Genomic DNA, 46,796 nt, shown 5'->3' with positions numbered 1-46,796 from the left:
TTAGGCTGGGGATAGCTGTTTCTTTGGTTACTTTCTTTGCAGCAGCAAAGAAAGTGACCCCCGCCCCGGGGAGGGGCAGTGCCAATAGACCACCACGAATACAGGCAATCCATAGAAGCCCAAGGCTCTAAGCAGCAAACGCCCGCCCAACAATCCCCCCATGATCGAAACGCGCCGGCAGCGTGCCATAAACGCGCCCCGTTTCACCACGCCCATCACCGAGCCGCGTATCAATGAACGCATCCGCGACTTCCCGCGGCGCATGCCGCGCCAGCAACACCCCTTGCGCGCAAAGCGCCACTTGCTGCGCGATGCGCCGCGCCGACGCTTCCCGCGCGCCCGGATCGCCCGTCAGCATATCGACGAGCGTCGCCAGCGCCCCCGCCAGCGCCGGATGCGCGCCCGCCGTCGTCCTCCAGTCGTCGAGCAGCGCATGCGCGGCGTCCTGCGCGCGCTCGAACGCGCGCAGCACATCGAGACACATCACATTCCCCGAACCTTCCCAGATCGAATTGACCGGCGCCTCGCGATAGAAACGCGCCATCGGCCCGGTCTCGACATAGCCGTTGCCGCCCCAGACTTCCATCGCCTCGCCGGTGAATTCGAGCGCGCGCTTGCACACCCAGAACTTCGCGGCGGGCGTCACGATGCGCCGCCACGCGCGCTCGGCGAGCGCTCCGCCCGGCGCGGCGCTCTGCTCGAACGCGCCCGCGAGTCGCATGAACAGGACCGTTGCCGCCTCGGATTCGAGCGCGAGATCGGCGAGGACGTTGCGCATCAACGGTTGATCGACGAGACGCGCGCCGAATACGCTGCGATGCCGCGCGTGATGGATCGCCTGCACGAGCGCCGCGCGCATCAGCGCCGCGCTGCCGATCACGCAATCGAGCCGCGTGAAGTTCGCCATCTCGATGATGGTCGGCACCCCGCGCCCCTCATCGCCGATCATCAGGCCGTAGGCATCGAAGAACTCCACTTCGCTGCTCGCGTTCGAACGGTTGCCTAGCTTGTCCTTCAGGCGCTGGACCTGCACCGCATTCTTGCGGCCGTCCGGCGTGAAGCGCGGCACGTAGAAGCAGGACAGGCCGCCTTCGTCGGCGGTGCGGGCGAGCACGAGATGCGCGTCGCATTGCGGCGCCGAAAAGAACCATTTGTGACCGACCAGCCGATACGCACCGCCACGTCCCGGCGCGCCCAGCGCATGGGCGCGCGTGCGGTTGCTGCGCACATCCGAGCCGCCCTGTTTTTCCGTCATGCCCATGCCGATCATCATCGAATGCTTGCCGGCTTCGAGCGGAATGTCGCGCGGATCGTGCTCTCGCGACAGCAGCGGCCGCGTGATTCGCGCGAACAGATCAGGCTCGTTGCGCAGGATCGGAATGCTCGCGAACGTCATCGTGATCGGACATAGCGAGCCCGATTCGAGCTGGCCGTGCAGATAGTAGCCGGCACAGCGCGCGGCCATCGATCCGGCCCGCGCCGACGGCTCGAACGGCAGCGCGTGCAGTCCTTCGCGCCGCAGACGCCGCAGCAATTCATGCCAGGCCGGATGAAACTCCATGGCGTCGATGCGCTCGCCGCGCGGACTATGCGTCGCGAGTTCCGGCTCGTGCCGGTTGGCGAGTTCCGCCAGCGCGACGACGTCCGGCTGCGTCAGCGCCATGCCGTCGCGCGAAAGCGCTTCCGCGTGCCATTGCGCGCCTTCGCGCTCCACGGCGGCGGCGAGCGCCGGATCGAAGGCGAAAGCGTCATAACCGACGAGCGGCGTCGCCTGATTCGTGACTTCGTGTGTCTGCCCGAACGGGCGATCGGCGGGATCGGACATCGTCGGCCTCCTTCTTTGCGCGCGGATCGGCGGCGCGGGAATTCGTCACTGTCGGGCGGGCGCAACAGCCATTCCACTGTCCCGGACGCCATCTCGAATTCAAGAATCATAGGCCGCGCATTGGTCGGACGTGTAGAGGCATCGTTCTTTTCAGACTCACGCACACCGTTCTGATGCGCATTCCTAAAGCGCCGATCACTGAGATAAATCCGATTGTTACTCCCGCCCCAATGACGCGCAGGACCCCGAACCTATAATCGGCTCGCCTATTCGGGCGGATGCAATAACGCCTTTCACGGAAGCATTCTCAATGAGCATCAACCTCAATCAACTTGTCCAGAGCGCTTTGACAGAAAGCGTCTTGCAACACATTTCCGGGCGCATCGGCTGCGCGCCGGAATCGGCCAAGCGCGTGGTGTCGCTGTGCGGTCCGGCGCTCATCGGCGCAATGATGAACAAGGCGTCGTCGCTCGAAGGCGCGCGCAATCTGTTCGCGTCGATCATGGCGCCGGGCACGAACGCGCTGATCGCGGAAGAACTGCCGCATTTCGCCATTCAGGACGATGGCTTCAAAACGCTCGTCGATGCCGGCGCGAAGGCCGATTCGGCGGTCGCCTCGCACGACAGCATCAATGTGCTCGCCGAGCGCATCGCCGAATATACGGGCGTTGCGGCGAGCGCCACGCGCACGCTGATCGGCGTGGTCGTCGCGACTCTCTTCGGCGTGCTCAAGCGCCATCTCACGCAGCACAACGGCAATCCTGAACAGCTTCCGACGCTCCTCGGCCATCAGTTGCCCGTGGTGCGCGCGAACCTGACAGACGCGTTCGCCAACGCGCTCGGTCTCGGTTCGGTCGGCGCGTTCCTCGCCGGTGTCGCATCGCGGCTGAAGGCCGTGGCGGCGCACCTCGAACATCCGGCGACGCAGGAAGCGGCGGACTTCTCGCAGCCGCCGGAAGCGCCTGTCGCGATCGATCAGCCCGTCAAGGAAACCGCCCGCAAGAAGAAGTGGTGGTGGGTCGCGCTCGCCGCCGCGCTCGCTCTGCTTGCGGTTCTGATCGGTCGCGGTTGCTCGACGGAAAAGCCGGAGCAGGACGCCGCGCCCCAGGCGAAGCCGGACGCGCTCTCCGATTCGGGTTCGAGCGCGGCCGCCGCTTCCGACACGTCGGCAACGGCATCGGCAACTCCCGATGAATCGTCGGCGCCCGTCGCGCTGCCGGGCAAGGACTCGACGATGTCGGTCGCGGTCGATGCATCCGGCGTTCCCACGCTGACCGCCACGGTGAACAGCGAGGAGGAGAAGCACCAGTTGATCGACGCACTCGCGGCGAAGCTCGGCGCGGACAAATTCCACGCGAAGGTCGCCGTCGATCCGGACACGAAGCCTGCTGCGTGGATCGCCAAGCTCGACGGCCTGCTGCCGGTCATGATGCTGCCGGGCGCGAAAGTGCGCATCGCGGGCGACAAGATCGATCTGGACGGCCGCGCGGGCGATCCGAAGCTCGGCTGGCTGGACAAGCTGAAGTCGTTCTTCGGCGAAGGCTGGACGATCGCCGCGACCGACACCAAGGCCGCAGCGAAGGCCCTGGCCGCTTCCGACGCCCAGTCCGCAGCGAGTTGCGCCGCCGGCGACGCCGCGAAGAATCTGAATCTGCATCCGATCACCTTCGGTTTCGCATCGAATGCGCTGCCGCACGCCGCACTGGACGAACTCGCCCAGTCCGCGAAATCGCTGAAGGAATGCAGCACGGCGGGCAAGCCGGTCAAACTGCGGATCGGCGGTTATTCGGACAGTTCGGGCAATCCGGCGTCGAATCTGCACTTGTCGAAGAAGCGTGCGCAAGCCGTGCGCAGCTATCTGATCCAGCACGGCGCGCCGGCGGACACGCTCACGGCGGAAGGTTTCGGCGACGCCCATCCGATCGCGGACAACGCGACGCGCGAGGGCCGCGCGGCAAATCGCCGAATCGAGTTCAAGGAAATGAACTGATCCCGGAAACGCCCGGAACTCGCTGAAAAGAACGCGCCGGTCCGCTCTTAGCGGCCGGCGCGTTTCGCATTTTGAGTCGGCGTGTCATGTATTCGGGTTGTCGCGTCGGGCGCGCGGGAATCCATCGGCCATGAAATCCCGATCGAGATTCGCCGGCAGCATTTCGCGCGCGACTTCGATCCACGCGCGCGCCGCGTGCGACAGATAACCGTTGCGCCGCCAGCCGAGCGCCATGTCCCAGTGAATTTCCGGCGCCACGACCCGACGGCAGGTGAACGCGTTCGCGTCGAGCCGGCGGCAATACGGCGCGGGCAGCAGCGCGATGCCGATGCCCGCCTGCACGAGCGCCGCCATGAAATCCCAGTGCCCGCTGCGGCCGACGATCGTCGGCGCGAAACCCGCCTCACGGCACGCGTTGAGCACGACGTCGTTGAGCGCGAGGCTCTCGCCGTAGAACACGAAGGGCTCGGCGGCGAGATCGGTGAGCGCGACTTCGCGGGCATCGTCCCAGCGCGACCCCTTCTGCGCGACGAGCCACAGAACTTGCCGGCTGACGGGCAGGACGTCGAACATCGCGGTATCGACGGGCTGCAGGACGCCGCCCAGCTCCAGTTCGCCGTCGATCAGTGCCGCCTCGATCGCCTTCGAGCCGCGCTCGAACAACTTGAGCTCGACCTTCGGATAGCGACGCCGAAACGCCGCGATGGCGGGCGTGAAAAGCGAACCGCCCATCGGCGGAATGCCTATCGTCAGCGTGCCGCGACCGAACGTGCCGAGATCGTTCAGCTCGGCCTCCAGCCGCGCGTGCGCCGCCAACACCTCGACGCCGCGCTGATAGACGATCTGCCCGGCGTCGGTCAGCACCATCTGGCGGCCTTCGCGCAGAAGCAGCGGCGAGCCGACTTCATCCTCCAGCGCCTTCACCATTTTGCTGATGGTCGGCTGCGTCACGAACATGTGCTCGGCGGCGGCGGTGAAGCTCTTCTGCTTCACGACTTCGATGAAGTACCGCAAGGCGCGCAATTCCATCTTCGGCTCCAGAATTCCACTTCGGAATGTTTTGGATAAGGTTAATTCATTTTTATTATGCTAGGTGCGCCCATATACTCGGGCTACAGGTTAACCCTAATCCAAGAGCCCGCCATGTCCGCTGTCGTCATGACTCATCCGCAATCCGCCTTCGGCCGCTTTCTGCGCGTCGTGGTGCAGTCCGCCGCGCTCGCGGCGATCTGGGTCGCGGCGGATTTCGTCGCGCGCAAGCTATCGCTGCCGGTGCCGGGCGGCGTGGTCGGTCTGGTCGCGCTGCTCGCGCTTCTGTTCTGCGGCGGCATCGCGCCGCGCTGGGTGAAGGCGGGCGCGGACTGGCTGCTCTCGGACATGTTGCTGTTCTTCATTCCGGCGGCGGTCGCGGCGGTCCAGTACGGCGGCCTCTTCATGGAAGACGGCTGGCGCCTCGCGCTCGTCGTCGTCGGGGGAACGTTGATGGTGATGGTGGCCGTGGCGTTCGCCGTCGACCGTGCGGCAGGCCTCGAACGCCGCCTCGCGCTGCGCCGTGCGCTCGTGGCGCGGCATGCCGCGCGGGCCTGAGCACGCCGAGATGAACCACTTCTTCGCCGCTCTCATCGCAGACGACGCCGCGCGGCTCATCGCGGCGGGTTGTTTCGTGCTGACCATCGCGCTGTATTTCGCGGCCAAGCATCTTTACGCGCGCTTCCGGCAGCCGTGGCTCACGCCGTTGCTGGCCGTGCCGGCCGTGCTCGCGCTCGTCGTCGTGATGGCGCGCATTCCGTACTCGGTTTATTTCGCCGACACGCGCTGGCTCATGTGGCTGCTCGGTCCGGCGACCGTCGCGTTCGCGGTGCCGATCTATGAATACCGCGCGCTCATCAAGCGTCACTGGATTTCGCTGACGGTCGGCGTGACGGTCGGGATTCTGGTGGCGGTCGGTGGATCGCTGATGCTCGCGAAGCTGCTGCATCTGTCGCCGGAACTGCAGCGCAGCCTCGCGACGCGCTCGGTTTCGACGCCGTTCGCGCTCGCCGTCTCCGACAAGATTCACGCGCCGAAGGATCTGACCGCGCTTTTCGTGATCGCGACGGGCGTCTGCGGCATGCTGTTCGGCGAAATCGTGCTTGCGCTCGTGCCGTTGCGCACGCGGCTTGCGCGCGGCGCGTTGTTCGGCGCGGCGGCGCACGGCGTCGGCACGGCGAAGGCGCGCGAACTCGGCAGCGAAGAGGGCGTCGTCGCGAGCCTCACGATGATGATCGCGGGTGTCGCGATGGTGCTGCTCGCGCCGTTGCTGAGCGTTTTGCCGTTTTAGTCAATTTCGCGATCGATCGCAGATTTCGGAGTATTCAACGGTGTGCACGTGCCGGTCGGATGCGATAAAGCTGCATCTCAAAACGGCAATCGATCATGCAGCGCGTGTCCATCATTATTCCCTGCTACAACGCGGTCAGAACGCTTGCGCGAGCGCTGGATAGCTGCCTCGCGCAGGCGCAAGCGGGACAGATTATCGTCGTGGACGATTGCTCCGACGATGGTTCCCGGGAAGTCGCGGCGTATTACGCGCTGAAAGATGCAAGAGTCATACTGCTTCGGATGCCTGAGAACGGTGGTCCCGCGAAAGCCCGCAACCTCGCAGCGCAGCACGCAGCTTTTCCAGTGCTGGCCTTTCTCGACGCGGACGACGAGTATCTGCCGAACGCGGTGAGCGATGCGTCGTCGTTCTTGCACGCCAATCCGCTGCAGCCGGCGGTTCGCCTCGACGTGCAGTACGCCGGCTTCCCATCGGAGATTTATGCGTTCTCCGATTTCGAAAAGCTTGCAGCCAACATGAGCGACACGGTCACGAGCAGTCTGGTCATGCGGCGCGCCGTCTTCCTGGCCTTGGGCGGCTTCCCCATCGACGAGAATTTCCGCCAGTTCGGCGGGGAAGACAGCGCCATGTTCCAGGCTATCGTGGAAATCTATGGCTGCTTTCGCATGGTCGACCGACAGCGCGTGCGTATGCACTATCATTCCGCGAGCCATGTGGCGCGTTATTTTTATCGCGGGATGGGCGTCCTCGAAACGCCGGATCACGAGAAACGGGCTTTCCGCGAAGCCGCCGAGCGCTTTCTGCAAAATGCCCGGAAGTCAGTCTGGCAAGGCGACTGAAGACAGACGAGCGCGCCGTCGCGGAAATCTCACCGAAAAATCAAATCGGCCTTGTCCGGGCGCCGTTGCCCACTGCGAGACTTTGCTACAATCGACGCTCGCTTCCGAGGAGCGTTGCGACGGCCAGAAAACACGCAGGCCGCCAGGCTCGGAAGCATTCAATCCGGACGGTTCGAAAGCGCCACGCAATCAAGGCGCCCGCTGAGCCACCGCATCGAACGGCGCTCACGTCAACATTTCTAGACTATTTAGAAAGGAGGGCGTGATGAACGCCGCAGTTCTCGATTCCAATACCAAGGATTACGTCGTCGCCGACATGTCGCTCGCCGCATGGGGCCGCAAGGAACTCGACATCGCCGAAACGGAGATGCCGGGCCTCATCCAGACGCGCGAGGAATACAAGGCACAGCAGCCGCTGAAGGGCGCGCGCATCGCCGGTTCGTTGCACATGACGATTCAAACGGGCGTGCTGATCGAAACGCTGACGGCGCTGGGCGCGGACGTGCGCTGGGCGTCGTGCAACATCTTCTCGACGCAGGATCACGCAGCCGCTGCAATCGCCGATGGCGGCACGCCGGTGTTCGCGTTCAAGGGCGAATCGCTCGACGAATACTGGGAGTTCTCGCATCGCATCTTCGAATGGCCGAACGGTCAGTTCGCCAACATGATTCTCGATGACGGCGGCGACGCGACGCTGTTGCTCATCCTCGGCGCGAAGGCGGAGAAGGACCGTTCGGTCATCGCCAAGCCGACGAACGAGGAAGAAGTCGCGCTGTACAAGTCCATCGGCAAGCATCTGGACGCGGATCCCACGTGGTACTCCACGCGCCTCGCGCACATCCAGGGCGTGACGGAAGAAACCACGACGGGCGTGCATCGTCTGTATCAGATGGAGAAGGAAGGCCGCCTGCCGTTCCCCGCCATCAACGTGAACGATTCGGTCACGAAGTCGAAGTTCGACAACCTCTATGGCTGCCGCGAATCGCTCGTCGACGGCATCAAGCGCGCAACCGACGTGATGATCGCGGGCAAGATCGCGGTCGTGGCCGGTTACGGCGACGTGGGCAAGGGCTGCGCGCAATCGCTGCGCGGTCTGGGCGCGACGGTGTGGGTCACGGAAATCGATCCGATCTGCGCGCTGCAAGCCGCGATGGAAGGCTACCGCGTCGTGACGATGGAATACGCCGCAAGCCGCGCGGACATCTTCGTGACGGCGACGGGCAACTACCACGTCATCAGCCACGACCACATGAAGGCGATGCGCAACAACGCGATCGTCTGCAACATCGGTCACTTCGATTCGGAAATCGATATTGCTTCGACGCGCCAGTACACGTGGGACAACATCAAGCCGCAGGTCGATCACATCGTCTTCCCGGACGGCAAGAAGATCATCCTGCTGGCTGAAGGCCGTCTCGTGAACCTGGGCTGCGCGACGGGCCATCCGTCGTTCGTGATGTCGAACTCGTTCACCAACCAGACGCTCGCGCAGATCGAACTGTTCACGCAGGGCAAGAAGTACGAGAACAAGGTCTACGTGCTGCCGAAGCATCTCGACGAGAAGGTCGCGCGTCTGCACCTCGGCCGTATCGGCGCGGAACTGACCGTGCTGTCGGATGAGCAGGCCGGCTACATCGGCGTCGACAAGAACGGTCCGTTCAAGCCCAACCACTACCGCTACTAATCGCGAGCGGCGGCGAATCGTTGCGCGGGGCGGGAGATCGCCCCGCGCAACCAACACGCATCAACCGGAGATTCCTCGATGACCCTGCTCCTGACATGGCTGATCAACGCGCTCGCGCTCTTGATCATCACCTATCTGGTGCCGTCGATCCACATTCGCAGTTTCGGCACGGCGCTCATCATCGCAATCGTGCTGGGGCTCATCAACGCGGTCATCAGACCCGTCCTCATCATCCTCACGCTGCCGGTCACGATCGTCACGCTCGGGCTCTTCATACTCGTCGTGAATGCGCTGTGTTTCTGGCTGTGCTCGTCGCTGTTGAAGGGCTTCGAAGTATCGGGCTTCTGGTCCGCGTTCTTCGGCTCGATCCTGTACAGCATCGTGTCGTGGCTGCTGTCGGCGCTGGTGTTCGGGAATCGTAATTTCGGGTGACGCTGGAGCGCGAACGCTACCGTTCGTCAGAAAACATCATGAAACCGATCGAACTCTCATTCGAGTTTTTCCCGCCGAAGACGCAGGAAGGCGTGGACAAGCTGCGCGCTACCCGCGCCGAGCTGAAGACGCTTTCGCCCAAGTTCGTCTCCGTGACGTTCGGCGCGGGCGGCTCCACGCAGCAAGGCACGCTCGACGCCGTGCTCGAAATGGCCGCGGAAGGCTTCGAAGCCGCGCCGCATCTTTCGTGCATCGGTTCGTCGCGCGAGAATCTGCGCGCGATTCTCGCGCAGTATCGTGAGCACGGCATTCGCCATATCGTCGCGTTGCGCGGCGATCTGCCTTCTGGCATGGGCGCGGTCGGCGAGTTGCGCTATGCGTCCGAGCTTGTGGCGTTCATTCGCCAGGAGCATGGCGACTGGTTCAATATCGAAGTGGCCGCGTATCCGGAGTTCCATCCGCAATCGAAGTCGCCGCGCGCCGATCTGGAAAACTTCGCGCGCAAGGTGAAGGCGGGCGCGAATTCCGCGATCACGCAGTACTTCTTCAATGCCGATTCGTACTTCAAGTTTGTCGAGGAAGCACGCAAGCTCGGCGTCGACGTGCCGATCGTGCCGGGCATCATGCCGATCACGAACTTCACGCAACTGATGCGCTTCTCCGACATGTGCGGCGCGGAAGTGCCGAAGTGGATCGCGCGCCGGCTCGAAAGCTTCGGCGACGATCGCGAGTCGATTCGCGCATTCGGCGTCGACGTGGTGACGGGTCTGTGCCGCCGCCTCATCGACGGCGGCGCGCCTGGGCTGCATTTCTACACGCTCAACGGCGCGTGGGCGTCGAAGACGGTCTGCGAGCGCCTCGGCTTCAAGAACGTCTGAGCTGCATCAAAGTTTCACCCGCGCGGCGCTCGCCGCGCGGTTCTTCTCTCTCCCCCTTCGTTATTCGCCTTTTTGCGCTGACAAACTCTGTCGCGCGCAATATTTCGCCGTGCGGCTATCACCTCCATGCATGGCGGATAACCTACCCTTATCGAAGCGCCATCGACGACAAGTTCTAGTGGGGAAAACCAAGCGCGCATGTCACTTTTGTTCGTGCTAGGGTAGCGCCCGACTTCGCGCACACGCGCCGAAAAACGGGCGGTGCGATCAAGTAAACTCGCGCTACGCCGGCCAGAAGCCGGTATTGACTTGGAGGAAACATGAACAAAAACAACCTGTTGCGAGCCGTCCGCAGTTCGGCGCTCGCGGGCGCCGTGGTCACGGCGACGCTCTTCGCAGCAACCGCGGCGAACGCCGCCATCCCGAACAAGACGCTCGTGTACTGCTCCGAAGGCAGCCCGGCCGGCTTCGATCCGGCCCAGTACACGACCGGCACCGATTTCACCGCGAACACGTTCACCGTGTACAACCGCCTCGTCGAGTTCGAGCGCGGCGGCACGAAGGTCGAGCCGGGTCTCGCGGAAAAGTGGGACGTGTCGTCCGACGGACTCACCTACACGTTCCATCTGCGCCACGGCGTGAAATTCCAGACGACGTCGTTCTTCAAGCCGACGCGCGAATTCAACGCGGACGACGTGATCTTCACGTTCAACCGCATGCTCGATCCGAACAATCCGTTCCGTAAGGCGTACAACGTGCAGTTTCCGTACTTCACGGACCTCGGCATGGACAAGCTGATCTCGAAGATCGAGAAGGTGGACCCGTACACCGTGAAGTTCACGCTGAAGGAAGTGAGCGCGCCGTTCATCCAGAACATGGCGATGGAATACGCGTCGATCCTGTCCGCCGAGTACACGGACAAGCTGATGAAGGACGGCAAGGCCGCCGACATCAATCAGCAGCCGGTCGGCACGGGCCCGTTCATTTTCCGCAGCTACACGAAGGACGCGACCATCCGCTTCGACGGCAATCCTGATTACTGGAAGCCGAACGCGGTGCAGATCTCGAAGCTGATCTTCTCGATCACGCCGGATGCGGCCGTGCGCGTGCAGAAGCTGAAGAACAACGAATGCCAGGTGATGAGCTATCCGCGTCCGGGCGATATCTCGACGCTGAAGTCGGTGTCGACTGTCGATACGCCGTCGCAGGCGGGCTTCAACGAAGGCTATGTCGCGTACAACGTGACGAAGAAGGACCTCGGCAACGCCGACGTGCGCCGCGCGCTCGACATGGCGATCAACAAGAAGGCGATCATCGATTCCGTGTATCAGGGCGCGGGCCAGCCGGCCACCGCACCGATGCCGCCGACGCAGTGGTCCTACGACAAGAACCTGAAGGGTCAGACGTACGACACCGCGAAGGCGAAGGAACTGCTCGCGAAAGCGGGCTTCCCGAACGGCTTCGAGATCACGCTGTGGGCGATGCCCGTGCAACGCGCGTACAACCCGAACGCACGCCTGATGGCGGAAATGATCCAGGCCGACTGGGCGAAGATCGGCGTGAAGGCGAACATCGTGTCGTACGAGTGGGGCGAGTATCTGAAGCGCGCGCACGCGGGCGAACATGATGCGCTCCTGATCGGCTGGACGGGCGACAACGGCGACCCCGACAACTGGCTCGGCACGCTGCTCGGCTGCGACGCGGTGAAGGGCAGCAACTTCTCGAAGTGGTGCTACAAGCCGTTCGACGATCTCGTCGTGAAGGGCCGCTCGACCACCGATGTCGCCGCGCGCACCAAGGCCTATACCGACGCGCAGCAGATCTTCGCGCAGCAACTGCCGTTCTCGCCGATCGCGCACTCGACCGTGTATCAGCCTGTCAGCAAGAAGGTGACGAACATGAAGATCGAGCCGCTTGGCTACGTGCGTTTCGATGGCGTCGGGATGCAATAAGGTTTTGCTGCGGAACGCTTTTTGCACTAAACCATAACTAATCGAAAAGGTCCGGCGGCGCGGGTCGAACAACGATCCAAGCCGCCGTACACGTTTTTAGTCCCTCCAATACCGAAAAGGGCGATCATGTTCCGATTCGTTTTGCGACGCATAGGAATGGTGATACCGACGTTCATCGGCATTACGATTCTCGCGTTCGCGCTCATCCACCTGATCCCTGGCGACCCCATCGAAGTGATGATGGGCGAGCGCGGCGTGGACCCGGCGATGCACGCCGAAGCCATGAAGCGCCTCGGCCTCGATCAGCCGCTTCCGGTTCAATACCTCACTTACGTCGGGCATGCGCTGAAAGGCGATCTCGGCACCTCGATCATCACGAATACGAGCGTGATGGGCGAGTTCCTCGCGCGCTTTCCCGCGACGGTCGAGCTCTCCATCTGCGCGATGATCTTCGCGCTCGTCGTCGGGCTGCCGGCGGGCGTCGCGGCTGCGTTGAAACGCGGCACCGTCGTCGATCACGGCGTGATGGGCACCGCGCTCACCGGCTATTCGATGCCGATTTTCTGGTGGGGCTTGATCCTCATCATGTTCTTCTCGGCGAAGCTCGGATGGACGCCGGTGTCGGGCCGCATCGCGGTGGAATACGACATTCCGCACGTCACGGGCTTCATGCTGATCGATGCGCTCTTCTCCACCGATGAAGGCGCGTTCACGTCGGCGGTGTCGCATCTGATTCTGCCGACCATCGTGCTCGGCACGATTCCGCTCGCGGTCATCGCGCGCATGACGCGTTCGTCGATGCTCGAAGTGCTGCGCGAGGACTACATCCGCACGGCGCGCGCGAAGGGTTTGTCGCCGCTGCGCGTGGTTGTAGTACATGCGTTGCGCAATGCGCTGATTCCCGTGGTGACGGTGATCGGCCTGCAGGTCGGCACGCTGCTCGCGGGCGCGGTGCTGACCGAGACGCTGTTCTCGTGGCCGGGCGTCGGCAAGTGGCTCATCGACGCCATTTCGCGTCGCGACTATCCGGTCGTGCAAGGCGGCATTCTGATGATCGCGACACTCGTGATCGTCGTGAATCTGGTCGTCGATCTGCTCTACGGCGTGTTGAATCCGCGCATTCGCCATACTCGCTGAGGTCAAACAAGTTATGGCTGACATTCAAAACAATCTCCCGCCCCAGGCGCTGACACCGCCTTCCGGCCGCATGGTCGCCGCGCGCGAGTTCTGGGCGAACTTCTCGCGCAATCGCGGCGCGGTGGTCGCGGGCCTGATCGTGCTCGTGCTGATCCTCATCGCGCTTACGGCGCCGCTGATCGCACCGCACAGCCCGATCGAGCAATACCGCGACTACGTGAAGATTCCGCCGGCGTGGCTCGAAGGCGGCAACCGCATGTTCCCGCTCGGCACCGACGAAGCCGGCCGCGACATCCTCTCGCGTCTGATGTACGGCGCGCGGCTGTCGTTCTGGATCGGCTTCGTGTCGGTGGTGCTCGCGCTGATTCCAGGCGTCGTGCTCGGTCTCATGGCCGCGTTCTTCAACTGGCTCGATACGCCGATCATGCGCGTGATGGACGTGCTGCTCGCGTTGCCGTCGCTGCTGCTCGCGGTCGCCGTCGTCGCGATCATCGGGCCGGGGCTCGTCAACACGATGCTCGCGATCGCGATCGTCGCGCTGCCGGGCTATGTGCGTCTGACGCGCGCGTCGGCGCTCGGTGAATTGCAGAAGGAATACGTGACGGCATCGCGCGTCGCGGGCGCGGGCACCGTGCGGCTGATGTTCTCGCAAGTGCTGCCGAACTGCGCCGCGCCGCTGATCGTGCAGGCGACGCTCGGCTTCTCGTCCGCGATTCTCGATGCCGCCGCGCTCGGCTTCCTCGGCCTCGGCGTGCAACCGCCCGCGGCGGAGTGGGGCGCGATGCTGGCATCGGCGCGCGATTACATCGAGAGCGCATGGTGGATCGTGACGATGCCGGGCCTGTCGATTCTGGTCTCGGTGCTCGTCATCAACCTGCTCGGCGACGGTCTGCGTGACGCGCTCGATCCGAAACTCAAACGGATGGGCTGACATGAACGATCTTCTGACTATCCGCAATTTGCAGGTGACGTTCGGCGGCACGCAGGCGGTCGATCGCATCGACCTTTCCGTGAAGCCGGGCGAAGTGGTCGGCGTCGTGGGCGAATCGGGCTCCGGCAAGAGCGTCACGATGATGGCGCTGATGGGCCTCATCGACGCGCCCGGCAAGGTCACCGCCGATCAGGTCACGTTCGACGGCAAGGACTTGCTGAAGGCGTCGGCGCGTGCGCGTCGCAGGATCATCGGCAAGGACATCGCGATGGTGTTTCAGGACGCGCTCACGAGCCTGAACCCGAGCTATACCGTCGGCTATCAGATCAAGGAAGTGCTGAAGCTGCACGAAGGCTTGCGCGGCGATGCGCTCAACAAGCGCGCGCTCGAACTGCTCGATCAGGTTGGCATTCCGGATGCGAAGAGCCGCATCAACGCGTTTCCGCATCAGATGTCGGGCGGCATGAACCAGCGCGTGATGATCGCGATGGCCGTCGCGTGCAATCCGAAGCTCCTGATCGCCGACGAGCCGACTACCGCGCTCGACGTGACGATCCAGGCGCAGATCATGGAACTGCTCGTCAAGCTGCAGAAGGAACGCGGCATGGCGCTGGTGCTGATCTCGCACGATCTGGCGGTCGTGTCGGAGGTGGCGCAGCGCGTCGCGGTGATGTACGCGGGCGAGGTCATCGAAACGAATCACGTGCCGACGATCTTCAGCGAGCCGCATCATCCGTACACGGAAGCGCTGCTCGCCGCGATTCCGGAACATAGCCGCGGCGCGGAGCGTCTCGCCGCGCTGCCGGGCATGGTGCCGGGCAAGGACGACCGGCCGAGCGGCTGTCTCTTCGCGCCGCGCTGCAAGTACGTCGTCGACGATTGCTGGAAGGGCCGGCCGAATCTGTTTCAGCTCGACAAGCACGATCCGGCCGTGCGCGCGCGTTGCATCAGGCCGTTGAACATCGATGTAGTGGTGGAAGGAGGCGCGCGATGAACGCTGTACCGAAGGAAATCAATCAGGACATCGTGCTCGCCGCCGACCAGCTCACGAAGTACTACGACGTGAAGCGCAGCGCGTTCCAGCACGGCACGGTGAAAGCGCTCAACGGCGTGTCGTTCGAGTTGCGGCGCGGGCGCACGCTCGCGGTCGTCGGCGAATCGGGCTGCGGCAAGTCCACGCTCGCGCGCCAGTTGACGATGATCGAAGCGCCCACGTCGGGCCGCTTGCTGATCGACGGCGATGATGTCGCGGGCGCGAGCAAGGCGAAGATCGCCGAGTTGCGGCAGCGCGTGCAGATGGTGTTCCAGAACCCGTTCGCATCGTTGAATCCGCGCAAGACCGTCGAGCAGACGCTCGGCGAGCCGCTCGCGATCAACACGTCGCTTTCGTCGACGGAACGCGCCGAGCGCATCGCGAAGATGATGCGCACCGTCGGCTTGCGGCCCGAACATGCGACGCGCTATCCGCACATGTTTTCGGGCGGGCAGCGTCAACGCGTGGCCATCGCGCGGGCGATGATTCTCGATCCGCAGATCCTCGTCGCGGATGAACCCGTGTCCGCGCTCGATGTGTCGATTCAGGCGCAGATCCTGAATCTGTTCATGGATTTGCAGGCGCAGTTCGGTACGAGCTACGTGTTCATTTCGCACAACTTGTCGGTGGTGGAGCATATCGCCGACGACGTGATGGTGATGTACTTCGGCGGCGTCGCCGAAGTGGGCGACAAGAAGACGATCTTCGCGAATCCGCGCCATCCGTACACGCGCGCGCTGATGTCCGCGACGCCCGCGATCTTCGAGGAAGACCGCCGCATCAAGATCAAGCTCCAGGGCGAGATGCCTTCGCCGCTCAATCCGCCATCGGGCTGCACGTTCCATCAGCGCTGCCCGTATGCGATCGAGCGATGCCGCGCGGAAGAGCCGAAGCTGCGCACGGTCGATGGGCGTGAGGTGTCGTGTCATCGCGCCGAGGAGGTAGGCGAAGTCGAAGTCTGAATCTCGCCGTGCAGGGGTTCGGCGCGTCACGCGAATGTTTTAAGATGTGAGCCGTGCCGGATTCATACGACAAGCCGCGCTTCTCGTGCGCGGCGTTCGCCAAAACGACAGCCATCGTGCTGTCGTTCGTGCTGTTTACGGCGGGAGTTTCGGTTCCGTCGGCGGGCTTTGCCGTGGTCGGATCGCGCACGCCGCAGGCCGCGGGCGATGCCGGGTCCGCCGCCGCGCCGGCCAATCCCGCTTCGCCGCCGCGTGCGGATCGCTCGGACGGCACGACCGCGAGCGGTCCGGTGCGCGCACAGCCGCCTCGGATGCCCTTTTACGTCGCGACGAAGGGCACGACGACCATCTATGTGCTCGGCACGCTCCATGTGGGTTTCGCGAGCGACTATCCGCCCGAGCAGCCGTTTCGCAAATCGATCCTCGCGGCGCTCGATGCATCGCCGACACTGGCGCTCGAAATTTCTCCCGACGAACTGCTGCTGTCTCAGGACGATGTGAACCGCTACGGCATGTGTCGAAGCGAGTGTCTGATCGACTATTTGCCGGACTCGATGTGGAAGAAAGTCGAGACCCGTATGCGCAGCAATCCGGAGGCGTTGAAGGAGTTGCGGCACACGCGTCCGTGGCTCGCGTCGATGCTGATCGAAACGTACGACACGTTGAAGGCGGGGTTTCAGAGCGAGTACGGCACCGAGGCGCAGTTGCAGAATGTATATCTGCGGGTGCGCGGGAAGATCGTCGGGCTGGAGACGTTGAACGAGCAGATATCCACATTTACGCGGCTCACGTCGGCGCAGCAGCGCGAGATGCTTGCGCAGGATCTGGTGCAGACGCCTGCGGAGAATGTCGTCGATGTGAAGGAGTTGCATCGGTTATGGCGGATCGGCGATGCGGACGCTTTGAAGGCCTGGGATGACGCGAAGACCAACAAGCTCGCGAGGAATCCGGCGCTGGCGGCACAGGTCGATAATCGCGTGGTGTATGAGCGGAATCGGAGGTTTGTCGCGAGGATGGTTGCGCTGGCGGCGCCGGATAAGCCGGTTTTCGTGGCGATCGGGGCGTTGCATCTCGGGGGGGCGCGCGGTGTGCTCGAATTGTTGAGGAAGCGGGGGTTTGTGGTGGTGCCGGGTTGATCGACGCTGTCTGACGCGTCAGCGCCGGTTATACATTCACGCGGAAGAAGCTTCGCGATAGAAATGCAAAACGTCTCGATCCTCCGTGAACAGGCGCATTCCCGCAGCTTCGGCCACTTTTACAGACGCGTCGTTTCCGGCCTTGATTTCGGCGCGGACCGGGCATCCGCGAGCGATGTCGTCCGCCACCAGACGGACCATGCGCGTCGCCACGCCCTCGCCGCGCGCATCCGGCGCAACGGTCCACGATAGCTCGGCCGTGCCGTCAGGCCCATGGTCGACGCGCACCGTGCCGACTGGTCGTCCGCGTTCCTCAGCGATGAATATCAGCCGATGCGGATTGGCGAGGCTCGCGGCCAGCCACGCTTCGTGTCGATCGCGGGAAATTTCCGACGTGTCGTGACTGGCGCGCCGTGTAACCGGATCGCTTCTCCAGTTGTAGAGCAGATCGGAATCCCGGGCGGTCGCTTTTCTCAAAGTCAGCATGTGATGAATTTCCAGATTTAAAGACGGCATTGAAATCGTCCGAGGTCCGCTCTATTCGACGAGAACGCGCCCGTTGCCCGATGGCGAGATCGATCCGCCTGCATTCGAATGAAAAGTGCAGTTCCGTGCGATGACTGTCGCGCCGTACGCATTGACGCCGTAACGTCCCGACCCGGAGGCGGTGCAGCGAAACAGCGTGGATTCGTCGGCGCCCGCCGAGGTGTTGAAGCCGTCTCTGAACGCCCGCTCGGCCACGCAGTCGATCAGACTGACGCGTCGACTGCCGTTCACGATGCTGAAGCCGTTGAAGTCGGCGCTTGCCGAGCCTTCGGTTCCCGCGGAGTCGGAAAAGAGTCTCAGCCCGGTTGTATCGTCGGCGGGCTGCCCGGCATGTCCGAAGTTGAAGCCGTGGAAGTACGCATTCGCCCGGCTCGAACAATCCACCACCAGCGACTCCTTCGAGTCGCAACCGATGCCCGAAGCGCCCGCGAGATGCGTCGCGACTCTCGCGATTCTATTGCGCGCCGACGTCGGGCCGCCGACCTGCACGCCGCTCCAGCTTTCATCGCCCCCGCGGGTGCTCGTATCGTGGACGACGCTGTCGCTTACGTCGAAAAGCCAGATGCCCTCCCGGCCGTAGTCGCCCAGAAAGTCGATCGAAATGGAATGATTCCGCCCGCCCAGCAGATGAATTGCCGCACCCGAACGCTCGCGGACGGCCCTGGAAAAACGGTTCCCGCCCGCTCGCGCGAGGTGTATCGCGATCGACGAGCAGTTGCTGAAGTGAATCAGTTCGTGCTCCGCGTCCGATGCCTGGCGCGCCCTGGCACCGTCGATGCTGCCGTTGCCGACGAGCGCGATGTGCGAATTGCCCTGCCGGGGATCGGCATTCGTGAACATCGCCGCGCGCACGGGCGCACCGGTCGTCATCTCGATTGCGCCGTCGATGACGACGGTCGCATGAGAAGGAAGCGGCACATCCAGAGCCGCGCAGCGCAAGTCCGGCGGAATCCACGCGTAGACGTCAGGCTGCGCGAGTGCGCGTTCGAGCGAGGCCGTGCAGTCGCCGCCTTTCATCGGCCCGAATCGTCTGATATCGACCGGTTGCCGGGAATCGGGCAACCACGTTCTTCCCAATGCATCGGCAAGATGCCCCTCGGCGAGCCTGCCACTGGTAGCGCAGACAAGGAAACGCTCTTGCCGTTTCACCGACAGACCGGCATTCCGCAGAAAGACACGGCTTGCCTGTCCCGCGTACGCGACGAGGTCAGACAAAGAGTCGAGAACCTCGAGATCGCCTGGACCGTAGCGCACGCCCGTGGACCGCTGCAGCGCCGCTTCGAGCACCGATGGCTCCGGGAACCGCGCAGCGACCGATCTGCCCGCGCGAGCAAGCAGACCGATACCCGCTACGGACGTTTGCAAGGCAAGCAGCGACTTCAGCATCAGCCGTCTGCGATTCATGCGGTAGTTCTCGACGCTTTGCTCATCGCATAGCCAAGGCAATCTTTGACGATGAAAAGCACGGCTATCGGATAACCGAAGAAGTAGCGTTTGAACAACTTCGGCTCGTCGTATATGCGATAGAGCCAGCGCAACTGGAAGCGATCGATCCAGCCCGGATAATATCGCGCGCCTTTGCGGGCTGTCTGGTGCAGAAATCCGCCGCACGTGTAGCCCGTGCCCGTCCAGCCGAGAGACCGGAGTTCGTGGAGAAAGCGTTCCTGATGCGGCGCCCCCATGCCACAAATTAACACACTCGCTTTGGAGTCCATAACGTCACGCAGAGCACTAAGTCTATCGGCGTCGCTCAGAAAGTAGCCGTTTCGACTGCCGCAAATATCGAGTTCCGGAAATTTTTCGACCAGTACGGAAATCGCACGGTCGAGACTGGCTTGTGTAGATCCGATGATGTACACGCCTTTTCGCGATGCCGCTGCATCATGAAATACGCGTGGTGCGAGAGACGTCATGTCGAAACTCACGCGATCGATGCGCCTGGACCAGAATATCGACAATATTCTCACGAGTAACTGACCGTCTATTCCTACCTTGGCGCTCGCCACGAATAGATCAGGATGGTCCCGGAGAATCATGTATGAATGAGGGTTCAGGAAAATGACTGACTGGCCCGAACAGTCGTCGCTGTCGCTGCACATGATTCTGTCGAATATCATTCTGACCAGATTGAACTTCTTGTGTTGCACGAAAACGTCCCACCCAAAACAATTACGTGTTCCTGCCGCGCTCGCTGCCGAGCATTCCGCCCAGCATGAACAAGGCAGGGAGACAAAGCTGATAGAAATAGAGCGGATTGGTGAACTGAAATATCAATTGCTGGCAAAGGATCAGAACCAACGCCGAAATCCTTTCTGCCCGGCTGGACTGGCTTCGTCGAGAAAGGACCAATCGCGCTCCGCCGAAAAGCACGAGGATGTAAATACCGGAGCCGACGACGCCCAACTCGGACAGCGCCCACAGGAACTCGAAATGAGGGCCGACATCCTGGATGCTCGTTTGCGCCTCGAACCATTTTGGAAAGCCCCCGATGCCGAGGCCGAACACGAACTGCGAAGTCGAGATGTGTGAGAAATAGGTGGAGAGAATCATCAAGCGGAAATTGGTCGACGTGTCATTCCCTTGATCGCCGAGTGAAAGCGCGACTCTCGAACCTATTTCCGTGTTGTTCAACACCCAGCCGATTGCGAATGGCGCGATGCTGAATGTGACGAGCAGCAGGATCGCGCGAACGTAAATCGATCGGTGATACGCAACCACTGTCAGACTCAGCACGAGCAATCCGGCGACGGCGATCGCGCGCGTTCCGGTAAGAAACGAGCAAACGACGAGAAGCAACGAGAGCGCAAGATGAATTTTCGATCTCGTGCGTAGCAGAAAATAGGTGTTCGCCAGCAGAAAGATCATGCAGACGGACGCATAACCCGGCGGGCTGCCGAGGCTCCCTGGAAACCGAATTGCGCCGTTCATCGCGAGAGCGCGGCCGGCCAGCAAATCGATCACGGATTGCGCGACGTAGATCAGCGAGCTTCCGACAACGATATTTCGTGCGAAGCGCCACCATTCGTCCCGATCGCGCTTCGCCCACGAATAGCTCATCCAGAAGATGAGCACGATCGACGCAATGCGCAAAAAGTAAGAGACGTATTCCTGCGGCGAATTGCGCATCGCAGAAATAGCGAGTCCGTAGAAAAAGAAACTTCCCAGTCCTATGACGCATCGGGGAACGGAATCGACTCTCCGAGTTAGCACGAATAGCGCCGCGATCATCGCGAACAGCAAAAGAATGACCGCCGCCCGAACGTCCTTATCGATGATCTGCGAGCCGCCACGAATGGATACGTACGAATATCCGGTGAACGGGAGATACACAAGGAACAGGAAATACAGTCCCAGCGCCGTCAATCTCGACGATTTCATTGTTCGAGCTCTTCAAACGTCGAGACAAAGGGGAGCGAACTCAGGAACGCGTCGTCCTCCGGCGCGGGAAAATGCGCCGTATAAACCACGGCGCGTCGTCCGGCTAGCGTCGCGTCGAATAAACCCGACGAACGCGACGCCACGACGACGTCGGACCACATCAAATCTTCCTCGAGACTCGTCTTGCCGTCGCTGATCTGCAAGCCCGTTAGATCGAGTTGTCGATAGACGGAGATATCGTCGCGCGGATGAATGCGCAGACGGCATTCGCAATGCGCCGAGCGCGCGGCGAAGTGACTGAACGCGGCGAAATCCGCTGTCTGCCGATCATGACCGGTTTGTTCGCCATGCCAGAGGTACGCGCTGCCGAGAAACAGAATGCGCTTCTTGCCGGACGCGTCGCGGCGCGCGGTTGCGCGTATCGCAGCGTGCCGTGGCAATGGCGAAACCGCGATGCGTTGCGCGTTTGCACCGTGAAAGCGAAGCACATCGGCGACCGATGCGTGCATGACGGTTATGTCGTCGATCATGCGGCTTACGCCCACCGTGCTCGGAACGAACTCGTCGAGGTTAAGACGCTCGGCCAGCCGTTGCATCCGGCGCTTCGCCAGAGCGCGACGCCCTTTCTCGCGCGTGAGCAAGCCATCGAGCATGACGGTGACCCGACAGTTCGGCCTTCTGACTCGCGCAGCCTTGACGATGATCTTCTGCAACGCGCCGTCGTTTCCAAGAACGACGTGATCGAACGATCCGATTTCGGCTCGCGCCCACGACCGGAACCGCATGCAGATCCGGGCGCGATGCAAACCGCCCGATCGATAGAACGCTCTGGCCGTTCGTTCGACACGGTTGATCGATGGAGTCAGGTTCTCATCGAAGAATCGCTCCGTCGATTCGTGCGTGGCGCCATCCAGTAGCAGGATGGACACGGCCTCGCCACGCGCGATTGCCTCGCGGGCAAGGATGTTGAAGTTCTTAGCATGCGTGTCGTTTTGAACGACGAACAAGGTCGACATAAGACGTTTGCGGGCGAGTAGCGCTCAACGGGTGGCCGCGTCGGCCGCGAGAATGTCGCGCGGCACCGGTTCGCCTGCGGCAAAGTCTCGCGGGGCTGTCTGTCCGATCAGCGCGTCGTAATGCCTGGGCGCGAGGCCATATCCTGGACGAATGCTTCGGACGTTTTCAGGCGAGAACTTATCGCCGGCGGCGACCGGCTTCACGATATACAGAGAGCGCCGGAATTTCTGATTCGGGGCTTCGCTCTCCTGAACCTGATAGGTCACTTTGCCCATCGCGTTCCAGCAACGCCGCGCTTCGGTCGTGAGCGCCAGGAGACCGTCGGGCTCGAGGCTGAAGCTGTCGTCGGGGCCGCCGCCGTTGCGGTCGAGCGTCACATGCTTTTCGATGATCGATGCACCGAGCGCCACGCTCGCGATCGCGGTCGTGTTGTCGAGCGTGTGATCGGACAGCCCGACGACCACGCCGAAGTGGTCGATCATGTCCCGGATGGTGTGAAGGTTGTAATGCTCGGCGAGCGCGGGATAGCCGCTCACGCAATGAAGTATCGCGAGTTCGCGACAGCCGGCCGAGCGCGCAGCGTCGATGGCTTCGCTGATTTCATCCTTCAACGCCATGCCCGTCGAAATCACCAAAGGCTTTTTCGTGCTCGCCGCATACCTGATGAGCGGAAGATCGACTGCCTCGAACGAAGCAATCTTGTACGCCGGTGCGTTCAGATCTTCGAGCAGATCGACGGCGGTAAAGTCGAACGGCGAGCTGAAGATGGTTATGTCCCGCCGGCGCGCGTGCTCGAACAGCGGCTTGTGCCAATCCCACGGCATATATGCCCACTGATAGAGCTCATAGAGCGATTTGCCGTCCCATAGTCCGCCGTGAATCAGGAAATCGGGATCTCTCGAATCGAGCGTGATCGTATCCGGCCGGTACGTCTGCAACTTCACGGCGGCCGCGCCCGCTTCCTTCGCCACGTCGATGATGCGCAACGCCGTATCCAGACAGCCGTTGTGATTGGCAGAAAGCTCGGCGATCACGTAAGGCGGATGCTCCGGTCCGATCGCTCTGCCGGCAATCTGCATCGTTGTCTTGAGTTTCTGTGTCATTCGAATTCGTCAATGGTGTTGAGAAGCCCGAAGCAGCATTCAGCGCGCAATGTCGAGGATGGCGTGCGCAACGCGTCGCGCGCCCGATCCATCCACAACGCTCATCAGGCGCTCTGCGGGGCGAAGGTATTCGTTTGGATTCGCCTTGAGGCGATGCAATGCTTGCGCATACGTCGACGGGCTCGTTTCGTCGGAGCAGCCGATGTAATCGACGAGCCCTTGCCGCACCAGTGCGCTAACGGTTTGAACCTGGTTGTCGGCGACACAAACCACGCTCGCGTTCAGTCCGAGACAAAGCCGCTCCCAGTTCGCGCTGCCCGACGCACCGAATGCATAGTCGCTGGCGGCCATGAGCTGCGCCATGTCCGGTGTCTGATGATGAATGCGCACATTGAGAATCGTCTCCGCCAGCGAACGCAGCCGCCCGATGTGCGGATTGCTTCCACCCACCACCACGTCCGCAGACAGACCTTCATCGACCGATGTACGCCAGCCCAACAGGAACTTCTCGGTCTCGTTGCTGCTGTCGCCGCCGCCGAAAAAAGCCAGCACACGCAGCGAGCCCGTATGCGCAGCCCGGTTCAGACGCACCTGCCGATATGCGCGAAACTCCTCACGCAACAAGGCATAGCCGGGGCCGAGCAGAGTCTGACAGTGCGCGGGTATCAGATCGCGGTAGCGAGTGTCGGCATCGTCGAATAGATTCTGGTCGACTAGCAGGGTGGCGTCGTGCTCGCGATTGGCGAGGTCGTCGATCACGACGATGTGCTTCCCAAGGGCGCGGCATGACGTCTCGAAACGCGCATCCAGCCCATAGTGATCGACGACGAGCCAGTCCACCGCGCCGAGCGACGCGAGCGTTCGCTCTACGTCGGCAACATGCGCGGACATCAATTCCGTAGTCCACACGCGATGGTCCATGGATAAGCGCTCGTCCACGGCGATCAGCTCATGGCATGCGAAACCAGCCGCCCGGACGACGGCGCCGAGGTGGCCCTCGTATGCGGTGGTCACGAAGTGAACTTCGGCGCCTGCCTGCGCGAGCGCCTGTGCGAGCGCGAGACAGCGCATCACGTGCCCGCTGCCGATCACCGGCGACGAATCAGCCCGGAAAACGATTCGCATCGGTCATTCCCAAATCGCGCAGTGCCGCATGCATGGCTTCCGCCTGAATCCAGTCTTCAGGCGTATCGATGTCTTGCACGCGATAACGCGGAATTTCCACGGGCGCGGCGCCTTCGCCGAGTATCGGACGCGCCGCGAGGAACGCTTCGGCGGTGCCCCAATAGAATTGGGCGGCGTCGTGATAGGCCTCTTCCAAGTCCTGCGACCGCACGAGATAGTTCCGTGGATCGAACATCGCGATGCGATCTTCGGCGGTGATGCGCAGCGCGCGCTGAATCGGAAACGCGAAGGTCGTGACGCTGATGGCGAAATCGGCTTTCGATGCTCGCAGCACGTCCAGGCCGCGCGCGAGATCATCGGCCATCAGGAACGGCGCCGTCGCGTAGACGCAGCAGGCCAGGTCTTCCGGCTCGCATGCCAGCGACGACAGCGCGTGCTTCATGACCGATATGGTCGGTGCGTGGTCATCGGCGAGTTCGGCCGGACGCATGAACGGAACCTCGGCGCCGAAGTCGCGTGCGATATCGGCGATTCGCGCGCAGTCCGTCGAGACCACGACGCGATCGAAGCACTTCGAGCGCAACGCGGCCTCGATGGACCAAGCAATGATCGGCTTGCCACCGAACAGCTTCGTGTTCTTGCCGGGAATCCGCTTGCTGCCGCCGCGAGCGGGAATGATGGCGACGGTCGTCATGACAGCGCCGCCTCGAGTGCGTCGACGACCGTGTCTTGCTGCGCATCGCTCATCGTCGCGTAAACCGGCAGGCTGATCGCCTCGCTGTAGTAGCGCTCCGCTTGCGGATAATCTCCGCCTCGAAACCCTAGCGCCTGATAGTACGGCTGCGTATGAACGGGAATGTAGTGAACGTTGACGCCGATTCCCGCGGTTCGCAAAGCCTGCACGACTTCTTCACGCGAGCGCGTGATCTCATCGAGACGCAGCCGGATCACATACAGATGCCACGCCGATGCCGCTTCCGCGATCTGCAACGGAGTCCGGACCGGCAACGCGCTCAGGCGATGGTCATAGCGGGCCGCGATGGCCTTGCGTCGCGCAACGTAGGTATCGAGTCGCGTCAGTTGCGTCAATCCGAGCGCGGCCTGCAGGTCGGTCATCCGGTAATTGAAGCCGAGATCGATCTGCTCGTAGTACCAAGGGCCGTCCGGCGCGTGCGTCATCGCGAGAGGATCGCGTGTGATGCCGTGACTCCTCAGCAATTCCATGCGACTCGCGAGTTGCGCGTCATTTGTCATCGCCATGCCGCCTTCGCCCGTCGTGATGATTTTCACGGGATGAAAACTGAAGACGGTGATATCCGAGTATTGGCAGTTTCCGATGGGCGCGTTTTTGTACGACGCTCCGATCGCATGGGAAGCGTCTTCGATCACGCGGAATCCATATTGCCGGCTCAACGCATGAATCGCTTCGAGTTCGCACGGCTGGCCGCACAGATGAACGACCACCAGAATCTTCGGCAACTTGCCGTCCTTCTTTGCGACCTCGAGCTTGTGCCCGAGCGATTCGATATCGATGTTGTACGTAGCCGGGTCGATATCCACGAAATCGACATCCGCGCCGCAATATCGAGCGCAGTTCGCTGACGCGACGAACGTGATCGGAGTCGTCCAGAGACAATCTCCCGCGCCGAGCCCGAGACTGAGGCAGGCGATATGCAAAGCGGATGTCGCGCTATTCACCGCAACGCCGAAGCGCGCGCCAACCCGCGTTGCTATCGCTTTCTCGAAGTTCGGCACCGCCGGACCTTGTGTGAGGAAATCCGAGCGCAGGACATCGACAACAGCGTCGATATCGTCCTGCGTGATCTCCTGTCTGCCGTAAGGAATCATTTATGCGTGCGCCAGTTGGTCGAATTCACGAATCTGCTCGATCGAAAGGAATTGATCGTTCGAGCCCGAGTTGTATTCGAAGCCTTGTTTAACGGGACGCCCCTGCTCGTTGAGCGCGTTGCGGCTGAAATCGCCTGCGCGTCCGTTGAACATGATCGTGGGACTCAGCACGTAGTGATCGGCGAACTCGACCGTCAGATGCGAATCGTCCGCGGGGCACATGATTTCGTGCAGCTTCTCGCCCGGCCGGATACCGACGATCTTCGTATCGACTTCCGGTGCAATGGCGCGAGCCAGATCGAGAATCCTGATCGAGGGAATCTTCGGCACGAAGATCTCGCCGCCGTGCATGCGCTGGAAATTCGTGAGCACGAAGTCGACGCCCTGCTGCAGCGTGATCCAGAAACGCGTCATTTCCGGGTGCGTGATCGGCAAGGCGGTCGCGCCGGATGCCACGAGCTGCTTGAAGAACGGCACGACGGAGCCACGGGACCCGACCACATTCCCGTAGCGAACCACGGCGAAGCGCGTCCGGTGGCCGCCCGAAATGTTGTTTGCCGCAACGAAGAGTTTGTCGGACGCGAGTTTCGTCGCGCCATACAGATTGATGGGATTCGCTGCCTTGTCGGTCGAAAGCGCGATGACCTTTTCCACGTCGTTCGCGAGCGCGGCGCGAATGACGTTCTCGGCCCCGTGGATATTCGTCTTGATGCATTCCATCGGGTTGTATTCGGCTGCCGGCACCTGCTTCAGCGCCGCGGCATGAATCACGAAGTCCACGTGGTTCATGGCTTGCAGCAGACGATCGAAGTCCCGGACATCGCCGATGAAATATCGCATGCACGGATCGTTGAATTCCTGCTGCATCTCGAATTGCTTGAGTTCGTCGCGCGAGAAAATGATCAGACGGCGCGGCTTGTAGCGCGCGAGAATCGTCTTGACGTATTTCTTGCCGAACGAACCGGTGCCGCCGGTGATGAGGATGGACTTATCGTTAAACATGTTTCGATCTTTCAGGTTGAAGCAGATTTATCTGGACGCACCGAAGCTTCGGCAAAGCGCGAGCTTTGACGCGAACATGGTTCCGTACGCGACAGTGAGGGCAACTGGAATCGCCAAAGTTTGCAGATGCGGCGCGAGAGCAAAAGCCGCGACGACGAATACGGCGACGCTGCTCAGGTTGGCTGCGAGAATGGCCCGATCGCGTCGGGTCGCGTAGAGCACGTAATGCGGAATCATGCTCATCGAAAATAGAACGACCCCCGCCAATATCCAGAAGAACATGCCGAGATGTTCGGCGTAGATCGGCCGATGCAGCAGCGCCAGCACCGGCCTGATTCCGATCGACGCAACGAGCGAAAGCGCGATCACCGTGAAGACAGTCGCGCGCGTCAATTGCCTGACTGCCGCATCCAAGTCGGATCTGTCTTTGCTGTGCGCGGCTTTGACCACGCGGGGATATTGGAAGGAAAAAACGGCGGCATCGAGGAATGCCTGAATGGCGTTGGCCACACTCGCATAGAAGATATAGACGCCGAGCGCTTCCTTGCCCGCAAAAAAGCCCTGCAGGTAGCGGTCGAACACCGAAAGTCCGCGAATGGACAATGTCGCAACGAGCAGCGGGGTGCAGATTTTTACGCCGCGCCATATCCATCGCCAATCGACACGGCTTCGAGGCATATTCGGCCCAAGCAATCCGCGAATGCTTGCAAAGCCAAAAGCGACGGCGCAAAGACTCCCGCACGCCCATGAAACGAGCACCGTCTCGATACTTCTCAGCGCCGGCATTGCGATCATCACTGCAAGGCACGCGAACACCCATATGCCGCCTCGCAAGAATCCGAGGACGGTTGCCGAGACAGGCCGCGACATCGCGACCAGCAAGCGACTGAGCTCCTGCGCGAGATGCTCCAGAATCACGAGCACGATGAACCAGACGACCAGCCGATCGGAGAACGCGTCCGACCACTTCAGCGCCAGATAGAAGACCGGCAGCATCGTCGCGTAACAGACGACGTAAAACACAGCCTGATTGCGCAACAAGGCAGGCCACAGCATCCGGTCGACGTTCAACATCTCCCGTGTGCTGTAGGTATAAAAGTCCAGCCCGAGAATGAAAAGCGCATAGCCGATCGTGGCGGCCAGCACGCCGTACTGGCCGACTTCGACGAGCGTCGTGTATTTCGCGAGGGCGATCAGCAACACGAACTTGCTCACCAGCGTAAGCCCGCGCAGCGAGACATTCGCAACCCTCGACAGGCGCGCGACGCTGAACACGTCGTCAAGCGTCATGAGCGGCTCCGCTTCAGGCGATCGAACGGACGCACGGCAGTTCGCAAGGGATCAGCTATCACGACTCTCATACTGAGAAAACGCCCCGTATGCCATTCCTTGTGCGGGCGTATCGGTCAGCAACACTCCATCCACCTGCACACCCGCGCTGGCGAGCTGACGCGCGGTCTGACGCAACTCCGCCGCGGTATGGAATCCATGGCGCGCGACGAGCAGCGCCGCGCCCGCATGTCTGCCTATCAAGCCGGAATCGGTCACAGCCAGCACCGGCGGCGAATCGATGATCACGAAGTCATAACGCGCGCGCAGTTCGTCGAGCACGCGCGCGAAGCGCTCGCGCATCAATAGCTCGGCGGGCAGAGCGGGAGCGGCGCCGCCGGCGATCAGATCGAGATTCGGCAACGCGCCCTGACGAATCACGGCGTCCGGTTCGGCGCCGTTCAGCAACTCGGCGAGTCCCGGCGTTCCGGGCTGCGCGAACATGCGATGGAGATCGCCGCGGCGCATGTCGCCATCGATCAGCAGCACGCGCTGACCGCCTGCCGCGAGCACGGTCGCGAAATTCGCCGACACGAACGACTTGCCGACGCCCGGACGCGGCCCCGTCACCATGATCACGTTGTTGCGCGGCTTCACCACGCCGAACTGCAGCGCGGTGCGCAGGCTGCGCAAGCCTTCGATGGCGACATCGTTCGGCGCGAGGTCGGCGAGCACTTGCGGCTTCGTCGGCATGCGACGGCGCGACAACTGGAGCGACGCCTGCCGCTCGGAGTGCGAGATGATCGCGTAGACCGGGAGGTCGAGCGCACGCTCGATTTCCGCCGGGGTTTCGAGGCCGCGATTGAACATGCGCCGCGCGAGCGCGAGCGCGCAGCCGGCCATCAGGCCGAGCGCAAGAGAAAGTGCGAGCGCCAGCGCCTTCTTCGGTGCGACGGGCTTCTCGGGCGCGACCGCGTAATCCACGGTGCGGACGTTGCCGAGTTGCCCGGCCTTCAGTACGCGCAATTGCTGCGTACTGTTGAGCAGGCTCGTGTAGAGATCGTTGCTGACCTTCACGTCGCGCAAGAGACGCACGGCGTCCTGCTGCACCGAGGGCAGCGCGTTGATCCGCCTGTCGGTCTCGTCGGACTGATGCTGCAATTCGCCGATACGCGCATCGACCGCCGTCACCGACGGATGCTTCGCGGTGTAGCGCTGAACCAGCTCCGCGCGCTGCTGCTGCAATTCGATGATCTTCGAGCGGTTCTCGACGACCGTCTGCAGCAGCAACTTGCTTTGCTCTTCCAGATCGACCGCGCCGTGCTTCGCGCGGAACGCGTTGTAGCGCGCTTCGGCGCGATCGAGGTCGGCGCGCAGTTGCGGCAGTTGATCGCCGAGGAACGCGAGCATCTGTTGCGCCTGCGCGGACTTGCGATCGACGTTGCGTTGCACGTAAAGCGTCGCGATCGTATTGACGGTCGTCGTGATGCGTTGCGGGTCGGGGCCGTCGAGCGACATGCCGATGATGCCCGACTGCTTCGCCTTCTCGCCGATCGTGAGCGCCTGCTGGAGGTCCGCGATGGTCTGCTGCGCCGATGCGCGCTTCACGTCGAAGCGCGTACCGGGACGGGCGAGCAGCGACGTCACCAGCAGCTTGACGGGTCCGTCGCTGCCCTGCGCCGTGGCCGTTTCACCGACGCGGCCGCGCAAGACGATCGTGCCGTCGGAGTCTTGCAGTTCGTAGCGCTCGCCTTCACCGGCAATCAGCGTGAACGTCTTGTCGAACTGGCGCGGCGCAACCTCGAAGGTCGAGACGCCGATGCGCTCGCCGCCCCACGCATAACTTGCGAGGCCGAGCGGCGCGCTCGCGAGATCGTCGGCGGCGGTGTAGCGAACGTAAGGCGCGCCGACGAGCGGCAGATAGTGCGGACGCGCGTCGACATCGAGATGCAGGCGCGAAACCGCCTCGCCGATCACCGTGCGCGAGCGCATCAGTTCGATTTCCGCATCGACGCTCGACTTGCTCTGAAACAGAGCTGCGAGGTCGCCGAGCTTGTCGTTGAGCGTGCCTGCGCCGCTGTCGTCGTCGACCTGAATGAGTGCGTCGGCGCGATAGGTCGGCGTCCAGAGAAACGCATACAGCGCGCCGGCCGCGAGCGTGCACGCCGCGACAACCGCGATCAGCCCGCGACGCTCGCGCAACACGGAGACAATTTCCGAGAGGCGGATTTCATCGTCGCCGGTTGCGGGCTCGGACGAGGAAGGCTTGAGGGTAATGTCGTTCATCGTTGTTCCGCCAACGTGCGGGTCCATTGCGAGACGCCTTCCCGGATCTGGGCGAAGGCCAGGTCGAACACCGCGCGGTGCCGCCGGTAAGGATCGGTGATGTCCGAGCCGTGTTCGTCGCATAGACGAAACACCTTGCCGCGCGTCGAGGGAAACGCCGTCTCGACCCATTCGCGCTGCGACGTGGTCATCGTGAGAATCAGGTCGGCGGCGCGGGCGAGCGGCGCATCGAGTTGTGTGGCGACGTGCGCATCGAGCGTGATGCCGTGCTCACGCGCGAGTTCGGCGACGGCCGCGTCGGCGGGCTTGCCGACCAGCGCGTGCGTGCCCGCCGATCCGACATCGAGATGCGGCAACTCGTGCTTGAGCAACGCGGCCGCCATCGGACTTCGACAGATGTTCCCCTCGCACACCACCAACACGGACCCAATCATTTCGCGATCACTCCCGCCGTGAGCCCCGTGCTGATCAGCGGCATCAGCAAACTGATCACGCGGTTGAAGCGCACGAGCCCGCTGCCGTCGACATAAACGACATCCTTCGGCTGTAGCTCGAACTCGTTCGCCACGAGCATCGACACGGGCGAGCGGCTGTCGAGGTGATACACGCGCGGCGCGTCGCCGCCTTGGCGGATCACGAACATCTGCGCGGTGTCCGCCGTGTTCGAATTGACGCTGCCCACCTGCGAGAGCGCATCCGCGAGCGTGAGCCGGCCGTCGCGGCGCGGGGCGGCCGAGCCCGGCTTGTTCACTTCGCCCATCACGTAGACGCCGTTGTCGTCGCGCGACGTGACGCGCAGCAGGTCGCCTTCCTTCAGATACAGCTTCGACGGGTTGAGCCCCTGCGCCAGCAGTTGCGGCACGTCGAGCCGATACGAATCGCCGCCGCGCACCAGCACGACATCGCTTTGATCGGCGTTGTCGTTGAAACCGCCGGCGCGCGCGATCGCGTCGTAGAAACTGAGGGGCACGTCCGTCAGCGAAATCGCGCCGGGATCGCGCACCTGGCCGTCGACATAGACCTGGCGCGCGCGATACGACGCCATCCGCACGGTGACCTGCGGCTTAACGAGATACGTCGACAGCGCGGCAGCGAGCTTTTGCTGAATCTCATCGGTGCGCAATCCGGCGACCGCCAGCGTGCCCGCGTAAGGAAAGCGCAGATTGCCCTTCTGATCGACGACGAAACCGGCCGCCGGATCGCTCGTTTTCGCGGACCCCTGATTCAGGCTGGAGCCGAGCGCCGCCGCGAACTCCGGGTGATCCCAGACGACGATCTGCAGCACGTCGCCCGCGCCGACCGTGTAGACCGTCGGCGTGTCGAACAGCCGCTTCGCCTGCCCGTCCAGGTTCGCCTTGCGTTGGTCGGCGTAGCGCTTGACGAGCGCGAGATCGAGTTCCGTGACGGGGATCTCGGGCGTCGCGGCGGTGGCCTCGATATGCGGGCCGGCATCGCCGTCGCTCGCGGTCGCGTTCGGTCCGACCGGCATGCGAAAGCCGGGCGCGAACTGACATGCGCTCAGCATTGCAGCCAGCGCGATGGCCGCTGCGGTGCGAGGAAAGGAGTGCTTCATGGATGAATCCTGCGAATCAATACGCATTGCGATGAACGAAGCCCCGCGCGATGGTCGCAAGCACGATGCGCATGTCGAGCGCGAACGACCAGTTGCTGAGGTAATAGAGATCGTGTTCGACGCGCCGCTGCATCTTCTGGACGGAATCGGTCTCGCCGCGCAAGCCGTTGATCTGGGCCCAGCCGGTGATGCCCGGCTTGATGCGGTAGCGATGGATATAGCCGTCGACGACGTGCTGATAGAGCGCGTCGTGCTCGATCGCATGCGGACGGGGACCGACGACCGACATCTCGCCGCGCAGCACGTTGAAGAACTGCGGCAACTCGTCGAGGCTCGTGCGACGCAGAAACGCACCGACGCGCGTGATGCGCGGATCGTCGCGCGTCGCCTGCACGACGAGGCCGTCGTCGGTCGGGTGCGTGTGCATCGTGCGGAACTTGTAGATGTCGAAGGGCGTGCCGTTCGCGCCGTGGCGCCGCTGCCTGAACAGCACGGGACCGGGCGACGACAACTTGACGGCAAGCGCGATCGCAACAAACACGAGCGACATCCCGACGACCACGCAAAACGAGAAGATCCGGTCGAAGATCGCCTTGCTCGCGAGCGCACGCGCGGTGAGCGGCGCGGCGACGAGATTGATCGCGAACGTGGCGTCGAGGCCGTCGGCTTCGCTTCGGAAACGGGTGAGCTGGCCGATCTCCGGAACGAAGCGAATGTTCAGCAGGTCGTCGCGGAAGACGTCGAGAAAGCGCAGCAGCGTGGCTTCATCCGTGAGCGGCAGCGCGAGCCACACTTCATCGACGCGCTGAGCGCGCACGCGAGCGACGAACGTGTCGATGTCGTGAAAGAGCGCGACGCCGCCGACTTTCGCGTCGGCATCGGCATCGGCGTCCATGTCGAGGAGGGCCTCGACGCGGCACGCCGAATCGGGCATGTCGGCGATGCGTCGCACGAAGGCCGCGCAACGCGCGCCGCGCCCGACCACCGCCACCGACACACGACGCACACGCCACGCACCGGCGATCCGGTCGACGACGCGGCACAGCATCACGCCGATGGCCGTCGGCAGGAAAAGGCCGGCGAGCCAGGCGCGCGAAGGCTGGTAATCGCCAAGCGTCCATTTGATCATGCACACCGCGCCAATCTCGCAGAGCACCCAGCCGAGCGCCGGAAGGAGCACGGCGCGCGGCAGCGATGCACGGCGCGCCGGGTTCTTCACGTAGAACCCGGACCGCGCGCTCCACGCGAAGATGATCGCGAACGCGGCAACCGCGCTGTCGTAACCGGCGGTGACGCTGTGCCCGAAGATCCGCTGAGCCGTGAATGCGCTGGCCGCGACGACGATCGTCTCGAGCAGGCGAAGCAGCAGATCAGGCCCCGCGGGTAAAGCGAGCAGATGGGAATAACTCGGCAAGCGCATGACGGGATCGGTGACGGAAAACCCGGCTCGTCAATGTCCGCGCAACACGGCGCAAACGGCGAACCGACGCCCTCGATCAGCTCCGGAAGCAAGCGATGCTTTTCAGAGCAATGAGGGCGCCAGAGTCTGCGACAAGCTGCTTGCGAGCAGATATAAGCACATTCTTAATTGCCGCCGATCGGCAGCGGTGTGCAGACACGCGTCCACAGAATTGGAGAATTGTTTGCCACGAAGAAAAAATGTGGCCGGGATGTGAGGGTGGAGATGTGTTGCCAGCGCGCGCGTATCGCGGCCTCATCCCGCGATACGCGCCGATCAGAGGCTGCCGTTCAGATGAACATCAGCCAGTTCAGCAGAAAGATATTGACGATCATGAGCGTGAGCGCGGTCGGCACCTGCACCTTGATCACCGCGTTCTTGTCCGGAAGCTCCAGCAAGGCCGCCGGCACGATGTTGAAGTTCGCGGCCATCGGCGTCATCAGCGTGCCGCAGTAGCCGGAGAACATGCCGATCGCGGCCATCGTCGCGGGATTGCCGTGGAACACGCCGACGAGAATCGGCACGCCGACGCCGCCCGTCATCACCGGGAATGCGGCGAAACCGTTGCCCATGACCATCGTGAAAAGCGCCATGCCGACCACATACACCGCCACCGCGACGAGCCGGTAATCCATGTTGACGTAAGCGGTCGTCACATGCGCGACTGCCTTGCCGACGCCCGCATCCGAGAACACGAGGCCGAGCATGCCGAGCATCTGCGGCAGCACGGCGGCCCACGACAGCGCATCGATGAGGCGGCGCGTCTCGCGCATCGACTGGCCGACGGTATCGCGCGTCATCACGCACGCAATCGCAAGCGCGATCACGCAACCGACGCCGAAGCCGATCAGCGTCACGTTCTTCAGCTCGATCAGCGGCACGCCGCCGAACACGAGATACTTCGCGCCGAGCGTGAGGATCACGGTGACGACCGGAATCGTCAACGCGGGCACGAAGAGCTTGTTGCCGAGCCGCACGGCGCTCTGGCGGCGCGTTTGCTCGGAGAGCATCCTGGGCTTCGCGCCCGTGACGCCGCCGAGACCCGCGATCAGCGCCATCGCCACGACGAGCACGCCCACGACCGGCACCGGAATCCAGTCGCCGACGAGAAAGATCAGCGCGTAGATGAGCCAGAACACGCCCGCGCTGAAGCGCTTCGGATGCGCCTTGTCAGTGAGAATCATCCCGCCGACGACCAGCAGGATGATGCCGACCAGATAGAAGAGATAGTTGATCGTGAGCGTCATGCTTTCTCTCCCACGCCATTGCGCGTAAGCGCTTCGAGCTCGCGGGCGAGTCTGCGGTCGAGCAGCCAGAGCCTGAAGCCGTGGATCAGGAACGCGCAGATCGCAGTCGGGATGCCCCACACGGCGACATGCGTCGGCTCAACGACGATCCCCGCTTCCTTCAGGAACGTGACCATCAGCACGATCGCGCCGAACGCGACGAAGATGTCCTCGCCGAAGAACAGGCCGACGTTGTCCGTCGCGGCCGAATAGGCGCGCAACTTATGGCGCGTCGCGTCGGAGAGCTTGCCGTAGCGCGCTTCGGTGGCACCTTCGGCCATCGGCGCGAGCAGCGGGCGCACCATCTGCGGATGACCGCCGAGTCCCGTCAGGCCGACCGCCGCAGTGATTTCACGGACGAACAGATAGACGATCAGAAGACGGCCGGCCGTCGCCGCCTTGATGCTCGAAATCCACATCTGCGCGCGCTCGCGCAGGCCGTGCCGTTCGAGCAGGCCGATCACCGCGAGCGGCAACAGAATGATGAGCGGAATGTTGCGCGTCTTCAGAAAGCCGCTGCCGATCGCGGTCAGAATATGTTCGACGGGAAAGTGCGCCGCGAAGCCGGTGATGATCGCCGCGGCCGCGACGATCAGCATCGGATTGAAGCGCAGCACGAAGCCCGCGATGATGACGGCCACTCCGATGAGCGGCCATAGGTTGACTGCATTTGTCATTGAGATCTCCACACCGACAGGTAGTAATCGCGCCTCGAACCGGGCGCTCGCTTGCTAAAACGCCCCGCTTCGACGGGGCGTTCAATCTGCTACTGAAAGCGTTCTATGCGGCGGCGTGCGCGGCGCGTACTTCGATGCCCGCATCGGCCAGCGCGTCGCGAATGCGTCGGGCGAATTCGAGCGCGTGCGCGCCGTCGCCGTGCAGGCAGATCGTCTGCGCGTTGAGCGGCACCCATTCGCCCGACACGGCACGTACGCGCTGCTCGCGCACCATCGCGAGCGTGCGGTCGAGCACGAGGTTTTCGTCGTCGAGCAGCGCGCCTGGCTCCTTGCGCGGCACGAGCGAGCCGTCCGCGCGATAGCCGCGATCCGCGAACACTTCCTCGATCGCGATCAGTCCCGCGCGCCGCGCCGCTTCGACGAGCCCGCTGTTGGCGAGCCCGAACACGAGCAGCGACGGATCGAAGTCGTGCACGGCGGAGACGATCGCATCGGCGATTGCGGTGCTTTTCGCCGCCTGGTTATAGAGCGCGCCGTGCGGCTTCACGTGCGCGATGCGGCCGCCTTCCGCCTGCGCGATCGCCGAGAGCGCGCCGAGTTGATACAGCACGCCCGCGTAGATTTCCTCGGGCGGCAGGTCCATTTCCTTGCGGCCGAAGTTTTCGGGATCGTTGAAGCTCGGATGTGCGCCGATGGCGACGCCCTTCTCGACGGCCCAGCGCACGCAATCGCGCATCGCGGTGGCGCCGCCCGCATGCCATCCGCACGCGATGTTCGCGGAACTCACGAGATCGAGCAGCGCTTCGTCGGAGCCGCAGCCTTCGCCGAGATCGGCATTGAGATCGATTTCCATGATGTTTTGTGCAGTCGTTCCGTTGAATGTTGAAGTGATGCGCCGCGTCTGTCGCGCGGCTTTCGATTCAGGAGCCCGCGCGCGCGATGCGCTCCTCGTGCATCGCGATGGCCGTTTCCACCTGGCTCACGTACTGCCGCTCGTCGGCGAGCGCGTGACGCGCCTCTTCCACCGACGTCTCGATGAAGCGCACGCCGCCGTTCAGCTTCACTTGCGCGAGCTTCCACAAATCCGCTCGGATCACCGCGCCGATCTTCGGATAGCCGCCCGTGGTTTGCGCGTCGCCCATCAGGATGATCGGCTGGCCGTTCGGCGGCACCTGGATCGTGCCGGGCAAGACCGCGTGCGACAGCAGTTCGATCTTTTCGCGCCGTTCGAGCGCCGTGCCGGAAAGGCGAAAGCCCATGCGGTTGCTGTTCGGCGTGATCGTCCATTCCTCGTTCCAGACGCTCTCCTGCGCCGCGTCGCTGAAGCTGTCGTATTCGGGGCCGCGCAGCACGCGGATCGGCACCGCCCACGCGAGTCCCGGCGAATGTCGGCCGCGCCGCACGGGTTCATCGACGAGCACGAACTTGCACCATGCGGGCGCCTTCACGCCGAACGCCGGCTCTTCCGGCGAAAACGCGATGCCCTTGTGCGGCTGCGGCACGCCTAGCGGCAGGCGGTCGCCGTCGCGCAGCGCACGTCCGCCGAGGCCGCCGAAGCACGCGGCGAGATCGGTCGAGCGCGAGCCGAGCATCGGCAGGACGTCGATGCCGCCCGCGATCGCCACATAGCAGCGCATGCCGCGCTTCGCCGCGCGCAGCGTCAGTTCCTGGCCCGCGCGCACGGGCAGGCTCCACCACGAATAGACGGGCTTGTCGTCGAGCGTCGCGCCGAAATCGGTTCCGGTGATGGCGACGCGCGTCGCGTGCTTGAAGCGCAGCACCGTCGGCCCGAACGTAACCTCGATGCCCGCCGCGTCCGCCCGGTTCCCGACGATGCGATTGCCAATTTCCAGCGACAGCGCATCGAGCGCGCCACCGGAACTCACGCCGAGATGCCGGTAGCCGCGTCGTCCGAGGTCCTGGACGGACGTGAGCACGCCCGCGCGAATCACGTCGATCATGTGCGCACCTCCAGCGCCGTGAAGCGCACGCGGTCGCCGGGCTGCATCAGCGTCGGCGGATTTCTGGCCGGATCGAAAAGTTTCAGATCCGTGCGTCCGAGCAACTGCCAGCCGCCCGGCGACGCCGCCGGATAAATGCCCGTCTGCGCCCCACCGATTCCGACCGATCCCGCCGGCACTTCGAGACGCGGCTCGGCGTGGCGCGGCATCGCGAGTGCGGGATCGAGCCCGCCGAGATAGGCGAAGCCCGGCTGAAAACCGAGAAAGAACACGACGTATTCGGCTTGCGTATGACGCTTCACCACTTCGTCGACGGAGAAACCCGTGTGCTTCGCGAGCGCGGCGAGATCGGGGCCGTCGGCGCCGCCGTAGTGCACCGGAATCTCGATCTCGGCGCTGTCCATGTCGGTCGGCTCGGCGGCGTCCCAGGCGCTTTCCAACTCGGCGGCGAGCGTTTCATAGTCCGCCACGAGCGGATCGAACACGATCGTCAGATTGTTCATGCCCGGCACCACTTCGACGACGTGCGGCATGAGGCGCGCGCGTTCGGCCAGCGCCCAGATGCGGCGCTGGCAGTCGAGCGTGGCGGGCGGCGCGGCTTCGCATACGAGCGCGGCGTCGCCCAGCGAGTGAATACGTGGTCTTGTCATGCCTCAAATTTGCCTTTGCGGGACGCGAAATTCGTCTGTTCGATGCGTTTCGCGCCGTCGCAGAATGTTACATTGTCAATAAATTATCAAGAAATTATCAATTCACGTTTTTGCCGAGGCGCGCTTCGCTCGCGAAAATGACGTTGCGCTACACTCCAACGCACTGCAAATCGGTCACCGCCATGCCGCGTCATCCCACCAAAATCGTCTCGTCCGAGCATCTCGTCTCCGAAGCCAGCGCGGAACTGTCGGAATTCGAATACGGCCTCATCATGGCGGGCAACGCGTTCAATCGCTGGATGGTGCGTTGCATGTCCGCGGCGGGCGCGAAGGACATGACGGCGGTGGAGGTGTCGCTGCTGCATCACGTGAGCCATCGCGACCGCAAGAAGAAGCTCGCCGACATCTGCTTCGTGCTGAACATCGAGGACACACACGTTGCCACGTATGCACTGAAGAAACTCGTCGCGCGCGGCTACGTGCAAAGCGAGAAATCCGGCAAGGAAGTGTTCTTCTCCGCGACGCCGGCGGGACGCGAATTGTGCGGCAAGTATCGCGAAGTGCGTGAGGCGTGCCTCATCGAGACGCTGCGCGAAAGCGGGCTCACCAACGAGCAGATCGGCGAGGCCGCGCAATTGATGCGCAATGCATCCGGCCTCTACGATACCGCCGCACGCGCGGCGGCATCGCTTTAGTAGATCGCGGATTCGGTGACGATCGCGTCGAGCGGCATGTCGTGCGCCTCGCGCGGCAACGTGCGGCACCTGCCCGATTCGTACGCGATGCCGATCGTCACCGGCCGCTCGCCATTCGGCCACGCGGCGAGCGTGCGATCGTAATAGCCGCCGCCATACCCCAGCCGATATCGATCCGCATCGAAACCGACGCACGGAATCAGCAGCAGTTCCGGCACGACCACCCGCTCTTCAGCGGGCACCGGAATCCGGTAGCGGCCTTCCTTCATCGGCGCGTGCGCGCTCCACGCGTGGAACACCATCGGCGCGTGCGGTTTCACGACCACCGGCAGCGCGGCGCCGCGTGCATTGTCAGCGGCGAGCCAGCGCGTAAGCGCGTCGCGCGCGTCGAACTCGCCCGCGACCGGCCAGTAGAAGCCGACGCACCGCGCGTCGTGCCGCGCGAGCACCTCTTCGATGCGCCGCGCGAGCGCCTCGTTCTTCGCGGCGTGGCCGGCTTGCTCGCTCTGCGCCTCGCGGGTCGCGAGAAGCGTTGCGCGCAATGCGCTTTTCGGTTCGCTCTTGGGTTGATCGCAAACGTTGCGTGCTATGCTTTCCTCCGATCTCAGGACCACCTCGCGCTCCAGAAATAAGATGTCAAAACGCCTCAACCGAGTATATCTCGTGGTCGGCGCAGCCCTTGCAGCAGCGACGCTCGTCGCCTGCGGAACTGCTTCCGCCGTCCGTCCCGATGCCGATCTCTCGCCCACGTCCGACGACCGCATCTTCCTGCAATTGCGCGATGCCGCTCGCACGAACGATGCCGGCAAGGCTGCCGCGCTCGCCGCGCAGATTCCGGACTATCCGGCGCCGAGTTATATCGAATACTTCACGATCAAGCCGCAGCTTTTCGATTCGCAAGGCCACGCGCGCATCGACGCGCCCGACGCGCCGGTGCTGTCGTTCCTGCAGCGCTACGACGGCCAGGCGATCGCCGACCGCATGCGCAACGACTATCTCGTCGTGCTCGGCAGCCGTCACGACTGGAAAAACTTCGAGCAGCAATATTCCCGTTTCGTTCTCAATGACGACACGCAGGTCAAGTGCTACGCGCTCGAAGCGCGCATGTCGCGCGGCGAAAACGTCGCGGATGCGGCGCGCGCGCTGCTCGTCGAGCCGAAATGGTACGGCGACGGCTGCATCGACCTGATCGGTGCGCTCGCGGAGTCCGGCCAGTTCACGAGCGACGACATCTGGCAACAGATCCGTCTCGCCTACGAGCAGAACTACACGACGACCGGCTCGAACATCGTCGAGGCGCTCGGCCAGGAAAAGCCGAAGGATTCGCTCCTCGACGACGCCGTGAACAAACCGCCGCTCTATATCGCACGCGGCGTGATGCCCAACTCGCCCGCGCATCAGTTGACGCTGCTCGCGGTCACGCGCATGGCCCGCAACGATCCGGCGATGGCCGCCGCCACCTTTACCTCCGTCGCGCCGAGTCTGACGCCGGCCGAGCGCGCGATCGGCTGGGGCACGATCGGCTATCAGGCGGCGCTCAAGCGCATGCCGTCGGCGGCGGACTGGTATCGGCTGTCGGCGAACGCGCAATTGTCGAACCCGGCGTACGAATGGCGCACGCGCAGTGCACTGCTCGTCGGCGACTGGAACATGGTGCGCTGGTCCATCGAGCAGATGCCGCCGAGCTTGCGCGCGCAGCCCGCGTGGGTTTACTGGCACGCACGCGCCGTGAAGCAGGCCGGCGACACGGCGACGGCGAATCAGGAATTCCAGAGCATCGCGGATCAGTACAACTTCTACGGCCAGCTCGCGCTCGAAGAGCTCGGCCAGAAGATCAACGTGCCGCCGCGGACCACGGTGTCGGATGCCGAGATCGCACAGATGCAATCGGTGCCGGGTTTCGCGCTGTCGCAGCGTTTCTACGCGCTGAACATGCGTCTCGAAGGCAATCGCGAATGGAACTGGCCGCTGCGCACCATGACCGACCGGCAACTGATCGCGGCCGCGCAGTACGCGAAGCGCATCGAGTTGTTCGACCGGACCGTCAACACCGCGGACAAGACGAAGGCGGAGCACGATTTCACGCTGCGCTATTTGTCACCGTTCCGCGATATCGTCGAGCGCGATGCGCAGAACACCGGTCTCGACATCGAATGGGCATATGGCCTGATCCGTCAGGAGTCGCGCTTCATCATCAATGCGCGCTCGGAAGTCGGCGCGGGCGGCCTCATGCAGTTGATGCCCGGCACGGCGCAACTCGTCGCGAAGAAGATCGGTCTCGGTCCCGTGTCGCGCGCGCAGATGAACGACATCAACACCAATATCCTGCTCGGCACGAATTACCTGTCGATGATCTACAATCAATTCGATAACTCGGCCGTACTCGCCACCGCAGGCTACAACGCCGGACCGGGCCGCCCGAGCCAGTGGCGTCAGGGCTTGCGTGCACCGGTGGAAGGCGCGGTATTTGCTGAAACGATCCCGTTTACCGAGACTCGCGATTACGTGAAGAACGTGCTGTCGAACACCGTCTACTATGCAGCGCTGTTCGAAGGCCGTCCGCAGTCGTTGAAGGCGCGTCTGGGCTATATCGCACCCTGACCGTCCGGACACGAAACCTCACGCCCGCGCGTCGCATGGCAGCACGCGCGGGCGTTTTTTATTTTCGGCCCCGCCGTTCTGAACTGAAGCCGCATTCGTCAGGCCGCGACCCAAGAGGCGAACTATGCGACACCAACATGTAGCGCTGATCGGCGGTTCGGGTTTCATCGGCAGTCATCTCGTCAATGCGCTCGTCGATCTCGGCAAGACCGTGCGGATCGCGACCCGACGGCGCATCAACGCCGCGCATCTCACGCTTTTGCCCATCGATGTCATCGAAACCGATGTGCACGATCCCGTGCAACTCGCCGCGTTCATCGAACAGAGCGATGCGGTGATCAATCTCGTCGGCATTCTTCAGGGGCATCGCGACGACCCGTATGGGCCCGAATTCGCGAAGGCGCATGTCGAACTGCCGCGCAAGATCGCCGCCGCGTGCGAGGCGAAGGGCGTGCGGCGTCTTCTGCACATGAGCGCGATCGGCGCGGACAGCGAAGGTCCGAGCATGTACCTGCGCTCGAAGGGCGATGGCGAGAAGATCGTCCGCGAGTCGGGACTCGACTGGACCATTTTCCGCAGTTCCGTCGTGTTCGGTCCCGAGGACAATCTGCTCAATCAGTTCGCGTTCCTCGAACGCATGTTCCCGGTGATTCCGCTCGCATGCGCCGATGCGCAGTTCCAGCCGGTGTTCGTCGGCGACGTGGCGAAGGCGATGGTCAACGTGCTCGATCTCGACGCCGCCAATGGCCATGTCTACGAGCTCGCGGGTCCGGGCGTCTACACGCTGGCGGAACTCGTGCGCTTCTCTGGCGCGACCATCGGCAAGCATTCGCGCATCATCAAGCTGCCGGAGAGCCTCGGCCGCCTTCAGGCGATGACCATGGAAATGGCGCCCGGCCAACCCATCATCTCGCGCGACAATCTCGATTCGATGAAAACGCCGAACATCGCGAGCGGGCCGCTCGCGCCGGAACTGGGCATCGACGAGCCTGCGAGCATCGAGACCATCGCGCCGCTTTATCTTTCCGGCAACTCGACGCGTTCGCGCTTCAACGCATTTCGCGCCACCGCGCATCGTTAATTTTCTTTTTGTGATCGCATGAAACTCGTTATCGGTGACAAGTTCAACTCTTCCTGGTCGATGCGGCCGTGGGTGCTGCTCAAACATTTCGGCATTGCGTTCGATGAGACGCTGATCCGTCTCGGCCGGCCCGACACGAAATCGAAGATTCTCGACGTTTCGCCGTCCGGCAAGGTGCCGTGCCTCATCACCGATGCGGGCGATTCGGTGTGGGAGTCGCTCGCGATCGTCGAGACGATTGCCGAGCAGCACCCCGAGCACGCGATGTGGCCGCGCGACGCCGCCGCTCGCGCGCGCGCCCGCAGCATCAGCGCGGAGATGCACGCGGGTTTCGCGGACCTGCGCCAGAACATGCCGATGGAAATCACGACGCACGCGCCGGGCACGGGCGCGACGCCGGGCGCGCTCGCGAATATCGCGCGCATCGAGGCGATCTGGGCGGAATGCCTGGCCACGTCGGGCGGCCCGTTCTTGTTCGGCGAGTTCGGCATCGCGGACGCGATGTTCGCGCCGGTCGTCATGCGCTTCAACACTTACGCGCCTGAACTGAGCGCGACGTCGCTCGAATATGCGAAGCGCGTCACGGCGCTGCCGGCGGTCGCCGCGTGGATCGAGGGCGCGCGCGAGGAAGCGCGATGAACATCTACGCAGTAGGCGGCGCGATCCGCGACGCGTTGCTGGGCGTGCCGGTGGTGGATCGCGATTACGTCGTGGTGGGTGCGACGCCCGAGCAGATGGTGGCGCAGGGATATCGGCCGGTCGGGAAGGACTTTCCGGTTTTTCTGCATCCCGAGACTCACGAGGAATACGCGCTCGCGCGCACGGAGCGCAAGACGGCGGCGGGCTATCACGGTTTCCAGTTCTACTTTTCGCCCGATGTGACGCTAGAGGAAGATCTGGCGCGGCGCGATCTCACGATCAATGCGATGGCGCGCGAGGTCACGCCGGTGGGCGAGCTGACCGGGCCGGTCATCGATCCGTTCAACGGCGCGGCCGATCTCAGGGACAAGCTGTTCAGGCATGTCGGCGATGCGTTCATCGAAGATCCGGTGCGCATTCTGCGGCTTGCGCGCTTCGCGGCGCGTTTCGCGGATTTCGATGTCGCGCCGGAAACCGCCGAGCTGATGAAGAAGATGGTCGCGGCGGGCGAAGTCGATGCGCTCGTGCCCGAGCGCGTATGGCAGGAAGTGTCGCGCGGACTGATGGAGACGAAGCCGTCGCGCATGTTCGAGGTTTTGCGCGAATGCGGCGCGCTCGCGCGGATTCTTCCCGAAGTCGATGCCTTGTGGGGCGTGCCTCAGCGCGCGGACTATCACCCGGAAGTGGACACGGGCGTGCATGTGATGATGGTGCTCGACTACGCTGCGTCGCAGAGATTCGCGTTGCCGGTGCGCTTTGCGGCGCTCACGCACGATCTTGGCAAGGCGACGACGCCGGAGGATATTTTGCCGCGTCATATCGGCCATGAGGGGCGCAGCGTCGATCTGTTGCGGCCGCTTTGCGAGCGCTTGCGCGTGCCGAACGAATGCCGCGATCTGGCGGTGCTCGTCGCGCGTGAGCACGGCAATATTCATCGCGTGATGGAGATGGGCGCGGCGGCGCTTGTCAGGTTGTTTGAACGCTCGGATGCATTGCGCAAGCCGGCGCGGTTTGCTGAAGCGCTGCAAGCATGTCTTGCGGATGCGCGTGGGCGGCTCGGGTTGGAGCAGCAGGCTTATCCGCAGGCGGAGCGGCTGAGGGAGGCGCTGGTCGCGGCGCGGTCGGTGGATGCGGGGGCGGTCGCGCAGGCGTTCGCCGATCAGCCTTCCAGGATCAAGGATGCCGTGCATGATGCGCGGGTCGCGGCGGTGAAGGGGGCGTTGGGGGGATGAGGTTTGGTTTTTTTCGCTGGATCCCGTTGGCGTGTCGGTCTATTAGCACTGCCCCTGTGCGGGGCGGCAGTCACTTTCTTTGCTGCTGCAAAGAAAGTAACCAAAGAAACAGCTATCCCCAGCCTAAGCGCTTCACACCGGCCGCGGCACAGGCGATTGACCTAATGGCCCGGCAGTAGCGAGTGCCCTCGAAGGTCTCGCGGGGCTTGGACCGCGCACGGTCTGCCACATCGCACCACACAACAAACTGGTTCAGCACCAAATAGCTCCGGCCCGCTTCGCGGCCGATGGGTCAATCGGGTTCGCGTACGTTTCTTCTCCGACGGTTTCCCTCGCATACCCAGCGGCAGCGCGTAGCGCTGTGCCGAAGCTCTTTCGTGCTGAACCAGCGTGCTCAAATATTTGGGGCGGCAGACCGTGCGCGAGCCAAGCCCGATTGGCCCTTCGAGCAACCGTCTTGCAAGTCAAGCGATATGAAAGCACGGATTCCAGTTCACGCCATGTTTTGCGATTGCGTTGATGATGGTAAGCAGCTTGCGCATCGCGGCAACCAGTGCGACCTTCTTTCGCTTGCCCGCGAGAATCAGGCGCTGGTAGTACTCGCGCAACACGGGGTTATGTCGCACAGCGGTCAGCGTCGCCATGTAGAGTGTGCTGCGCACGTCGGCGCGCCCACCCCAGATGGTTCGCTGCCCACGCATGAGCCCAGAATCCCGATTGAGTGGCGCGACGCCCACCAGCGCGGCGATACGTCTACGATCGAGCTTGCCCAACTCGGGCAACTCGGCCAGCAGCACGGCCACACTCGCCGCGCCGATACCGGGGACGGTGCGCAACGCTTGGGCCAGTTCGGCGTGATGCTGCTGCACGTGTGCGGCCACCTCGGCGTCACTGTCCGTGAGTTCGCGCTGCAGAAAATCGACGACGCGTTTGATGCTGGGGCGCGCCGCCGCGTGCGCCGGTCGCAGCCGCTGACGCTCGCTGGTGATCATCTGCACCAGTTGGCGCCGACGCAGCACCAGCGCCTGCAAGCGCTGCAGTTGAGCATCGGCCAACGGCTTGATGAAGCGCTCGCGCTGCGGGTGCTGGTCCAACACGCGGGCAAAAGCGGCCAGCATTCGCGCGTCCAGCGCGTCGGTCTTGGCCAAGGCCCCCATCGAACGGGCAAAATCACGGGCCATGCGCGCATTGACCACGGCCACGGTCAAACCAGCGGCCTGCAACGTATACGCGGCCTCGAATTCGTAGCCGCCGGTGGCCTCCAGCACGATCAGGGTCGGGCCAAGCTGGAGCAGTCGCTGGACCAACTGCTCAATGCCCGGAGCATCACTAGAGGCCTGCCAGTTCGCCGCCAGCGTGCTCACGGCCACCTCCAGCGTTTGGCTCGATACGTCAATTCCTACGAAAGCAGTCTCGGACATGTCCTCTCGCTCCCATCCTTGTATATGCGAACTCAAAGTTCCTACAACCGTTCGGGCTGCAAGAAAGGACGGTCCAACCCAGGCACCCTACGCTCAAAGACGGGCTTAAACCTTCACCCCGAGGGCTATCGGGCTACCCGAGTTGGTCCGAGGCTTAAAGATACAAGGGCGACACTTAGGCGAGGGCCACCGCGGGCTGGCAAGCATGGCCAACTTGCGTGTGACCGCGGGCGGTGAGAAGCTGCTTTCTTTGGTTACTTTCTTTGCAGCAGTGTATAGACCGGGGACATAGCTGACAGATCCGCGGGGACATGGTTGACACTTTTGGGCATCTCGATGCCTGGACCCGACCATGCCTTGGAACCCGCAGGACACCATGCAACTTCGCCTTGAATTCGTGACCCTGGCCATGCAGCAAGAGATTGCTTTCAGCGAGCTGTGCCAACGCTTTGGCATCAGCCGGCAGACCGGATACAAGTGGGTCGACCGCTATCAGGCGGGGGGCCGCGAGGCGCTGGGCGATCTCTCCAGACGCCCGCACCGCAGCCCGAATCGAACCTGCGACGAACTCGAAACGCGGGTGCTCGAGGTGCGAAGCCAGCATCCGGCCTGGAGCGCGCACAAGATCAGCCGGCGCCTGAAGGATCAAGGCCTGCAAGGCGTGCCTTCGCACAGCACGGTCAATGCCATTTTGCAGCGCCATGGATGCATCGGCGAGAAGGCGTCGGAGGCGGCCACCGCCTGGACCCGTTTCGAGCGCGCCGAGCCTAACGAGCTATGGCAAATCGATTTCAAGGGCCACTTCGGCATGCTCGATCAAAGGCGCTG

General features: G+C 63.1%; 43 protein-coding genes and 1 riboswitch. Of the genes, 19 read left to right on the top strand and 24 right to left on the bottom strand.

Going from position 1 to position 46,796, the window contains the following annotated elements; translation table 11 throughout:
• Positions 1–127: 127 nt before the first annotated feature.
• Positions 128–1,825: an isovaleryl-CoA dehydrogenase gene (locus QCE73_RS13985; RefSeq protein WP_309881702.1), complete on the bottom strand. Its 1,698-nt coding sequence runs from the start codon at positions 1,823–1,825 to the stop codon at positions 128–130.
• 361 nt (positions 1,826–2,186) lie between these two features.
• On the opposite strand from QCE73_RS13985, the gene QCE73_RS13980 reads away from it, so the two are divergent.
• Positions 2,187–3,815, top strand: coding sequence for an OmpA family protein (locus QCE73_RS13980; RefSeq protein ID WP_309881700.1), 1,629 nt, complete (start codon positions 2,187–2,189; stop codon positions 3,813–3,815).
• An 84-nt stretch (positions 3,816–3,899) separates the two neighbouring features.
• Here the strand turns inward: QCE73_RS13980 and QCE73_RS13975 are convergent, their stop codons facing one another.
• The gene (locus QCE73_RS13975) at positions 3,900–4,844 is read right to left on the bottom strand and encodes a LysR substrate-binding domain-containing protein (RefSeq protein WP_309881698.1); all 945 of its coding nucleotides are present in this window, start codon (positions 4,842–4,844) and stop codon (positions 3,900–3,902) included.
• A 114-nt stretch (positions 4,845–4,958) separates the two neighbouring features.
• On the opposite strand from QCE73_RS13975, the gene QCE73_RS13970 reads away from it, so the two are divergent.
• The 12 genes from QCE73_RS13970 to QCE73_RS13915 all read left to right on the top strand — a co-directional run bounded on the left by QCE73_RS13970 (position 4,959) and on the right by QCE73_RS13915 (position 17,119).
• The gene (locus tag QCE73_RS13970) at positions 4,959–5,402 is read left to right on the top strand and encodes a CidA/LrgA family protein (RefSeq protein ID WP_035499255.1); all 444 of its coding nucleotides are present in this window, start codon (positions 4,959–4,961) and stop codon (positions 5,400–5,402) included.
• Positions 5,403–5,412: 10 nt separating this feature from the next.
• On the top strand, positions 5,413–6,135 hold the full coding sequence (locus QCE73_RS13965; RefSeq protein WP_309881696.1) for an LrgB family protein: 723 nt from the start codon (positions 5,413–5,415) through the stop codon (positions 6,133–6,135).
• A 95-nt stretch (positions 6,136–6,230) separates the two neighbouring features.
• Complete coding sequence (locus QCE73_RS13960) at positions 6,231–6,974, top strand: glycosyltransferase family A protein (protein WP_309881695.1); 744 nt, start codon at positions 6,231–6,233, stop codon at positions 6,972–6,974.
• A 100-nt stretch (positions 6,975–7,074) separates the two neighbouring features.
• A riboswitch (S-adenosyl-L-homocysteine riboswitch) is annotated at positions 7,075–7,208 on the top strand.
• Positions 7,209–7,239: 31 nt separating this feature from the next.
• Positions 7,240–8,658, top strand: a complete 1,419-nt coding sequence (ahcY, locus tag QCE73_RS13955; protein WP_309881694.1) for an adenosylhomocysteinase — start codon at positions 7,240–7,242, stop codon at positions 8,656–8,658.
• 78 nt (positions 8,659–8,736) lie between these two features.
• The gene (locus QCE73_RS13950) at positions 8,737–9,090 is read left to right on the top strand and encodes a phage holin family protein (RefSeq protein ID WP_035499250.1); all 354 of its coding nucleotides are present in this window, start codon (positions 8,737–8,739) and stop codon (positions 9,088–9,090) included.
• Positions 9,091–9,128: 38 nt separating this feature from the next.
• Positions 9,129–9,968, top strand: a complete 840-nt coding sequence (gene metF, locus QCE73_RS13945) for a methylenetetrahydrofolate reductase [NAD(P)H] (protein ID WP_035499539.1) — start codon at positions 9,129–9,131, stop codon at positions 9,966–9,968.
• 320 nt (positions 9,969–10,288) lie between these two features.
• Entirely contained in the window at positions 10,289–11,920 is a 1,632-nt protein-coding gene (locus tag QCE73_RS13940) for an ABC transporter substrate-binding protein (RefSeq protein WP_309881693.1), read from the top strand.
• Positions 11,921–12,046: 126 nt separating this feature from the next.
• On the top strand, positions 12,047–13,057 hold the full coding sequence (locus QCE73_RS13935) for an ABC transporter permease subunit (protein WP_035499245.1): 1,011 nt from the start codon (positions 12,047–12,049) through the stop codon (positions 13,055–13,057).
• Between the two features lie 13 nt (positions 13,058–13,070).
• Positions 13,071–13,988 carry an ABC transporter permease subunit gene (locus QCE73_RS13930; protein ID WP_035499243.1) on the top strand — a complete coding sequence of 306 codons (918 nt, stop codon included), beginning with the start codon at positions 13,071–13,073 and terminating at the stop codon, positions 13,986–13,988.
• 1 nt (position 13,989) lies between these two features.
• Positions 13,990–14,982, top strand: a complete 993-nt coding sequence (locus QCE73_RS13925) for an ABC transporter ATP-binding protein (RefSeq protein ID WP_187606545.1) — start codon at positions 13,990–13,992, stop codon at positions 14,980–14,982.
• Positions 14,979–15,983 carry a peptide ABC transporter ATP-binding protein gene (locus QCE73_RS13920; RefSeq protein ID WP_035499239.1) on the top strand — a complete coding sequence of 335 codons (1,005 nt, stop codon included), beginning with the start codon at positions 14,979–14,981 and terminating at the stop codon, positions 15,981–15,983. Before QCE73_RS13925 ends, QCE73_RS13920 begins: the two co-directional genes overlap by 4 nt.
• A gap of 53 nt (positions 15,984–16,036) precedes the next feature.
• Positions 16,037–17,119: a TraB/GumN family protein gene (locus tag QCE73_RS13915; protein ID WP_309881691.1), complete on the top strand. Its 1,083-nt coding sequence runs from the start codon at positions 16,037–16,039 to the stop codon at positions 17,117–17,119.
• A 36-nt stretch (positions 17,120–17,155) separates the two neighbouring features.
• Here QCE73_RS13915 and QCE73_RS13910 read toward each other — a convergent pair whose 3' ends face one another.
• From QCE73_RS13910 to pxpB, 20 genes are all read right to left on the bottom strand, one after another.
• Positions 17,156–17,605, bottom strand: coding sequence for a GNAT family N-acetyltransferase (locus QCE73_RS13910; protein WP_309881689.1), 450 nt, complete (start codon positions 17,603–17,605; stop codon positions 17,156–17,158).
• A gap of 51 nt (positions 17,606–17,656) precedes the next feature.
• The gene (locus QCE73_RS13905) at positions 17,657–19,069 is read right to left on the bottom strand and encodes a right-handed parallel beta-helix repeat-containing protein (RefSeq protein ID WP_309881688.1); all 1,413 of its coding nucleotides are present in this window, start codon (positions 19,067–19,069) and stop codon (positions 17,657–17,659) included.
• Positions 19,066–19,812 (bottom strand): WecB/TagA/CpsF family glycosyltransferase, encoded by a 747-nt coding sequence (locus tag QCE73_RS13900; RefSeq protein ID WP_309881687.1) that lies wholly within the window; start codon positions 19,810–19,812, stop codon positions 19,066–19,068. Before QCE73_RS13900 ends, QCE73_RS13905 begins: the two co-directional genes overlap by 4 nt.
• 22 nt (positions 19,813–19,834) lie before the next feature.
• Positions 19,835–21,043, bottom strand: coding sequence for an O-antigen ligase family protein (locus QCE73_RS13895; RefSeq protein ID WP_309881686.1), 1,209 nt, complete (start codon positions 21,041–21,043; stop codon positions 19,835–19,837).
• Complete coding sequence (locus tag QCE73_RS13890) at positions 21,040–22,059, bottom strand: hypothetical protein (RefSeq protein ID WP_309881684.1); 1,020 nt, start codon at positions 22,057–22,059, stop codon at positions 21,040–21,042. The genes QCE73_RS13895 and QCE73_RS13890 overlap by 4 nt, the downstream gene beginning before the upstream one ends.
• Positions 22,060–22,083: 24 nt before the next feature.
• Positions 22,084–23,163 (bottom strand): pseudaminic acid synthase, encoded by a 1,080-nt coding sequence (gene pseI, locus QCE73_RS13885; protein WP_309881683.1) that lies wholly within the window; start codon positions 23,161–23,163, stop codon positions 22,084–22,086.
• 39 nt (positions 23,164–23,202) lie between these two features.
• Complete coding sequence (gene pseG, locus QCE73_RS13880; RefSeq protein ID WP_309881682.1) at positions 23,203–24,288, bottom strand: UDP-2,4-diacetamido-2,4,6-trideoxy-beta-L-altropyranose hydrolase; 1,086 nt, start codon at positions 24,286–24,288, stop codon at positions 23,203–23,205.
• Entirely contained in the window at positions 24,266–24,982 is a 717-nt protein-coding gene (gene pseF, locus QCE73_RS13875; protein WP_309881680.1) for a pseudaminic acid cytidylyltransferase, read from the bottom strand. The genes pseG and pseF overlap by 23 nt, the downstream gene beginning before the upstream one ends.
• Positions 24,979–26,136, bottom strand: a complete 1,158-nt coding sequence (pseC, locus tag QCE73_RS13870) for a UDP-4-amino-4,6-dideoxy-N-acetyl-beta-L-altrosamine transaminase (protein WP_309881679.1) — start codon at positions 26,134–26,136, stop codon at positions 24,979–24,981. The genes pseF and pseC overlap by 4 nt, the downstream gene beginning before the upstream one ends.
• Positions 26,137–27,138, bottom strand: a complete 1,002-nt coding sequence (gene pseB / locus QCE73_RS13865) for a UDP-N-acetylglucosamine 4,6-dehydratase (inverting) (RefSeq protein ID WP_309881678.1) — start codon at positions 27,136–27,138, stop codon at positions 26,137–26,139. It abuts the gene before it with no gap.
• A 27-nt stretch (positions 27,139–27,165) separates the two neighbouring features.
• The gene (locus QCE73_RS13860; RefSeq protein ID WP_309881676.1) at positions 27,166–28,284 is read right to left on the bottom strand and encodes a hypothetical protein; all 1,119 of its coding nucleotides are present in this window, start codon (positions 28,282–28,284) and stop codon (positions 27,166–27,168) included.
• A 195-nt stretch (positions 28,285–28,479) separates the two neighbouring features.
• Positions 28,480–30,693 (bottom strand): polysaccharide biosynthesis tyrosine autokinase, encoded by a 2,214-nt coding sequence (locus tag QCE73_RS13855; RefSeq protein ID WP_309881675.1) that lies wholly within the window; start codon positions 30,691–30,693, stop codon positions 28,480–28,482.
• On the bottom strand, positions 30,690–31,127 hold the full coding sequence (locus QCE73_RS13850; RefSeq protein ID WP_309881674.1) for a low molecular weight protein-tyrosine-phosphatase: 438 nt from the start codon (positions 31,125–31,127) through the stop codon (positions 30,690–30,692). Before QCE73_RS13850 ends, QCE73_RS13855 begins: the two co-directional genes overlap by 4 nt.
• A complete protein-coding gene (locus QCE73_RS13845; RefSeq protein WP_309881673.1) occupies positions 31,124–32,266 on the bottom strand; it encodes a polysaccharide biosynthesis/export family protein in 1,143 nt (380 codons plus the stop codon). The genes QCE73_RS13850 and QCE73_RS13845 overlap by 4 nt, the downstream gene beginning before the upstream one ends.
• A 16-nt stretch (positions 32,267–32,282) precedes the next feature.
• A complete protein-coding gene (locus tag QCE73_RS13840) occupies positions 32,283–33,686 on the bottom strand; it encodes an undecaprenyl-phosphate glucose phosphotransferase (protein WP_309881672.1) in 1,404 nt (467 codons plus the stop codon).
• Positions 33,687–34,015: 329 nt separating this feature from the next.
• The gene (locus QCE73_RS13835) at positions 34,016–34,972 is read right to left on the bottom strand and encodes a DUF979 domain-containing protein (RefSeq protein WP_035499237.1); all 957 of its coding nucleotides are present in this window, start codon (positions 34,970–34,972) and stop codon (positions 34,016–34,018) included.
• Positions 34,969–35,688 carry a DUF969 domain-containing protein gene (locus tag QCE73_RS13830; RefSeq protein WP_309881670.1) on the bottom strand — a complete coding sequence of 240 codons (720 nt, stop codon included), beginning with the start codon at positions 35,686–35,688 and terminating at the stop codon, positions 34,969–34,971. Before QCE73_RS13830 ends, QCE73_RS13835 begins: the two co-directional genes overlap by 4 nt.
• Before the next feature lie 103 nt (positions 35,689–35,791).
• The gene (gene pxpA / locus QCE73_RS13825) at positions 35,792–36,541 is read right to left on the bottom strand and encodes a 5-oxoprolinase subunit PxpA (RefSeq protein WP_035499235.1); all 750 of its coding nucleotides are present in this window, start codon (positions 36,539–36,541) and stop codon (positions 35,792–35,794) included.
• A 67-nt stretch (positions 36,542–36,608) separates the two neighbouring features.
• Positions 36,609–37,649 carry a biotin-dependent carboxyltransferase family protein gene (locus tag QCE73_RS13820; protein ID WP_309881668.1) on the bottom strand — a complete coding sequence of 347 codons (1,041 nt, stop codon included), beginning with the start codon at positions 37,647–37,649 and terminating at the stop codon, positions 36,609–36,611.
• Positions 37,646–38,299 carry a 5-oxoprolinase subunit PxpB gene (gene pxpB / locus QCE73_RS13815; RefSeq protein ID WP_309881667.1) on the bottom strand — a complete coding sequence of 218 codons (654 nt, stop codon included), beginning with the start codon at positions 38,297–38,299 and terminating at the stop codon, positions 37,646–37,648. Before pxpB ends, QCE73_RS13820 begins: the two co-directional genes overlap by 4 nt.
• A 182-nt stretch (positions 38,300–38,481) precedes the next feature.
• On the opposite strand from pxpB, the gene QCE73_RS13810 reads away from it, so the two are divergent.
• On the top strand, positions 38,482–38,994 hold the full coding sequence (locus tag QCE73_RS13810) for a winged helix DNA-binding protein (protein WP_008352632.1): 513 nt from the start codon (positions 38,482–38,484) through the stop codon (positions 38,992–38,994).
• Here QCE73_RS13810 and QCE73_RS13805 read toward each other — a convergent pair.
• Positions 38,991–39,620: a 5-formyltetrahydrofolate cyclo-ligase gene (locus QCE73_RS13805; protein ID WP_404989769.1), complete on the bottom strand. Its 630-nt coding sequence runs from the start codon at positions 39,618–39,620 to the stop codon at positions 38,991–38,993. The genes QCE73_RS13810 and QCE73_RS13805 overlap by 4 nt on opposite strands.
• 7 nt (positions 39,621–39,627) lie before the next feature.
• Here QCE73_RS13805 and QCE73_RS13800 point away from each other — a divergent pair, with 7 nt between their 5' ends.
• From QCE73_RS13800 to QCE73_RS13785, 4 genes are all read left to right on the top strand, one after another.
• Positions 39,628–41,595, top strand: coding sequence for a lytic transglycosylase domain-containing protein (locus tag QCE73_RS13800; protein WP_035499230.1), 1,968 nt, complete (start codon positions 39,628–39,630; stop codon positions 41,593–41,595).
• 124 nt (positions 41,596–41,719) lie between these two features.
• A complete protein-coding gene (locus tag QCE73_RS13795) occupies positions 41,720–42,676 on the top strand; it encodes a complex I NDUFA9 subunit family protein (RefSeq protein WP_309881664.1) in 957 nt (318 codons plus the stop codon).
• A gap of 18 nt (positions 42,677–42,694) precedes the next feature.
• Complete coding sequence (locus tag QCE73_RS13790) at positions 42,695–43,315, top strand: glutathione S-transferase family protein (RefSeq protein WP_309881662.1); 621 nt, start codon at positions 42,695–42,697, stop codon at positions 43,313–43,315.
• Positions 43,312–44,547, top strand: coding sequence for a multifunctional CCA addition/repair protein (locus tag QCE73_RS13785; protein WP_309881660.1), 1,236 nt, complete (start codon positions 43,312–43,314; stop codon positions 44,545–44,547). Before QCE73_RS13790 ends, QCE73_RS13785 begins: the two co-directional genes overlap by 4 nt.
• Before the next feature lie 464 nt (positions 44,548–45,011).
• On the opposite strand, the gene QCE73_RS13780 is transcribed toward QCE73_RS13785, so the two are convergent.
• Positions 45,012–45,968 (bottom strand): transposase, encoded by a 957-nt coding sequence (locus QCE73_RS13780; protein ID WP_309881658.1) that lies wholly within the window; start codon positions 45,966–45,968, stop codon positions 45,012–45,014.
• Positions 45,969–46,320: 352 nt separating this feature from the next.
• Between QCE73_RS13780 and QCE73_RS13775 the strand changes: the two genes are divergently transcribed.
• On the top strand, positions 46,321–46,796 hold a 476-nt coding region (locus QCE73_RS13775), incomplete at its 3' end, for a helix-turn-helix domain-containing protein (protein ID WP_309881655.1).

Origin of the sequence: Caballeronia sp. LZ029 (assembly GCF_031451275.1) — a bacterium.
In the GTDB taxonomy this organism is placed as follows: Bacteria; Pseudomonadota; Gammaproteobacteria; order Burkholderiales; family Burkholderiaceae; genus Caballeronia; species Caballeronia jiangsuensis.
This window is presented reverse-complemented; position numbering and strand designations above follow the sequence as displayed.

What these genes read in the sequence shown, in the direction of transcription:
- QCE73_RS13985 (WP_309881702.1), bottom strand. Translation starts at nt 1,825, where the DNA reads ATGTCCGATCCCGCCGATCGCCCGTTCGGGCAGACACACGAAGTCACG.
- QCE73_RS13975 (WP_309881698.1), bottom strand. Translation starts at nt 4,844, where the DNA reads ATGGAATTGCGCGCCTTGCGGTACTTCATCGAAGTCGTGAAGCAGAAG.
- QCE73_RS13970 (WP_035499255.1), top strand. Translation starts at nt 4,959, where the DNA reads ATGTCCGCTGTCGTCATGACTCATCCGCAATCCGCCTTCGGCCGCTTT.
- QCE73_RS13965 (WP_309881696.1), top strand. Translation starts at nt 5,413, where the DNA reads ATGAACCACTTCTTCGCCGCTCTCATCGCAGACGACGCCGCGCGGCTC.
- QCE73_RS13960 (WP_309881695.1), top strand. Translation starts at nt 6,231, where the DNA reads ATGCAGCGCGTGTCCATCATTATTCCCTGCTACAACGCGGTCAGAACG.
- ahcY (WP_309881694.1), top strand. Translation starts at nt 7,240, where the DNA reads ATGAACGCCGCAGTTCTCGATTCCAATACCAAGGATTACGTCGTCGCC.
- QCE73_RS13950 (WP_035499250.1), top strand. Translation starts at nt 8,737, where the DNA reads ATGACCCTGCTCCTGACATGGCTGATCAACGCGCTCGCGCTCTTGATC.
- metF (WP_035499539.1), top strand. Translation starts at nt 9,129, where the DNA reads ATGAAACCGATCGAACTCTCATTCGAGTTTTTCCCGCCGAAGACGCAG.
- QCE73_RS13940 (WP_309881693.1), top strand. Translation starts at nt 10,289, where the DNA reads ATGAACAAAAACAACCTGTTGCGAGCCGTCCGCAGTTCGGCGCTCGCG.
- QCE73_RS13935 (WP_035499245.1), top strand. Translation starts at nt 12,047, where the DNA reads ATGTTCCGATTCGTTTTGCGACGCATAGGAATGGTGATACCGACGTTC.
- QCE73_RS13930 (WP_035499243.1), top strand. Translation starts at nt 13,071, where the DNA reads ATGGCTGACATTCAAAACAATCTCCCGCCCCAGGCGCTGACACCGCCT.
- QCE73_RS13925 (WP_187606545.1), top strand. Translation starts at nt 13,990, where the DNA reads ATGAACGATCTTCTGACTATCCGCAATTTGCAGGTGACGTTCGGCGGC.
- QCE73_RS13920 (WP_035499239.1), top strand. Translation starts at nt 14,979, where the DNA reads ATGAACGCTGTACCGAAGGAAATCAATCAGGACATCGTGCTCGCCGCC.
- QCE73_RS13910 (WP_309881689.1), bottom strand. Translation starts at nt 17,605, where the DNA reads ATGCTGACTTTGAGAAAAGCGACCGCCCGGGATTCCGATCTGCTCTAC.
- QCE73_RS13905 (WP_309881688.1), bottom strand. Translation starts at nt 19,069, where the DNA reads ATGAATCGCAGACGGCTGATGCTGAAGTCGCTGCTTGCCTTGCAAACG.
- QCE73_RS13895 (WP_309881686.1), bottom strand. Translation starts at nt 21,043, where the DNA reads ATGAAATCGTCGAGATTGACGGCGCTGGGACTGTATTTCCTGTTCCTT.
- QCE73_RS13890 (WP_309881684.1), bottom strand. Translation starts at nt 22,059, where the DNA reads ATGTCGACCTTGTTCGTCGTTCAAAACGACACGCATGCTAAGAACTTC.
- pseI (WP_309881683.1), bottom strand. Translation starts at nt 23,163, where the DNA reads ATGACACAGAAACTCAAGACAACGATGCAGATTGCCGGCAGAGCGATC.
- pseG (WP_309881682.1), bottom strand. Translation starts at nt 24,288, where the DNA reads ATGCGAATCGTTTTCCGGGCTGATTCGTCGCCGGTGATCGGCAGCGGG.
- pseF (WP_309881680.1), bottom strand. Translation starts at nt 24,982, where the DNA reads ATGACGACCGTCGCCATCATTCCCGCTCGCGGCGGCAGCAAGCGGATT.
- pseC (WP_309881679.1), bottom strand. Translation starts at nt 26,136, where the DNA reads ATGATTCCTTACGGCAGACAGGAGATCACGCAGGACGATATCGACGCT.
- pseB (WP_309881678.1), bottom strand. Translation starts at nt 27,138, where the DNA reads ATGTTTAACGATAAGTCCATCCTCATCACCGGCGGCACCGGTTCGTTC.
- QCE73_RS13855 (WP_309881675.1), bottom strand. Translation starts at nt 30,693, where the DNA reads ATGAACGACATTACCCTCAAGCCTTCCTCGTCCGAGCCCGCAACCGGC.
- QCE73_RS13850 (WP_309881674.1), bottom strand. Translation starts at nt 31,127, where the DNA reads ATGATTGGGTCCGTGTTGGTGGTGTGCGAGGGGAACATCTGTCGAAGT.
- QCE73_RS13845 (WP_309881673.1), bottom strand. Translation starts at nt 32,266, where the DNA reads ATGAAGCACTCCTTTCCTCGCACCGCAGCGGCCATCGCGCTGGCTGCA.
- QCE73_RS13840 (WP_309881672.1), bottom strand. Translation starts at nt 33,686, where the DNA reads ATGCGCTTGCCGAGTTATTCCCATCTGCTCGCTTTACCCGCGGGGCCT.
- QCE73_RS13835 (WP_035499237.1), bottom strand. Translation starts at nt 34,972, where the DNA reads ATGACGCTCACGATCAACTATCTCTTCTATCTGGTCGGCATCATCCTG.
- QCE73_RS13830 (WP_309881670.1), bottom strand. Translation starts at nt 35,688, where the DNA reads ATGACAAATGCAGTCAACCTATGGCCGCTCATCGGAGTGGCCGTCATC.
- pxpA (WP_035499235.1), bottom strand. Translation starts at nt 36,541, where the DNA reads ATGGAAATCGATCTCAATGCCGATCTCGGCGAAGGCTGCGGCTCCGAC.
- QCE73_RS13820 (WP_309881668.1), bottom strand. Translation starts at nt 37,649, where the DNA reads ATGATCGACGTGATTCGCGCGGGCGTGCTCACGTCCGTCCAGGACCTC.
- pxpB (WP_309881667.1), bottom strand. Translation starts at nt 38,299, where the DNA reads ATGACAAGACCACGTATTCACTCGCTGGGCGACGCCGCGCTCGTATGC.
- QCE73_RS13810 (WP_008352632.1), top strand. Translation starts at nt 38,482, where the DNA reads ATGCCGCGTCATCCCACCAAAATCGTCTCGTCCGAGCATCTCGTCTCC.
- QCE73_RS13800 (WP_035499230.1), top strand. Translation starts at nt 39,628, where the DNA reads ATGTCAAAACGCCTCAACCGAGTATATCTCGTGGTCGGCGCAGCCCTT.
- QCE73_RS13795 (WP_309881664.1), top strand. Translation starts at nt 41,720, where the DNA reads ATGCGACACCAACATGTAGCGCTGATCGGCGGTTCGGGTTTCATCGGC.
- QCE73_RS13790 (WP_309881662.1), top strand. Translation starts at nt 42,695, where the DNA reads ATGAAACTCGTTATCGGTGACAAGTTCAACTCTTCCTGGTCGATGCGG.
- QCE73_RS13785 (WP_309881660.1), top strand. Translation starts at nt 43,312, where the DNA reads ATGAACATCTACGCAGTAGGCGGCGCGATCCGCGACGCGTTGCTGGGC.
- QCE73_RS13780 (WP_309881658.1), bottom strand. Translation starts at nt 45,968, where the DNA reads ATGTCCGAGACTGCTTTCGTAGGAATTGACGTATCGAGCCAAACGCTG.